Annotated in this window: 53 protein-coding genes and 1 other annotated feature (1 of these 54 running past the window's edge); of the genes, 46 read left to right on the forward strand and 7 right to left on the reverse strand. The window is 45.7% G+C overall.

What is annotated here, in order from left to right; all coding sequences use genetic code 11:
• Positions 1–9: 9 nt before the first annotated feature.
• Complete coding sequence (gene megL, locus AB1K83_RS04385) at positions 10–1206, forward strand: methionine gamma-lyase (protein WP_413056932.1); 1197 nt, start codon at positions 10–12, stop codon at positions 1204–1206.
• A gap of 66 nt (positions 1207–1272) precedes the next feature.
• Here megL and AB1K83_RS04390 read toward each other — a convergent pair whose 3' ends face one another.
• Positions 1273–1758: a GAF domain-containing protein gene (locus AB1K83_RS04390; RefSeq protein WP_413056933.1), complete on the reverse strand. Its 486-nt coding sequence runs from the start codon at positions 1756–1758 to the stop codon at positions 1273–1275.
• 177 nt (positions 1759–1935) lie between these two features.
• Between AB1K83_RS04390 and ezrA the strand changes: the two genes are divergently transcribed.
• The 6 genes from ezrA (at position 1936) to rarD (ending at position 9180) form a co-directional block, all read left to right on the forward strand.
• Positions 1936–3627, forward strand: coding sequence for a septation ring formation regulator EzrA (gene ezrA / locus AB1K83_RS04395; RefSeq protein WP_413056934.1), 1692 nt, complete (start codon positions 1936–1938; stop codon positions 3625–3627).
• Positions 3628–3746: 119 nt separating this feature from the next.
• Entirely contained in the window at positions 3747–4880 is a 1134-nt protein-coding gene (locus tag AB1K83_RS04400; RefSeq protein ID WP_413056935.1) for a cysteine desulfurase family protein, read from the forward strand.
• Positions 4880–6082: a tRNA uracil 4-sulfurtransferase ThiI gene (gene thiI / locus AB1K83_RS04405; protein ID WP_413056936.1), complete on the forward strand. Its 1203-nt coding sequence runs from the start codon at positions 4880–4882 to the stop codon at positions 6080–6082. The genes AB1K83_RS04400 and thiI overlap by 1 nt, the downstream gene beginning before the upstream one ends.
• A gap of 93 nt (positions 6083–6175) precedes the next feature.
• Entirely contained in the window at positions 6176–6385 is a 210-nt protein-coding gene (locus tag AB1K83_RS04410; RefSeq protein ID WP_413056937.1) for a small, acid-soluble spore protein, alpha/beta type, read from the forward strand.
• 170 nt (positions 6386–6555) lie between these two features.
• Entirely contained in the window at positions 6556–8127 is a 1572-nt protein-coding gene (gene mbcS, locus AB1K83_RS04415) for an acyl-CoA synthetase MbcS (protein WP_413056938.1), read from the forward strand.
• A gap of 144 nt (positions 8128–8271) precedes the next feature.
• Positions 8272–9180, forward strand: a complete 909-nt coding sequence (gene rarD / locus AB1K83_RS04420; protein WP_413056939.1) for an EamA family transporter RarD — start codon at positions 8272–8274, stop codon at positions 9178–9180.
• A 19-nt stretch (positions 9181–9199) separates the two neighbouring features.
• On the opposite strand, the gene AB1K83_RS04425 is transcribed toward rarD, so the two are convergent.
• Positions 9200–10003, reverse strand: coding sequence for an NAD kinase (locus AB1K83_RS04425; RefSeq protein ID WP_413056940.1), 804 nt, complete (start codon positions 10001–10003; stop codon positions 9200–9202).
• A gap of 106 nt (positions 10004–10109) precedes the next feature.
• Between AB1K83_RS04425 and sppA the strand changes: the two genes are divergently transcribed.
• From sppA to AB1K83_RS04450, 5 genes are all read left to right on the forward strand, one after another.
• Positions 10110–11120 carry a signal peptide peptidase SppA gene (gene sppA / locus AB1K83_RS04430; RefSeq protein ID WP_413056941.1) on the forward strand — a complete coding sequence of 337 codons (1011 nt, stop codon included), beginning with the start codon at positions 10110–10112 and terminating at the stop codon, positions 11118–11120.
• A 14-nt stretch (positions 11121–11134) separates the two neighbouring features.
• Positions 11135–11689, forward strand: coding sequence for an RDD family protein (locus tag AB1K83_RS04435; protein ID WP_413056942.1), 555 nt, complete (start codon positions 11135–11137; stop codon positions 11687–11689).
• 178 nt (positions 11690–11867) lie between these two features.
• Entirely contained in the window at positions 11868–12374 is a 507-nt protein-coding gene (gene tpx, locus AB1K83_RS04440) for a thiol peroxidase (protein WP_413056943.1), read from the forward strand.
• Between the two features lie 56 nt (positions 12375–12430).
• Positions 12431–13345 (forward strand): class I SAM-dependent methyltransferase, encoded by a 915-nt coding sequence (locus AB1K83_RS04445; protein ID WP_413056944.1) that lies wholly within the window; start codon positions 12431–12433, stop codon positions 13343–13345.
• Between the two features lie 49 nt (positions 13346–13394).
• Entirely contained in the window at positions 13395–14585 is a 1191-nt protein-coding gene (locus tag AB1K83_RS04450; protein WP_413056945.1) for an acetate kinase, read from the forward strand.
• A gap of 49 nt (positions 14586–14634) precedes the next feature.
• On the opposite strand, the gene AB1K83_RS04455 is transcribed toward AB1K83_RS04450, so the two are convergent.
• Positions 14635–15081 (reverse strand): universal stress protein, encoded by a 447-nt coding sequence (locus AB1K83_RS04455; protein WP_413056946.1) that lies wholly within the window; start codon positions 15079–15081, stop codon positions 14635–14637.
• 546 nt (positions 15082–15627) lie between these two features.
• Between AB1K83_RS04455 and ald the strand changes: the two genes are divergently transcribed.
• Positions 15628–16746: an alanine dehydrogenase gene (gene ald, locus AB1K83_RS04460; RefSeq protein ID WP_413056947.1), complete on the forward strand. Its 1119-nt coding sequence runs from the start codon at positions 15628–15630 to the stop codon at positions 16744–16746.
• 52 nt (positions 16747–16798) lie between these two features.
• On the opposite strand, the gene AB1K83_RS04465 is transcribed toward ald, so the two are convergent.
• Entirely contained in the window at positions 16799–17893 is a 1095-nt protein-coding gene (locus tag AB1K83_RS04465) for a M24 family metallopeptidase (protein WP_413056948.1), read from the reverse strand.
• A gap of 104 nt (positions 17894–17997) precedes the next feature.
• Here AB1K83_RS04465 and AB1K83_RS04470 point away from each other — a divergent pair, with 104 nt between their 5' ends.
• On the forward strand, positions 17998–18678 hold the full coding sequence (locus AB1K83_RS04470) for a metal-dependent hydrolase (protein WP_413056949.1): 681 nt from the start codon (positions 17998–18000) through the stop codon (positions 18676–18678).
• Positions 18679–18781: 103 nt separating this feature from the next.
• Entirely contained in the window at positions 18782–20089 is a 1308-nt protein-coding gene (locus tag AB1K83_RS04475) for a DRTGG domain-containing protein (RefSeq protein ID WP_413056950.1), read from the forward strand.
• A gap of 233 nt (positions 20090–20322) precedes the next feature.
• On the opposite strand, the gene AB1K83_RS04480 is transcribed toward AB1K83_RS04475, so the two are convergent.
• Positions 20323–20649: a YtpI family protein gene (locus AB1K83_RS04480; RefSeq protein WP_413056951.1), complete on the reverse strand. Its 327-nt coding sequence runs from the start codon at positions 20647–20649 to the stop codon at positions 20323–20325.
• A 94-nt stretch (positions 20650–20743) separates the two neighbouring features.
• Between AB1K83_RS04480 and AB1K83_RS04485 the strand changes: the two genes are divergently transcribed.
• The 8 genes from AB1K83_RS04485 to AB1K83_RS04520 all read left to right on the forward strand — a co-directional run bounded on the left by AB1K83_RS04485 (position 20744) and on the right by AB1K83_RS04520 (position 30695).
• The gene (locus tag AB1K83_RS04485; protein WP_413056952.1) at positions 20744–21679 is read left to right on the forward strand and encodes a DHH family phosphoesterase; all 936 of its coding nucleotides are present in this window, start codon (positions 20744–20746) and stop codon (positions 21677–21679) included.
• A 12-nt stretch (positions 21680–21691) separates the two neighbouring features.
• Positions 21692–24769 (forward strand): DNA polymerase III subunit alpha, encoded by a 3078-nt coding sequence (locus AB1K83_RS04490; protein ID WP_413056953.1) that lies wholly within the window; start codon positions 21692–21694, stop codon positions 24767–24769.
• Between the two features lie 136 nt (positions 24770–24905).
• A complete protein-coding gene (locus tag AB1K83_RS04495; protein ID WP_413056954.1) occupies positions 24906–25556 on the forward strand; it encodes a FadR/GntR family transcriptional regulator in 651 nt (216 codons plus the stop codon).
• The gene (gene accD, locus AB1K83_RS04500; RefSeq protein WP_413056955.1) at positions 25553–26419 is read left to right on the forward strand and encodes an acetyl-CoA carboxylase, carboxyltransferase subunit beta; all 867 of its coding nucleotides are present in this window, start codon (positions 25553–25555) and stop codon (positions 26417–26419) included. Before AB1K83_RS04495 ends, accD begins: the two co-directional genes overlap by 4 nt.
• Complete coding sequence (locus AB1K83_RS04505) at positions 26416–27369, forward strand: acetyl-CoA carboxylase carboxyltransferase subunit alpha (RefSeq protein WP_413056956.1); 954 nt, start codon at positions 26416–26418, stop codon at positions 27367–27369. Before accD ends, AB1K83_RS04505 begins: the two co-directional genes overlap by 4 nt.
• 105 nt (positions 27370–27474) lie before the next feature.
• The gene (pfkA, locus tag AB1K83_RS04510; protein ID WP_413056957.1) at positions 27475–28434 is read left to right on the forward strand and encodes a 6-phosphofructokinase; all 960 of its coding nucleotides are present in this window, start codon (positions 27475–27477) and stop codon (positions 28432–28434) included.
• Positions 28435–28466: 32 nt separating this feature from the next.
• Entirely contained in the window at positions 28467–30227 is a 1761-nt protein-coding gene (gene pyk / locus AB1K83_RS04515; RefSeq protein WP_413056958.1) for a pyruvate kinase, read from the forward strand.
• 84 nt (positions 30228–30311) lie between these two features.
• Complete coding sequence (locus tag AB1K83_RS04520) at positions 30312–30695, forward strand: FxsA family protein (RefSeq protein ID WP_413056959.1); 384 nt, start codon at positions 30312–30314, stop codon at positions 30693–30695.
• On the opposite strand, the gene AB1K83_RS04525 is transcribed toward AB1K83_RS04520, so the two are convergent.
• Positions 30682–31659 (reverse strand): AI-2E family transporter, encoded by a 978-nt coding sequence (locus AB1K83_RS04525; protein ID WP_413056960.1) that lies wholly within the window; start codon positions 31657–31659, stop codon positions 30682–30684. The genes AB1K83_RS04520 and AB1K83_RS04525 overlap by 14 nt on opposite strands.
• 185 nt (positions 31660–31844) lie before the next feature.
• Here AB1K83_RS04525 and citZ point away from each other — a divergent pair, with 185 nt between their 5' ends.
• From citZ to AB1K83_RS04640, 23 genes are all read left to right on the forward strand, one after another.
• On the forward strand, positions 31845–32960 hold the full coding sequence (gene citZ, locus AB1K83_RS04530; RefSeq protein WP_413056961.1) for a citrate synthase: 1116 nt from the start codon (positions 31845–31847) through the stop codon (positions 32958–32960).
• A gap of 72 nt (positions 32961–33032) precedes the next feature.
• On the forward strand, positions 33033–34292 hold the full coding sequence (icd, locus tag AB1K83_RS04535) for an NADP-dependent isocitrate dehydrogenase (RefSeq protein ID WP_413056962.1): 1260 nt from the start codon (positions 33033–33035) through the stop codon (positions 34290–34292).
• A 297-nt stretch (positions 34293–34589) separates the two neighbouring features.
• Positions 34590–35528 carry a malate dehydrogenase gene (gene mdh / locus AB1K83_RS04540; protein ID WP_413056963.1) on the forward strand — a complete coding sequence of 313 codons (939 nt, stop codon included), beginning with the start codon at positions 34590–34592 and terminating at the stop codon, positions 35526–35528.
• A gap of 88 nt (positions 35529–35616) precedes the next feature.
• A complete protein-coding gene (locus AB1K83_RS04545) occupies positions 35617–36093 on the forward strand; it encodes a MaoC/PaaZ C-terminal domain-containing protein (RefSeq protein WP_413056964.1) in 477 nt (158 codons plus the stop codon).
• A gap of 19 nt (positions 36094–36112) precedes the next feature.
• Positions 36113–36826 (forward strand): response regulator, encoded by a 714-nt coding sequence (locus AB1K83_RS04550; RefSeq protein WP_413056965.1) that lies wholly within the window; start codon positions 36113–36115, stop codon positions 36824–36826.
• On the forward strand, positions 36823–38256 hold the full coding sequence (gene pnpS, locus AB1K83_RS04555) for a two-component system histidine kinase PnpS (RefSeq protein WP_413056966.1): 1434 nt from the start codon (positions 36823–36825) through the stop codon (positions 38254–38256). The genes AB1K83_RS04550 and pnpS overlap by 4 nt, the downstream gene beginning before the upstream one ends.
• Before the next feature lie 87 nt (positions 38257–38343).
• Entirely contained in the window at positions 38344–39321 is a 978-nt protein-coding gene (gene hflK / locus AB1K83_RS04560; protein ID WP_413056967.1) for an FtsH protease activity modulator HflK, read from the forward strand.
• A complete protein-coding gene (gene hflC / locus AB1K83_RS04565; RefSeq protein ID WP_413056968.1) occupies positions 39311–40327 on the forward strand; it encodes a protease modulator HflC in 1017 nt (338 codons plus the stop codon). The genes hflK and hflC overlap by 11 nt, the downstream gene beginning before the upstream one ends.
• A 132-nt stretch (positions 40328–40459) precedes the next feature.
• On the forward strand, positions 40460–43081 hold the full coding sequence (polA, locus tag AB1K83_RS04570) for a DNA polymerase I (protein ID WP_413056969.1): 2622 nt from the start codon (positions 40460–40462) through the stop codon (positions 43079–43081).
• A gap of 13 nt (positions 43082–43094) precedes the next feature.
• Positions 43095–43967 (forward strand): bifunctional DNA-formamidopyrimidine glycosylase/DNA-(apurinic or apyrimidinic site) lyase, encoded by an 873-nt coding sequence (gene mutM, locus AB1K83_RS04575; RefSeq protein ID WP_413056970.1) that lies wholly within the window; start codon positions 43095–43097, stop codon positions 43965–43967.
• 19 nt (positions 43968–43986) lie between these two features.
• On the forward strand, positions 43987–44583 hold the full coding sequence (gene coaE / locus AB1K83_RS04580) for a dephospho-CoA kinase (RefSeq protein WP_413056971.1): 597 nt from the start codon (positions 43987–43989) through the stop codon (positions 44581–44583).
• A gap of 124 nt (positions 44584–44707) precedes the next feature.
• On the forward strand, positions 44708–45718 hold the full coding sequence (locus AB1K83_RS04585; protein ID WP_413056972.1) for a glyceraldehyde-3-phosphate dehydrogenase: 1011 nt from the start codon (positions 44708–44710) through the stop codon (positions 45716–45718).
• A 169-nt stretch (positions 45719–45887) separates the two neighbouring features.
• Positions 45888–46352: a transcriptional regulator NrdR gene (gene nrdR, locus AB1K83_RS04590; protein WP_413056973.1), complete on the forward strand. Its 465-nt coding sequence runs from the start codon at positions 45888–45890 to the stop codon at positions 46350–46352.
• Between the two features lie 24 nt (positions 46353–46376).
• Positions 46377–47735 (forward strand): replication initiation and membrane attachment family protein, encoded by a 1359-nt coding sequence (locus AB1K83_RS04595; protein ID WP_413056974.1) that lies wholly within the window; start codon positions 46377–46379, stop codon positions 47733–47735.
• Between the two features lies 1 nt (position 47736).
• Positions 47737–48681: a primosomal protein DnaI gene (gene dnaI, locus AB1K83_RS04600; protein WP_413056975.1), complete on the forward strand. Its 945-nt coding sequence runs from the start codon at positions 47737–47739 to the stop codon at positions 48679–48681.
• 226 nt (positions 48682–48907) lie between these two features.
• Positions 48908–49987 carry a Fe(3+) ABC transporter substrate-binding protein gene (locus tag AB1K83_RS04605; protein WP_413056976.1) on the forward strand — a complete coding sequence of 360 codons (1080 nt, stop codon included), beginning with the start codon at positions 48908–48910 and terminating at the stop codon, positions 49985–49987.
• Between the two features lie 67 nt (positions 49988–50054).
• The gene (locus AB1K83_RS04610; RefSeq protein ID WP_413056977.1) at positions 50055–51686 is read left to right on the forward strand and encodes an ABC transporter permease; all 1632 of its coding nucleotides are present in this window, start codon (positions 50055–50057) and stop codon (positions 51684–51686) included.
• Position 51687: 1 nt separating this feature from the next.
• Positions 51688–52431: an ABC transporter ATP-binding protein gene (locus AB1K83_RS04615; RefSeq protein WP_413056978.1), complete on the forward strand. Its 744-nt coding sequence runs from the start codon at positions 51688–51690 to the stop codon at positions 52429–52431.
• A 79-nt stretch (positions 52432–52510) separates the two neighbouring features.
• Positions 52511–52748 (forward strand) — a binding site (T-box leader).
• A 400-nt stretch (positions 52749–53148) separates the two neighbouring features.
• Entirely contained in the window at positions 53149–55080 is a 1932-nt protein-coding gene (gene thrS, locus AB1K83_RS04620) for a threonine--tRNA ligase (RefSeq protein WP_413056979.1), read from the forward strand.
• A gap of 580 nt (positions 55081–55660) precedes the next feature.
• Entirely contained in the window at positions 55661–56215 is a 555-nt protein-coding gene (gene infC, locus AB1K83_RS04625; protein WP_413056980.1) for a translation initiation factor IF-3, read from the forward strand.
• A gap of 27 nt (positions 56216–56242) precedes the next feature.
• The gene (gene rpmI, locus AB1K83_RS04630) at positions 56243–56443 is read left to right on the forward strand and encodes a 50S ribosomal protein L35 (protein WP_041075504.1); all 201 of its coding nucleotides are present in this window, start codon (positions 56243–56245) and stop codon (positions 56441–56443) included.
• Between the two features lie 50 nt (positions 56444–56493).
• Positions 56494–56853: a 50S ribosomal protein L20 gene (rplT, locus tag AB1K83_RS04635; protein WP_413056981.1), complete on the forward strand. Its 360-nt coding sequence runs from the start codon at positions 56494–56496 to the stop codon at positions 56851–56853.
• Positions 56854–57033: 180 nt separating this feature from the next.
• On the forward strand, positions 57034–57327 hold the full coding sequence (locus AB1K83_RS04640) for a DUF1294 domain-containing protein (RefSeq protein ID WP_413056982.1): 294 nt from the start codon (positions 57034–57036) through the stop codon (positions 57325–57327).
• Positions 57328–57353: 26 nt separating this feature from the next.
• Here AB1K83_RS04640 and AB1K83_RS04645 read toward each other — a convergent pair whose 3' ends face one another.
• Positions 57354–57671, reverse strand: the 3' portion of a protein-coding gene (locus AB1K83_RS04645) for a sigma-w pathway protein ysdB (RefSeq protein WP_413057085.1). 69 nt of this gene lie beyond the right edge of the window; 318 of the gene's 387 nt are visible here — the last part of the coding sequence; the start codon falls outside the window, past its right edge — the gene reads right to left on this strand; the stop codon is at positions 57354–57356.

Consider the following 57671-nt stretch of genomic DNA (forward strand, 5'->3'; position numbering starts at 1 on the left):
TGGATTGAAATGAAAGGTCAACCACTTCACAAAGATACAGTTGTCATCCATGAAGGGTATCAGGATCAAGAGCATTTCGGCAGTCTTGCCGTTCCTCTCTATCAAACTTCGACCTATTCTTTTGAAAATGCGGCGCAAGGCGGCAACCGCTTCGCCGGCGGGGAGGATGGGTACATCTATTCCCGATTGGGGAATCCGACCGTCCGTGTATTGGAAGAACGGATAGCGGCGATCGAAAATGGTGCTGCTGCCTTGGCTTTTGGTTCGGGGATGGCTGCCGTGAGCGCCATTCTAACTCATATCACCCAATCGGGCGATCACATCTTATGTTCCCGTGGGATTTACGGTTGTACGTTCGGCTTGTTGAAAATCATGGAGAAAAAATACAATATAAAACATGATTTAATTCGGATGGATAATGAAGAGGAAATTGAGAAATTCATCCGTCCCGAAACCGTATGCATCTATTTGGAGACTCCAATCAACCCGACAATGGAATTGGTCAATTTGGAAGCGGTCGTCAATGTGGGCAAAAGACACGGCTTGCAGGTCATTGTCGACAATACATTCTCCTCTCCTTATTTGCAAAATCCGCTATCGTTAGGCGGTGATTTCGTCGTCCACAGTGCGACGAAATATATAAACGGCCATGGCGATGTCGTTGGTGGACTGCTCATTGGAAAAGAAAAAGAGGAAATCGCAAAAATTCGCAGCACGATTCAAAAAGATTATGGCGGCATCATGTCACCGTTTGATGCCTGGTTGTTGATCCGAGGGCTGAAGACATTGCCGATCCGGATGGAGCGCCACTCGGAAAATGCGGAGAAACTGATTGCGTACTTGAAGACAAAAAAATATGTCGAAGAAATTTATTATCCATTCGACAAAGATAATCCGCAATTCGATATCGCCAAACGACAAATGCGTGCTGGCGGCGGTTTGATTTCATTTACAGTGAAAGGTGGAAGGAAAGAAGCCCAGCGCTTTATGGATCACTTGAAACTTATCAAGATTGCGGTTAGCCTAGGGGATGCCGAAACGTTGATCCAGCATCCGGCTACGATGACTCATTCGGGAGTGCCTGAAGAGGGCCGACTTGAAATGGGAATTACAGACTCACTATTACGCCTTTCCGTAGGGCTGGAGCATCCTGATGACCTTATTCATGATTTGGAAGCAGCATTTGCCGCTTTGAAAAATGCCTGAAGCAAACTGCCTTGGCAAGCCGAATATCGGTCGCCAAGGCAGTTTCCTACTAGAAAAGGATGTAGATTAATTGTCTAAATGAGCAACTAGAGTATGGACGACATGTTCCAATCCCTCTTGATCGACGGCTGAAAAACGATCAAGCTCTGGACTATCAATATCCAGCACCCCGAGTAGTTTCCCATTTTTCAATATAGGAACGACAATTTCGGACCGGGAAGCTGCATCGCAGGCGATATGGCCAGGGAACGCATGGACGTCTGGCACGAGGATCGTTTCTTTCTGAGCGGCTGCTGTTCCACAAACTCCTTTCCCGAGCGGAATACGGACACAGGCAGGGAGTCCTTGAAAGGGACCCAACACCAGTTCATCGCCGTCCCGTAAATAGAAACCGACCCAGTTGATACGCTCTAAAAACTGATTGAGCAAAGCGGCTGCGTTGCTTAAATTGGCATATGTATTGCTTTCGCCTGACAATAGAGCATCCAATTGTTCGGCGAGTTGCTCATAAGCGACTTTCTGATCTGTGGAATAGGGAAAAGAAACAAACATGAAAAATGACCTCCTACGTCATGAAATGCTGTAAATCGATTATACTTGTAATACGAAGAAATGACGAAAAAAAAGATTTTTCGCTACAAAACATTCATTTTCGCAACCAAAAGTCTTTAAACATGATACGATATAGGATAATATCATGGTACAGTGACACGGGATAGGGGGACCACGATGAGATACATCATCATTCCAATTATAGCTATCATTATTTTGACAGTCATCGCCTTTCTCTTTAGGCGTAAACATATATCAGAAATCGAAAAACTGGAAAACGAAAAATTACAAATCCAACATAAACCGATACTTGAAGAAATGACTAAAGTGAAGCAGTTAAATATGACTGGTGAGACCGAAGAGAAATTCGAGCGTTGGCGAAATGAATGGACAGAAGTGATGGACGTCCACATGCCAAAAATCGACTCTTTATTATTTGATGTAGAGGACATGGTCGATCGGTTCCGTTTCCGAAAAGCGACGGAGACAGAAAAGCAAATCCAGGATAAAATCCGTTATTGCGATAAAAAGATGAGTGAGATCTTACAAGAGCTAAACGAATTAGTCGGCAGCGAGGAGAAAAACCGCATAGAAATGGAGTTGTTGAAAGAACAACACCGAGCGGCCCGAAAAACGGTCTTGGCCCATCAGCACTCGTTCGGCATGACCGCGAATCCGTTGGAGCAAGAATTGGAATCCTTTCACCCGAAATTCGTGGAGTATGACGAATTGACGGCAAACGGCAATTATTTGCAAGCAAGGGAAATCGTTATTTCATTGACAGAGAAGGGGAATCGTTTATTTACTCTGATTCATGACATTCCTTCTTTGTTGACTGATTTACAAAACAAAATCCCTTCAGCGATCCGTGAACTGCGAAACGGTTCGAGGGAAATGGAAGAGCAAGGTTACTATTTGCAACATCTTGAACTGAATAAACAGCTGGATCAGATCGAACAGGAAATCGAAGAATTGTTAAAGAAAATGGCAGACCTTGAAATCGAGTCAGTCCAAGAGCAGGCCAACGACATGAACGACCGCATCGAATCCTTTTATGATGCCCTCGAGAACGAGGTCAATGCCAAGCGTTACGTCGATGTGAATTACGAAGATCTGGCTGAATTGCTTGGCAGTGTCATCCTATTGACAAGGGAAACTTCGGATGAAGCGGCTTTTGTCCAACAAAGTTATCGCTTGGATGAAAAAGAAGCCCATATTCCGCAAGCTAGCCTTAAAAAGCTTGACCAGCTCGAAAAGCGATTCGAACTTCTTTCCGGCAGAATTGAAGGCAGAGGCTCTGCTTTTTCAAGCTTGCAAGAGGAAATGCAGGATATTATGAGAGAGCTGGACCAAATCTCTGAGGAGCAGGAAGTTTTTGCGAACCGCATGAAAAATCTCCGTATCGATGAAATTAATGTGCGGACGCAACTGGATGAGTTGACGCGCAAGTTGCAAAACACGGAAAGAAACCTGCACAAGGGAAACATTCCGGGAATTCCGGATGAAATGGAAGCCAGGCTGGAGGAGACGGACGAACAGCTTTATATCGTTGCGCAAAGCTTGCAAGAAGTCCCCCTCAATATGAATTTGGTGCATACATATTTGGAGGATGCCGAAAAGGCGGTCGTTGATGTTACCGAGCGGGTTGATGAGTTGCTGGAAAATGTCATGCTGATTGAATGGATCATCCAATACGGCAACCGATACCGGGCTACTCATCCCGAAACTCATGCGCGTCTTCTGGATGCAGAAGAATCCTTCAGGCAATTCCGTTACAGTAAAGCTTTGGAGGAAGCTGCCACGGCTGTGGAAGACGTTGAGCCGGGTGCGATGAAGAAGGTTGAGGAACTTGTCAAAGAGCATGCGTAAGAAAATTGTTTCACAAAAAGAAACCGATGAAAAAAAGGATTTAATAATGAATTGAGCTCATACAGCCACCGGTGCACTTGTGCCGGTGGCTGTATCACGCGTAGTAAAGGAAGATCTGAATGATTTACTTCGATAATAGCGCTACAACACAACCAGATGATCAAATACTCGAATCGTTTGTTGAGGCGAACCGGCGTTTCTTTGCCAATCCCGCCTCTCTCCATAAAGCGGGTAAGGACGCCGAAAAACTGCTTGAACTTTCCCGTCAGCAGATTTTATCCATCCTGGGAGCGCCTGATGGGGAGCTAATCTTCACGTCAGGCGGGACAGAGGCGAACAATCTGGCGGTCATCGGCTTCGCGAACGCTTTTCGCCATAGGGGAAAGCATTTGATCACCACTGAGATTGAACATCCATCAATCATGAATGCTTTTACTTATTTGGAACAGCAAGGTTTCGAGGTGGATTATGTACCGGTCGATCAGCAAGGTGTCATCTGCATAAACACGTTGGAATCGAAACTCCGGAAAGACACCATACTCGTCAGTGTCATGCACGTCAACAATGAAATTGGATCCGTTCAGCCAATCGAGGAATGCGCCCGCATCATCCACTCCCGATCACGTGCGGTCTTCCATTCGGATACTGTCCAAAGCTTTGGGAAGATTCCCGTTTTACTACGAGGAGCAAGTCCAGATATTATTACAATTTCCGGGCATAAAATTCATGGCTTGAAAGGGACAGGCTTGCTTGCTATGAAAAAGGGGCTAAGGCCACAACCGATCTTACACGGTGGAGGTCAAGAAAGTGGGCTTCGCAGTGGTACGGTCTCAGTGCCGAACGCGGTTGCGCTGGCAAAAGCGATCCGGTTAGCCAATTCGGCGAATGGACATAACAAATTCGAAGAATGGAGAAACCGGCTCGTCGATTTTTGTGGCCAATTTGAAGAAGTGAAGGTGCTCGCTCCTGAACAAGGCGCCCCTCATATTTTATCCATTGCATTTTCATCCATCAAAGGGGAAGTGGCGGTGAATTTCTTTCAGGAGCATGATATCATCGTCTCTACATCCAGTGCATGTTCATCCAAAAGCAACAAGGCAAGTCATGTCATCGAAGCAATTCGTCTGCCGGATAATTTAAAGTACGGTGTAATCCGAATCAGTTTCGGGAAAAATAATAAAGAAGAAGAAATCACTCAATTGGAGCGTACACTTGTCCGCTTCATCGAGCTGTTAAAAAGGGGACAAGAGTAATGCATTGGACCGAAATATTAATCCGTTATGGAGAAATCTCATTAAAAGGACGTAATCGGAAAAAGTTTGTTGATCGTTTACGCAAAAATATGAAACAGGCTTTTAGAGACCTGGCCACCGTCAAGATTAAAGCGGAACGGGATCGGATGTTTCTAACTTCAGATAGCGAAGAGGAATTACAACAGGCGATGGAAAAGCTGCCATCAATATTCGGCATCCACTCCTTCAGTCCGATTGCGAAATGCGAGGCGGATTTAGAAGCGATAAAAGAAATGGCGGTTCAAATTATCGGTGATGATGAAACTGCAGGTAAAACATTTAAAGTGGAAATTAAACGAACCGATAAAAGCTTCCCGCTTGTAACCGGAGAACTGCAGCAAGCGATTGGGGCGCATGTCTTGAGACAATTCCCAGAGCTCAGCGTCCAGATGAAAAAGCCCGATATATTGCTGCATGTGGAGATTCGGGAAGAGGGCGCGTTTTTAACATCCAAAGTGTTTAAAGGTGCCGGTGGAATGCCAGTTGGATCAAATGGCCATTCTGTTCTTATGCTATCTGGTGGAATTGATAGCCCGGTTGCTGGATATCTGATGATGAAACGGGGAGTTTCCCTTGATGCCATTCATTTTGCCAGTCCTCCCTTCACAAGCGATCAAGCGAAAGAGAAGGTGTTGGACTTGGCGGAGCGTCTCAGCTCATTTGGCGCCCCCGTCCGGGTACATGTCATTCCATTTACCGATATCCAACAAACGATCGGCACGCAAGTCCCGAACAATGTGTCCATGACGACGACCCGTCGGATCATGCTACGTATTGCCGATATGGTTCGGGCAGAAGAAAATGCGTTGGCAATCGTGACTGGAGAAAGCCTTGGACAAGTGGCTAGCCAGACATTGGAGAGCTTAACCGCCATTAATGAAGTCACGGCAACTCCGATTTTACGACCCTTAATATCTACAGACAAGTTGGATATAATTAAGATGGCAGAAGAAATTGGGACCTATGAAATCTCCATCAGGCCTTATGAAGATTGTTGCACCATTTTTTCACCATCTAATCCAAAAACGAAACCAAAGCTGGAAAAAGTCATTTATTATGAAGGATTCACCGATTTTGAACCGATGATTCAGGAAGCTGTCCGCAATCGGGTCACTTATGAAATGCCACGAGCGACCAATGACGAATTTCATGAACTATTGTAATAGATATTTGTAATGAAAGCATAAATTACCATCACACCTCCTGCATGATTTTTTGGTAGCGGTCCATTCTATAGTCACAAGGAGGTGACAAAGATGCCAAACAACAACAGCGGAAACTCAAACCAACTTCTTGTACCTGGTGTACAGCAAGCGCTTGACCAAATGAAGAACGAAATCGCAGCAGAATTCGGAGTAAATCTTGGTCCTGATTCAACATCGCGTGCCAACGGATCCGTAGGCGGAGAAATCACAAAGCGATTAGTTCGACAGGCTCAACAGCAAATGAGCGGTTTTCAACAATAATAAGGAAAAAAGCCGTCCCGAAATTTTTCGGGGCGGTTTTTTCACATATTCAACTCAGTTTACCCAAATATATCAAAGAAAATACATAATTCTTGTTTAAATTCAAAATTATTTTGAATTGTATCATGAATCTTTGTATAATTAGATTGATATGAAAAGGGGGAGTTTTGATGAAACGGGAAGAATTGGTAGCACCAGAGCAATACAACTTGGTAAGCGAGTTCGAAAAATATGCAACTGGGGAAGGAAAAAAGGCGCTTATCTATGTTGATGCACAAGGGGAAGAGAAAGAAGTTACATATGACGAGTTGGTGGCTTTGGCAAACAAGGCTGCAAACGTTTTCAGTTCAAATGGACTAAGCAAAGGGGATGTCGTCCTTGTCATGGTGCCTCGTGTCATCGAGGCATATATCACGTATATCGGTGCATTAAAAGCAGGTCTTGTTGTTATTCCGAGCTCCGAAATGCTTCGTGCATCGGATATCGAATACCGGCTTGCCCACAGCGGTGCAAAGGCTATCGTGGCATTCGACGCGTTCTCGGATCAGTTCAAAGACGTTCAGAATATGGAAAACGTGAAATTATTTTTGATCGGCAGCGCCGGAGAAGGTCAAATTTCATTGACAGAGCAGATGGCAGCGGCGTCTGGTAATTTTGATGCGCCACAGATGAATAGTTCCGATATGGCCTTCTTATCTTACACATCAGGAACGACTGGCAAGCCGAAAGGGGTTGTCCATACGCATGGCTGGGGGTATGCGCATTTGAAGACAGCTGCACCAAACTGGCTAGGCATCCAGGAAGGGGACGTTGTCTGGGCCACTGCAGCACCAGGTTGGCAAAAGTGGATCTGGTCACCATTCTTATCGGTTCTTGGAAGCGGAGCGACGGGCCTCGTTTATAACGGCAAATTTGACGCCATCAAATACTTGGAATTGATTGACCAATATGAAGTGAATGTTATTTGTTGTACGCCGACAGAATACCGTTTTATCGTCAAGGAAGAAAGTTTGGTTAATTTTAAGCTATCATCACTTCGTAGTGCGGTTTCTGCGGGAGAGCCATTGAATCGTGAAGTGATTGATACATTCAATAAACTTTTCTCCCTGCAAGTACGGGATGGTTATGGTCAAACAGAGAACACCTTACTTGTTGGCACAATGATTGGCATGGAAGCCCGTCCTGGTTCCATGGGGAAACCGACACCAGGTAACCGCGTGGAAATCATTAATGAAGAGGGAGAGCCGGCAGCAGTAGGAGAAGTGGGAGACATTGCAGTCCATATCTCGACTCCCGCGTTATTCAAAGAGTACTTAAATGACCCGGAACGAACAAAAATGCAGTTCCGCGGTGAATATTATGTAACTGGGGATCAGGCAAAAATGGACGAGGATGGGTATTTCTGGTTTGAAGGCCGTGGCGATGACATCATCATCAGCTCAGGCTATACAATCGGGCCATTCGAAGTAGAGGACGCTCTAACGAAGCATCCGGCTGTTCGTGAATGTGCCGTAATCGGAAGCCCTGATGAAGTTCGGGGAAGCATCGTAAAAGCGTTCGTTGTCCTTCGTGATCCGAAACAGGCAGATGCAGAAGGAATCGTGGAAGAACTTCAGGAACATGTGAAACAATTGACAGCACCATATAAATATCCACGGAAAATCGAGTTTGTGTCAGAATTGCCAAAAACGACTTCCGGTAAAATCATGCGTGTGGAATTACGGAAAAGAGAACAACAATAATAAGAGCGAACCGCCTTTCAGAATTTGATTCTGGAAGGCGGTTTTTGATGCAACCTACTATTGCAGATGCAAGTTCTTTACGCTTTGGAACGATGGGTATATACTTTATTGCAAGATTCAAAATAAATAGGAAGGGGCGTCGTCATGCAGAGAGAGAGAAATGGTGCCCTATGGGGAATCGGCGCTTATGTCATATGGGGAGTCATGCCCATATATTGGAAAGTGCTAGGGCATGTCGGCAGCTTTGAAATTCTGGTTAGCCGGATCATTTGGGCATCCGTCCTAACGACTCTGCTTGTCGTCTTCATGAGGAACGGAAGGAATTTGATTAGCGATTTCAGAACACTTTGGCAATCCAAGAGACAATTTTGGTCCTTGTTTTTTGCTTCAACCCTCATGTCGGGGAACTGGTTCCTATATATATGGGCGGTGAATCATGGGCATATCATCCAAACTAGCTTGGGATATTATATTAACCCGCTTGTCTCTGTCTTACTCGGAATCTTCTTCTTGAAAGAGAGACTTTCCTATTCCCAACAAGTCGCGTTTTTATTGGCAACTGTCGGGGTGGTCATTTTGACTTTTTCTTACGGTCACGTTCCATGGTTATCTTTGGCGCTGGCCATTTCGTTTGCTGTCTATGGCCTCGTGAAAAAGCAGATTCAGTTGGATGCAATACGAGGACTGGCAATCGAGACACTGTTCATCCTACCATTTGCCATGGTAGCCTACGGTTGGTTGTTCTTCCATAGTCCGACGGCATTTCTTCAGGTCGATGTAAAAACGGACATTCTGTTAGTTCTAACTGGTGTTGCTACAGGACTGCCGCTTATTTTATTTGTCAAAGGGGCTCAGACGATGCCGCTTTATATGGTTGGCTTTTTGCAATATATCGCACCTACCCTGATGTTGATTATCGGAGTTAGTATTTATGGAGAGAAATTTGAGTCGATCGATTTGCTGTCATTTTCATTTATCTGGGCAGCATTGATTTTATTTGCAGTGTCCAAGATTGCAGAAGTCATCCAACAGAAAAAAGCGGCCACCCATTAGGCCGCTTTTTTAAGTACATTTATAAATAAATCCGTGCTACTTTCTCCCAGAAGGAATTGTCTTTCAGCTTGACCGTTTTGATCTTTTTACTGCTCAGTTGGATTTCTACGTTTTCTACTCTACGAATCCCCAAAGCTTCATTATCCGCCGCCATGGAGGGAAAATCATTTCCGTCTTGGTGGACCCGCAGCTTCAATTTCCGGGTGCCACTCATAATGAATGGAGATCCGAGCGTTCGGAAAGTGTTCGTATTGACTGAAGCAAGTTCAGTTACTTGGAAACAAGGCAACATCGGGTCGACCACGGCTCCGCCAACCGATTTATTATACGCGGTGCTTCCTGTCGGAGTGGATACAATGACCCCATCCCCGAGGAAGGTCTCAAAGAGCGTATCGTCAATAAGGATATCCAAGGTGAACATTCGAATGATATTGGACCGGATACTGAATTCATTCAGACAATAAAATGGTTGGTGCTCATCAATCTTTACTTCAATGAGCGGATATTGTCTCACTTTCAATTCCGCATGGCGGATCAAGTGTAACATTTTCGAAACATTGTTATAATCGAAATCACAATAAAAGCCCGGCTTATTATTCAATGTGATGCCGGCGTATAGGCAATCTTGTCGGAAACCTGTTTTCCGAACCGCTTGCAAGAAAGACCCATCGTTCCCGAGACTAATGATGATGTTGGCATCTTCATGTGACTCGGTCATCGAAAATCCTTCTTGATGGAGTACTTCTTCTACTTTGGATTTCTTATCCAACGACTCCTTGTCATGTTTGCAATAAATGTATATTATGTTCTTTCGTTCTGCCATTTCTTTAGTCTCCTTCAGAATATGATACATCCTATCTTAACATGATGTGAAACATTTTGGGGTTGGAGAACGTATAGGATACAGTATAGGAAAAGGAGGAGTTTCCATGTCAATCAAACGATGGATTGCAATCGTCATTGCGGCGGCTCTGGTCTTCGTATCGATCGGAGTTACATCGCTATCTTTTTTATTCACAAGAGATTTGGATGGATTTGTCGAGAAGATGATGGCAAGCACAACGGAATATGGGGAAACAGTTATCGAAACGGGAATAGGAAATGAGAAAATTGCGGTCATGACAGTTGATGGAGTGATTCAAGACCTAGGGGATGCGTCATCCATCTTCCTGCCGTCTGGCTATAATCACGGCTTATTCCTGAAGCAAATGAACAACATTTTGGAAGATGATTCGATAAAAGGGCTCATTTTGAAAGTCAATTCACCTGGCGGGGGTGTCATCGAATCCGCCGACATTTATGACTCGATCCGCTTGATTCAGGAAGAGCGGAACATACCAGTTTATGTGTCCATGGGCGGAATGGCGGCATCCGGCGGTTATTACATATCAGCATCTGCAGATAAGATTTTTGTCAACCGGGAAACGATTACGGGATCCATCGGTGTCATTATGGAGAGCCTGAATTATTCCAAGTTGGCGGAGAAATATGGAATTGGATTTAATACAATCAAAACGGGGCCTTACAAGGACATCATGAGTGGTGCAAGAGAAATGACAGAGGAAGAACGTGCCATGCTCCAGGACATGATTAATGATTCGTACGAACGCTTTGTCGATATAATTGAGGAAGGTCGGGGCATGTCCGAGGCGGATGTAAAGAAGGTAGCGGACGGCCGGATCATGAATGGTCGCCAGGCGATTGAGGCGGGATTGGCTGATGACTTTGGCAAAACGGGCGATGTGATTTCGGCAATGAAAGAAGATCATGATTTGCAGGATGCTACCGTCTTTGAGTACACGACCAAGGACAGTTGGCTATCGCTCTATGGCGTGAAGGCCCGTAATCTTTTCGGCGGCAATGTGGAATCCGAACTGATCGGTAAAATATTGTCCGACTATAATTCACCGCGAATGATGTATCTGTATGGAGAAAGATAAAGGAGGGGTGGACCATGTCTGAGTATATTGAACAACGGCCGTTTGAATCGGAGGAGGGACAGTTGCCGGATGAGCCGGACAAGACAATGGAGACTGGCCGATTCCACTTGAAGTATGCGGGCTTTTGGACGAGATTTTGGGCATATATCATCGATCTGGTCGTCGTTTCCGCAATTAGCGGAATCCTTCTCAAGCCCATCTTTCATATGGTGGACGGAGAAATTTCAAATCCGCCTTTCCTCATCTTCAGCCCATATAAAATTGCGGTTTTAGCCCTATTCCTTATTTACTTTGCCTGTATGACGAAGTACTTCAGGCAGACAATCGGAAAAATGGTCTTAGGCATACGTGTTGAAACGAAAGATGGGCATCCTCTTGATTGGGGAACGGTTTTCTTCCGTGAGGTGATTGGAAGGTTCATTTCCAAAATGATTTGGATCCCTTATCTCCTTGTTGTTTTGACACCGAAAAAAGAGGCGTTGCATGACTTATTCGCGGATACGGTTGTCGTCCATGAGGACTCCTATGAAAAGGTGGAAGAAATACCGGTTCCAGCGGGTAGTCAATAGTTGCAAGAGGTGTCGCATTTTGAGTATGATAGAGTCTAACTTATATCAGCACATGTGCTGATATAAGTATGCCTCCGGCGGATGTCACGGATTTTGAGGGGAGTTAATTGCGCAAGCGCAATTCAAAATCCGGACGCAATTACGCCGAGGCGTAATTGATAAGGGAGGCGTTTTTACAATGGCAAATGTTACATTTAAGAACAATCCTGTTACACTGCTCGGAGAAGAAGTGAAGGTCGGGGATACGGCACCTGATTTCACTGTACTTGAACCTGATTTAAGTCCGGTCACTCTCGCCGACACAAACGGAAAAATCCGTTTGATCAGTGTCATCCCTTCGATCGACACAGGGGTCTGCTCGACACAGACACGGAAGTTTAACGAAGAAGCTACCTCGCTCGGAGATGACGTCCATGTGCTGACGATTTCAGTCGACTTGCCCTTTGCCCAAGCCAGATGGTGTGCGGCGGAAGGAATTGAAAACGTCCAGACGCTGTCCGACCACCGTGATCTATCATTCGGGCAAGCCTATGGCGTTGTCATGGAAGAACTGCGTTTACTAGCGCGTTCCGTCTTCGTCATTGACAAGGACAATAAGGTGACGTATGTGGAATATGTCAGCGAGGGGACAGACCACCCGGATTATGAAAAAGCGGTGGAAGCGGTCAGACAACTAACAAAATAACAATACGTAAAACCCACTCGGAGACGGGTGGGTTTTATTTGATAGAGGGATTAATAATGACGACAAATACAGAAAAAATCTTCGCGTATCTCGACGCTTACGCGGACGCAAGTGAAGAAGTCTATCTGGAAGCGATCATTCAAGCTTGCGAAGACTGGCTATCGGGCGTCGCGAATCCGGTTTCAGCTGCCCCGATCACCAAAGAGGAAATTAGGCGCGGTATCCAATTGGCCATTTTGAAAGGCATGAAACAGAGCGTCCAACCGCATCACCAAATGACTCCCGATTCACTCGGGATGCTGATCGGGCATATGGCCAGCAAGTTGGTGAAAGAGGAGAGAACCGTAGCCCTATTGGATCCGGCCGCCGGCACAGGAAACCTGCTGTATACTGTCATGAATGCAATCGGTACGGGTGTGGTCGCGACTGCAATCGAAATTGATGACCTGTTGGTCCGATTGGCCGCGGTGACAGCGGAACTGCTGGAGCACCCTGTTACTTTCTATGTCCAAGATGCACTGCGTCCTTTGCTTGTCGACCCGGTCGACATGGTAGTAAGCGATTTGCCAGTCGGCTATTATCCGGATGATGACAATGCGCTCAATTTTGAATTAATGCCGTCGGAAGGCCATGCGTTCGCACATCATCTTTTTATTGAACAGTCCATGAATTATTTGCGGCCAGGAGGCTATGCTTTATTTATCATACCAGCAAGCTTGTTTGAAACAGCACAAGCATCGGAACTGCATCCGTACTTGAAACAGAAAACCGTGATTAAAGCGGTTATTCAATTGCCCAGTTCCTTGTTTCAACATACGGTACATGAGAAGAGTATTCTTATTCTGCAAAAACCGGATCCGGAACAACGACAGACTCCTGATGTGCTGTTGGCCAAAGTTCCAAACATGACGGATGCGAAAGCGATGTCCTTATTTCTACAAAAAATCGATAGCTGGGCCGAAGAAGAATAAGATGTAATGAAAGCAATTGGACCATGCTGACAAGGGGAGACAGACATATATGCGTATCATTTTAGCGGTAAATGCGGGGAGTTCGTCCTTGAAGTTTCAATTACTTCAAATGCCTGAGGAAAAAGTGGTGGCAATTGGAAGTATGGAAAGGATCGGATTGTCCGATGGGATTTTCCATATGGAAACGGACAGAGGAGAGTCAGAGAAGGTGCTGGATATCCCCGATCACCAAAAGGCCGTTTCCTTATTGTTGGAAACGCTCATTGAGGATGGGATTGTCTCATCTTATGACGAAATTGACGGGGTCGGACACCGTGTCGTTCACGGGGGAGAGATTTTTAATGATTCTGTTTTGATTACCGACGAAGTCATTAAAACGTTAAATGAGCTATCCAATTTGGCCCCACTTCATAATCCAGCCAATATTGTCGGGATCTCGGAATTTAAAAAAGCGTTGCCTAATGTTCCCGCAGTCGCTGTATTCGATACCGCGTTTCATCAAACGATGCCGGAAAGCTCTTTTCTCTATCCGTTGCCTTATGAGTATTATGAGAAATACGGCATACGGAAATACGGCTTCCATGGGACGAGCCATAAATATGTGACGGAGCGGGCTGCGGAATTGCTGAATCGGCCGCTTCAAGACACTCGCCTCATTTCCTGTCATCTTGGGAATGGAGCCAGTATTGCGGCAGTGGCCGGGGGCAGATCATTGGATACGTCGATGGGCTTCACGCCATTGGCAGGGGTAACGATGGGGACACGTTCCGGAAACATTGACCCTGCACTCATTCCATATATTATGGAGCAAACTGGAAAGTCTGCCGAAGAAGTGATCGATGTATTAAATAAGGAATCCGGCATGTTGGCGGTGTCCGGTTTTTCTAGCGATTTACGAGATATTGAGATCGAAGCGACGAAGGGCAATGAGCGCGCCCAACTTGCACTGGATCTTTTTGCGGATCGAATACATAAATATATTGGATCTTACGCAGCCAGGATGGGAGGCGTGGATGCCATCATTTTCACGGCGGGCATTGGTGAGAATAGCACAGTCATTCGCCACAAAGTGATGCAAGGTCTTGAGTTCATGGGGGTGTATTTCGACCCGGACTTGAACAATATCAGAGGGCGGGAAGGTTATATTAGTTTTCCTTATTCCCCGGTAAAAGTTCTTGTCATCCCGACCAATGAAGAAGTGATGATCGCCCGGGATACGGTTCGTGTCGCAGGGCTCTAATAAAGAAAAGAGGCCGTCTTCCCTATGTAGTGGGCAGACGGCTTTTTTCTTATTCTTCCGGTGTGCGGATGACTAGGACATCACATTTTGCAGAACGGACAATATTCTCTGAAACACTGCCGATCAGGAAGCGCTCGACTTTGTTGAGTCCGGTCGCTCCACAAATGATCAAGTCGGCTTTCACCTTAGTGGACAGGTCGCGAGAAATCATTGTTTTCGGTGAGCCGTACTCGACAGTCGTATTGACATTCTTAATGCCGGCTTTTTCCGCTTCTGCTTTATATTCTGCCAGTAATTCTTCCGCAAATTTTTGCGCTCTTTCCGCAATGGAACGATCATAGGCTTCGACAGCAGCATAGGACCGTGTATCGATGATATTAACAAGATTCAACGTAGCTTCGTTTCGGTCTGCGATAGCCACCGCTTTTTTGAAAGCCCATTCTGATTCCTTTGAACCGTCCACTGCTACGATAATTTGTTTGTATACCAGTGTCATGTTTACCACTCCATCCTTTTTAATTAAATTCCTACTTCTCTAACTTAATTTCGATAGAAACGGACGAAATCCTTTTTTAAAAAGAAAAATAATGAAGTATTTTGTTAAAATTTAACGAAATTGTCACAACGCTTTTATCTTAAATTTTCGATACTACATGAAAAGACAAGTTTTTATTAAATTAAAGCAATGATATTGAAAATCTGATAAAATGAAAATACAGGGACCCGATTCGGAATTTTAACTTGATTCAGCAGAAGTCCCTTCTTCCATAAGTGGTGGGATGAATGCAGAGAGCTATTCAAATCAGAGGGAGTCTAAACTCCCGCTGATTCAAGTTAAGCCTCCGGCGGATGTCACGGATTTTGAGGGGAGTTAATTGCGCGACGTCTCTTAAAGTGCCTTAATTTCTGCAAAGAACGCAGAAACACGGCAAATCGAACCCTTCGCTGTTCGATTCGCAATTCAAAATCCGGACGCAATTACGCCGAGGCGTAATTGATCGGACCACCATATAGAATAAACCTAATTTTAGGAGGAGTAACAATGCTTATTGGAGTTCCCAGAGAGATTAAAAACAACGAAAACCGTGTTGCAATGACACCTGCAGGAGTTTTCAACTTGAAATCAGCGGGTCATGAAGTAATTATCGAAACAGGTGCGGGCCTCGGCTCAAGCTTTGCTGATGAGGAATATGCGGAAGCAGGTGCAAAAATTGTCGCAACTGCGGCGGAAGCATGGGATGTGGATATGGTGATGAAGGTGAAAGAACCCCTTCCGTCTGAGTATGGATACTTCCGCGAAGGATTGATCCTTTTCACCTACCTTCATTTAGCTCCTGAATTGGAATTGACCAAAGTTCTCCTCGAGAAAAAAGTTGTCGGTATCGCGTACGAAACGGTACAGCTTCCGAATAACTCCCTTCCACTTCTTGCACCGATGAGTGAAGTGGCTGGACGGATGGCCATCCAAATCGGCGCACAATATTTAGAAAAGACAAAAGGTGGAAAAGGTATCCTCATTTCCGGTGTACCGGGGGTAGCCCGTGGAAAAGTGACCATTATTGGGGGTGGCCAAGCAGGGACCAATGCTGCACGTCTCGCAGTCGGCATGGGAGCTCAAGTGACAGTGCTAGACCTTTCCGTGGAACGTCTACGTCAACTGGATGAAATTTTCGGTAATGAAATTCAAACACTTGCCTCCAATCCATTTAATATTGCCAACGCGGTGAAGGATGCGGATATTGTCATCGGCGCGGTGTTGATACCAGGCGCGAAAGCACCTAAACTAGTCACGGAAGAAATGGTGAAAGATATGAAGCCGGGTTCAGTCCTAGTGGATATAGCTATTGACCAGGGTGGTATTTTTGAGACGTCCGACCGGATTACGACACATGACGATCCGATTTATGTAAAGCATGATGTCGTTCATTACGCTGTAACGAACATGCCAGGAGCAGTTCCACAGACATCAACCGTTGCGTTGACGAATGTTACAGTTCCTTATGCTCTACAAATCGCAAATAAAGGATTCAGACAAGCTTGTCTCGATAATATCCCGCTTCAAAAAGGGGTTAATACACTAGATGGATATGTAACATACAAAGCGGTAGCCGATGCACAAGGCCTTGAATATGTGCCAGCTGAGACCTTGTTGAGAGGATAAGAGAAAAGAGAAAAGAGAAAAGAGCAACCACACGCGGGTTGCTCTTTTTGCATTATTTGAGGATTACCAACTCTTTTGTAAAGGTAGTGAGGACTTCCACCCCATCGGCAGTTACGGCGACATCATCCTCAATCCGGACACCCGCCAGGTCGGGTATATAGATGCCTGGTTCGATGGTAAACACCATCCCTTCCTTCAATACAAGGTTGTTCGTGTCTGTGATGGAAGGGAACTCGTGTACGGAGATGCCAAGGCCATGTCCGATGCGATGGGTGAAATAATCACCATAGCCAACGTCCCGGATGATTTTCCGAGCCGTTTGGTCGACCTTCATCGCCTTTATGCCTGGTCGGACGATTTCGACCGCCGCCTGCTGTGCTTCCTGCACAGTCTCATAGATTCGACGCATTTCCTCGGTCGGCTCACCGAAAGCGACGGTCCGAGTAATATCGGAACAATAGCCATTGAAGACGACGCCGAGGTCGAAGAGAATGAAATCCCCTTTCCGTATTTTGCGATTGCCGGGTTTTCCATGGGGCGATGCCGTCTTGGGACCGGAGAGGACCATTGTCTCGAAAGCCATTTTTTCGGCCCCTCTTTTCATCATCTCGTATTCTATAGTCATCAGGATTTCCAACTCTGTTTTACCTTCTGTAATCTCCTCACAGCCAATTTGAATCGCCAAGTCGGCAAGCTCCGCAGCTTTTCTCATGTTGGACAACTCTTCCTCGCTTTTGATGACCCTCATTTCGTTCAGTTGATCATCCATTCGTGTGAATGTCGTATTCTTGAACAGCTCTCTCATCCGCTCGAAACGTTCTACGGTTAAGTGCGATTTTTCAACTGCCATTGAGGTCGGAATGACTCCTTGTTTTCGAATTGCATCCTTGAGGACGGACCAAGCATCCTCCGTATCCGAATAGCCGACAATTTCAAATGGCCAACCGGTGGTGCTTGCATCGTTCATCTCCATTCTAGGGCAGATGAGGAACGGATCACCTTCCTTTAAAGCGATTATGCCAAGGAGCCTTTCATGAGGCTCGCTGCGAAAACCCGATAGGTAAAAGATGTTATCGGGTGTTGTGATAAACGCCGCCTCCACGTGTTGGTCCTTTAAATAGTTACGCAATTTTTCCACTTGTTTCACCAGCAATCTCCTCCATTCGATATCCTCATCATAACAAAAAAGAGGATTTTCACGATAATGAACGAAGTAAGTTACTGAAGACAAAAAGTTGGAGGGATAGACGAATGCAGATTTCATACCATGGCCATTCGATTGTTAAAATTGTGACGGGGGGAAAGACGATCTTAATCGATCCTTTCATCAACGGAAATAAATTGACCGATCTGAAGGCCGAGGAGGAAAAGCCGGACGTCATCCTGCTTACGCATGGACACAATGATCACGTAGGCGATACGGTAGCCATCGCAAAAGCATGTGATGCACTTGTCGTAGCGCCTAATGAGCTGGCAAATTACTTGGCGTTGGATGGCGTGAAAACGCATGGCATGAACATCGGCGGTTCTTGGGAATTTGATTTTGGAACTGTGAAATTTACGAAAGCGTTCCACAGTTCCTCGTACACGACCGAAAATAATGAATTTATCTATACGGGCATGCCGGCCGGGATCCTATTTACGGCGGAAGGAAAGACAATTTACCATGCGGGGGACACTTCGCTATTCGGCGATATGGAACTGATCGGGAAACGGCATCCGATCGATGTCGCATTTTTACCAATAGGCGATAATTTTACAATGGGGCCGGAAGATGCGGCGTATGCTGTCGAATTGCTACAACCAAAGCTTGCTGTACCAATCCATTTCAATACGTTCCCGCCGATCGAGCAGGATCCGGAGGATTTTAAGAAATTGGTAACGGAGAACGAAGTGAAAATTATGGCAGTCGGTGACGTTATCGAACTGTAAGCGATTCGGTCCGGACAACCGGTAAGGAGGTCTGGACCGGATTTTTTCGTATGTTTTGTGGTAATATGGTCTGTAAGGTCATCATAGGAAAAAGGTGAAGCATATGTCGACAAAACATGAATTAATTTTACGCTATATTGAAGGGCTCGATGTGGGAGAGAAGATATCGGTGCGCCAGATTGCCCGTGCCCTCTCTGTAAGTGAAGGAACTGCTTACCGTGCCATTAAGGAAGCGGAAAACCAAAAGCTCGTCAATACGATTGAACGTGTCGGCACAATCCGTATTGAGAAAAAGAAGAAAGAAAATATCGAACGCCTCACGTATGCCGAAGTACTCAATATTGTCGACGGATTGGTACTCGGTGGGCGTGGAGGTCTACATAAGACGTTGACAAAGTTTGTGATCGGCGCCATGCAGCTGGAAGATATGATGCGCTATATCGATGCCGGCAGCCTGCTGATTGTAGGGAACCGGATCAAGGCCCATGAGACTGCCCTCCATGCCGGGGCGGCCGTCCTCATCACAGGTGGATTCGATGCTTCAGATGAAGCAAAGCGGTTAGCGGATGAATTGGATCTTCCTATCATTTCAACTAGCTATGACACATTTACCGTGGCCACCATGTTGAATCGGGCCATTTATGACCAGTTAATTGAAAAAGAGATTTTGCTAGTGGAAGATATCTTGACTCCTCTATCTGAAACGGTTACTCTCCAAACGAAAGACAAGGTGACTGACTTCCGCGAAGTGAATAATCGGACGTCGCATTCCGGTTATCCAGTCATCGAGAAGAATGGCAAATTGGTCGGCATCATTACTTCCCGGGACGTCATCGGGAAGGACGACGATGAATTTATCGAAAAAGTCATGACACGCCACCCGATTACGGTCACTGGAAAAACAAGCGTTGCCTCTGCTGGGCACAGTATGATTTGGGAAGGTATCGATCTCATGCCGGTCGTCATGGAATCGGGGATCCTTGGGGGGATCATCAGCCGGCAAGACGTCCTAAAAGCATTGCAGATGACACAACGGCAACCACAGCAAGGACAGACGCTGGACGATATCGTCAAAACCCAGATGAAATCAGTATCCGGCGAACCGGACACTGTGGAGTTCACTGTCACCCCGCAGATGACCAACCAGTTCGGATCCTTATCCTATGGGGCGTTGACTACATTAGTCACCGAAGCAGGGAACCGCGCTATCAAGATGCACAAACGGGGAGAGAGTGTCCCTGAAAACATGACACTCTATTTCATCAAACATATCCAGCTTGGCAGCACCGTTTTTGTCGAACCCCGTCTCCTCCACATGAGCCGGCGCTTCGTCAAGGTCGACTTTGACATCCTGGCCGAAGGGGAGCTCGTCGCCAAAGCAATGATCATGTATCAGTTGTTTGAGCGATGATATGTGGGGGCTAAGCGGAATTCTAAAGAACAAAAGCGCAGGGCGCCTGCCTAGAGGCGACAGGCGTAAGGCGAAGATGCGGCGTGGCGTCTTTTGCCACAGAGCAGCTTTGACTTATGACCCCGAGCCTCTGGCGCCCGGAGCCTAGACGGAAACACTCTGGCTTAGTAGATTATCCACAGGCTAAGATTTTATATTTTCCTAAGCAATTAAAAAAACTGATGCTCCGGGCATCAGTTTTCATTCAACGCTGTTTCTTCATCGACAAACGATCTATAATGTTTATACGCTTTATAGTTGAAGACTAGAACATAAGCACCGAATAGGATGAAAATGGCTGCTATGACATACGTTGCTAACCCATCGAATAAAATGATTTGGTTACATCCAAACGATACCAACAATCCGCCGAGGGAAGAACCCGCCATACTTGCATACATTTTTTTCCTTATCGGGAATACTTGTCTCGTTCGGAACTGCCGCGTCTTGAAATAAAAATAAAAGACTCCGGAAGCAATTACAAGAAAGACAAAAATAAAATTTAAATTAGAACCTAACATAAAAGCCCTCCATTACGAACAGAACTTCTTCTATTGTAGCGGCTTTTTGACAGGATTGCGACTGCATCCCATTATTTATCGGAGGAATCGGCCCATGAAAAGACAAATCATCGACACAATTGAAAAATATGAGAAAATCATTATTCTCCGACACGTCCGACCTGACCCGGACGCTTACGGATCGCAGTTTGGATTGAAAGAGTTGATCCAGCATAATTATCCGACCAAGAAGGTGTTGGCAGGTGGAATGCACGAAGAAACACTCAATTTCCTTGCCACCCCGGATCGGGTCGAAAAGTCTGATTACGAAGGGGCCCTTGTCATTGTCACCGATACGGGAAATACGGGTCGCATTGATGGTGAGTACTACCAAGAAGGTGCTCTCCTTATGAAAATCGACCACCATCCGGACGCGGATCCGTATGGGGACATTAAATGGGTCGATACGACTTCGAGCTCCACTTCTGAAATGATTGCCCGGCTATTCAAAGAAGGTCGACAATCATATGGCTGGACGATGAATGATTCGGCAGCCAGATTGTTATTTGCGGGAATCGTAGGCGATACGGGGCGCTTCATGTTTCCGAGCACGACCGAGAAGACTTTCCATATCGCAAGCGAGCTGATCGGATATCATTTTGATCGAACTGCTTTATTTGCGGGAATGTATGAAGTGAGCCGGGAACTGCTACAGCTCAAAGGGTATATTTACCAAAACTTTGAAATGGATGAAAATGGATGCGCCTTTATCAAGTTGAATCAATCCCTATTGAATCAATTTCAAGTAACGGTTTCAGAAACATCACAACTCGTTGGAATATTAGGAGACGTGAAAGGGATTTGTGCCTGGGTCATCTTTATCGAAGAGGATGATCAAATACGGGTCCGTTTCCGGTCAAAGGGTCCCGTCATCAATGAATTGGCTGCCCGTTACGGAGGAGGGGGACATCCGCTCGCTGCCGGTGCGTCCGTTCATTCATGGGATGAGGCAGACGAAGTGATCCGGGATTTACAGGGATTATGTAAATAAGGAGGGGTTTCTTTGCCTTTAGTCTACCCCCAACTCGTCTCAGGCGCGGACCTTCTCCGCGGTATTATAAAGCTTGATCAACTGGCCCCGCTTCTTCAAAGAAGAGGGGCCGCCTCTGTTGGATTGGTTAATTCCAAATTATACGGCGTGCGCTCTTTCTATAAAACGATGATGAAATACGGTATTCATCCGGTGATCGGGTTATCGGTACAGTTGCAAATCAATGAGAAGGAAACAGTCCTGTTGTACGTCTACGCAAAAGACGATCGCGGCTTTCATAACTTAATGAAAATGAGCAGCGCGATTTCGATCCGGGATGATGAAACCTTGCCGTTACAATGGCTGCAAGCTTATCAAGCCGGGTTGGTGATCGTCTGCCCATTGACGGATCGCTCCTGGGATGAAGTTCGGACGGCTCAACAAATTCAAACGCTTGCCGATGGCTGTCAACAAGCTTTACTTCTGATCGGAATCGCCAGGCCCGGTGGTGAAAGACATGTTGCTGAAGCGGATATAGAGTCGATTGCCGAAGAGGTGGGCTTATCTATTGTTGCTTGCCAGGAATCCCGTTATATCGATCCTGACGATGCCTTTGCTTACGAAGCAGCGTCAGCGATCCGGAATGGGTATAAATTGAATGATCCAGCCAGGCCTGAAATGGAGGTCCGGGATGCTTACTTGCCAGAGAAAAAACAGTTTCAGGAATGGTTTGCCGATCGTCGGGAATGGTTGAAAAACTGTGCTGATATGCTCCTTTCCTGCAACGCTGGACTCCCAGCGACGAAAACAATGATGCCTGCTTTCCCCGTTCCGGAAGGTGAAACGGCAGTGACTCTATTGGAGCGAAACTGTTTGGCAGGATTAAAGAGACGGGTGAGCAGAGTGGAACCGTCTTATTTAGATCGGCTACAATATGAGGTGAAAGTGATTCAGGAAATGGGCTATGCCGACTATTTTTTAATCGTGGAAGACTTTATGCGATTCGCCGCAGAGAACCGAATACTGACCGGTCCAGGGAGGGGGTCTTCCGCAGGTTCGTTAGTCGCTTATGCGCTCGGAATTACTGATGTCGATCCGATCCGTTATGGGCTCATCTTCGAACGCTTTTTAAATCCAGGCCGTATTACGATGCCGGATATCGATATTGACTTTGCTGATAACCGACGTTCGGAAGTCCTTGCCTACGTTGCCCGCAAGTATGGTACTTCCCACGTCGCGCAAATTATCACATTCGGCACGCTGTCTTCCAAAGCGGTTGCAAGGGATGTGGCACGGGTATTTGATTTTTCCAATGAGGAAATGTCCTTTTTATCGCGAAATATTTCTGGAGGGACAGGCATGAGCTTGAACGATGCAGTTGCCAAATCCAAGGCCCTTCAAGATTGGATTACGATCGACCCAATTCGCAGCAAATGGCTCGAAGTCGCCTCGATGTTGGAAGGTTTACCAAGGAATGCATCAACGCATGCCGCTGGTGTCATTTTATCGCCGGCTCCACTTGTGGAGAGGGTGCCGCTCCAACAAGGGGGAGACGGTATTTATCTAACTCAATGGGCCATGGGGGATGTGGAAGAGCAAGGTCTCTTGAAAATGGATTTTCTAGGTTTGCGGAATTTGACGCTTCTTGACCGGATTCGCTCGATGATTGCTTTTGATAAAGGGATTCATTTGGTGTTTGACAAGATTCCCTTAAATGATGAAAAGACTTTCGAGCTGTTCAGGTCTGGTGACACGACAGGTATTTTCCAATTTGAATCGGAAGGAATGAGGGATGCGCTGCGTATGATTCAGCCCACCCGCTTTGAAGACTTGTTTGCGGTCAACGCATTATATCGGCCGGGACCGATGGAAAACATCCCTCTTTACAGCCGGAGGAAAAACGGCCAAGAGGGTGTAACTTACATTCATCCGGCTTTGGAGTCGGTATTAAGTGAAACCTATGGCGTCATCGTCTACCAGGAACAGATCATGCAAATCGCTTATCGGGTAGCGGGATACTCCATGGCCGAGGCGGATTTACTGCGACGGGCGATCAGCAAGAAGAATAGGGTGGTCCTGCAGGAAGAGCGTGGCCGTTTTGTTGAACGTGCCCTGGAGAAGGGGTTTCCCGAAGAAGCCGGCCAGGCCGTTTACGATCTTATTGTCAAGTTCGCCGATTATGGTTTCCCGAAAAGCCATGCTGTCGCCTATTCTCTCATTTCCTATCGCTTGGCCTTTTTAAAGGCGAATGAGTCGGCATATTTTTATGCAGCTTTGCTTTCTTCCGTGACAGGAAATGCAGAAAAAACGATGGAATTGATGCGTGAGGCCGAAGTAAAGGGGATCACCATCCTGCCTCCTTCGGTTCTGCACAGCCAATACCGGCATACGGTGGAACAGGGGCGTATCCGAGTAGGGCTTTGCGCGGTGAAGGGAGTGACTCCTTCATTTTACAAGTTGTTTCACGAGGCACGGAAATCTTCTGATCGATGGAGTTCGATGTTTGACATGGCTGCCGCTCTTGGAAGTGATCTGTTTAAAGAAAAAACGATTACACCGCTAATTAAAGCCGGTGCACTGGATGAGTTTAATCAACCGCGTGCCGTCCTGTTAGCATCCATTGACGCTGCTATTTCACATGCTCTTTTTATTAGACCGGATGACGAAGATGACTTCCTGAGCTCCATCATGACGTCAATAGCGAGTCCGAAATATTCCCCAGGCGGCACGATGCCACGCATGTTGATGCTAGAGTATGAGCGAGAAGTGCTCGGTTTTTATCTATCCGAGCACCCAGCATTGGAAGCAAAGAGAACGACGGATCAAAAATGGAAGGATATTTTATCAATCCATCAGATGGCCAATAAAACAAGCGTATCGATTATCGGCTTGTTGGCCAATATCAAACGAATCCGTACAAAAAAAGGGGAAGCGATGGCTTTCCTCGAGATACAAGACGAAACAGGCGTCATTTCCTGCACTTTATTCCCACAACAATATGCTGATTTTAATGCGCTTCTTCATGAAATGACATTAGTGTATGCGGATGGGAATGTAGAGTGGCGTAATGGAAAACCGCAAATCATTATCCGGCAAATGAATAGATGCTGAAAGGACTATCCGAAAATGGATGGTCCTTTTTTCGTTAGGAATTCATGTTTTGCTTTACGTACCAACCGGTTTTCTGTATGCTAGAGAAATAAGTGGTCAGACCACTGAATGATCATGGATTATAAGGGGCAGTTGGATGCAAAATTCAAAACCATCTTCCAAAATGTTTCTCGATATTGTGGGCAAACTAAAAACACTAATTAATGAAGAGGGCATTAAAACAGGTGGGAAACTGCCATCGGAACGAGAGCTCGCCGAAAGACTCCACGCTGGCCGTTCAACCGTTCGGGAAGCGCTACGTAGCTTGGAGCTCCTGGGCCTGATTGAAACCAGGCGGGGGGAAGGCACGTTTTTGGCAGATTTTAAAAAGCACCAACTGGTTGAAGTGCTAGCGGCTTTCATTATGCAGCAACCCGGTTCGCTTCATGATGTCAAGAAAACGAGAAGAATTCATGAGGTAGCCGCCATATCAGCAGTTTGTAAGATGGAAAAATTACGGAAGATGCCTGTGTGGGAAGGGTTGCTTCTCAAAATTGCTGAGGATGGAGAAGTGCTGCGGGAAGATGTTGTCCGCGAAATTATCGTAGCAGCAGGCAACCGGTTATCACTAAAAATCTGGTTTTTACTACAACAATACAGTTTGGCGCCCTTCGGGGAAATGACCAATTTCCATGAAAATGAAATTCTCGGAGAGATGTTGAGAAACTTGCAAAAAGGACTTGAAGTAGAAACGCTAGAAGCTTATGAAAAGTGGATTGAACTAATTGAGGGGGATACTAAAGTATGATTCGTGAAATATTTACGAAAAACAAGAAGAAGCGTGCAATGACGATACCATCCCGCGATGCGAAGAACGATGTTCCGGAAGGCCTTATGATGAAGTGTCCGGATTGCAAACGTATTATCCTGACGAAAGATCTGATGAAGTCCTTGAAAGTATGCGCAAACTGCGATCATCATTTTACCATGACTGCGCAGGAACGGGTGGAAAGCCTATTGGATGAAGGGACTTTCCAGTCAATGGATAATCATCTGAAAACGAAGAATCCGCTTCATTTTCCTGCCTATACGGGGAAGGTCGAGTCGGATGCAAAGAAGACTGGTTTGAACGAGGCTGTATTGACAGGAATCGGAGAAGTGGAAGGACAACAGGTTGCTGTTGCCATCATGGACTCCCATTTTCGTATGGGTTCCATGGGCTCTGTTGTCGGTGAAAAAATTACGAGAGCGGTCGAAAAAGCGACCGAACTGGGCATCCCGATGATTATTTTTTCAGCAAGCGGCGGTGCACGGATGCAAGAGGGGGTACTCTCGCTTATGCAAATGGCCAAGACGAGCGTGGCGCTCAACCGTCATTCCGAACGTGGGCTACTCTATATATCTGTCATGACGTATCCGACAACGGGAGGCGTATCGGCAAGTTTCGCATCTGTTGGTGATATCAACATAGCCGAACCGAAGGCGCTAATCGGATTTGCAGGTAGACGTGTCATTGAACAAACGGTCCGGGAAAAACTGCCGGAAAACTTTCAGACGGCAGAGTTCCTTCTTGATCATGGTCAGATTGATGCCGTCATCCATCGGTCCGATTTAAAGGATTCCATCGCTAAAATGGTACGTCTTCATGTACAGGGGGGAGTGGCACAATGAGTAAAACGATGACATTTGAAGAACCTATTGTGACATTGCGTGAAAAGATTATAGAGCTAGAGGAGTTCACATTAACGAATGAAGTCGACCTGTCGGAAGAAATCACGACGTTAAAAAATCGGTTGAAAAATTTGGAATCCGAGGTTTATGGCAATATGGAACCGTGGGATCGTGTCCAAGTGGCAAGACACCCTGAACGTCCGACCAGCTTGGATTATATCCAAGAGTTATTTGAGGATTTTATTTTGCTTCATGGAGATCGTACGTTTGGTGACGATGCTGCGATAGTTGGCGGCATCGCAGCTTTTGGAACGACTCCGATTACGGTAATTGGCCATCAACGGGGCAAAGATACTAAGGAAAATGTAAAGCGCAATTTCGGGATGCCGCATCCGGAAGGCTATCGGAAAGCGTTACGTTTGATGAAACAAGCAGAAAAGTTCAATCGGCCCATCATTTGCTTTATTGACACAAAAGGTGCTTATCCCGGAAAAGCGGCGGAAGAGCGCGGCCAAAGTGAAGCGATTGCCCGAAATTTGGTGGAAATGGCGGGTTTGACAGTGCCGGTCATCTCGATTGTAATAGGGGAAGGCGGTAGCGGGGGGGCGCTCGCACTAGGCGTTGCCAATCATATCCACATGCTGGAGCATTCGACGTATTCGGTCATCTCGCCTGAAGGGGCAGCTTCTATTTTATGGAAAGATGCTTCGCTTGCTAAACAGGCTGCCGAAGCGATGAAAATTACCGCGCCTGACCTGAAGGAAATGGAAATCATTGATGAAATCATCCCGGAAGTGCTGGGGGGAGCCCATCGCGATGTAAAACAACAAGCAAGCCATATTGGCGATACCATCCGCAAATCCTTGGAAACGCTAGGGAAGATGGATAAAGCCAAACTGGTCGCGGATCGATATGAAAAGTTCCGTAAAATAGGTGTTTTTACCGAATAGGGAGAAGATGCGGGTGGGGAAGGGCTCTCCACCCCGCATCTTTTCGTATTTCACCCAATGTTTAAAAGGCTTAACACAATATTACATATTTGAGGTGACAAACATATGAGGAAGATTGCTGTATTGACGAGCGGCGGGGACGCACCGGGGATGAATGCAGCGGTGCGGGCCGTTGTGCGGAAAGCAATTTTCGAAGGGTTGGAAGTTGCCGGAGTTTTGAATGGCTATCAAGGGTTGATTGAAGGGAAAATTGAACTTCTTCAATTAGGTTCGGTCGGGGATATTATCCAGCGTGGAGGCACCATGCTCCGCTCGGCGCGTTGTCCTGAATTTAAAACAGCAGAAGGTCGGGAAAAGGCAAGGCGTCAATTGAAGCTGAACGGCATTGAAGGGCTTGTGGTAATCGGTGGAGATGGATCTTTTAGGGGGGCCTTGGAACTCTCAGCGCTTGGAATGCCATGCGTTTGCGTACCGGCTACAATAGATAACGACATCGTAGGGACTCAATTCACTATCGGCTTTGATACCGCATTGAATACGATCATTGATGCGATTGATAAAATTAGGGATACTGCCACTTCGCATGAACGAACATTTATCGTCGAAGTGATGGGCCGGGATGCGGGGGACCTCGCCTTATGGGCAGGTTTGGCAGGCGGAGCGGAAACGATACTTGTTCCGGAAGAGAGTTTTCAACTGACTGACATCATTGAGCGGTTGAAGAGTGGAAGCGGACGAGGAAAGAAGCATAGTATCATTATCGTGGCCGAAGGCGTCATGAAAGCGGAGGAACTGGCCATCCAATTAAAAAACGAAGCGGACATCGATACGCGCGTCTCCGTCTTGGGCCATATTCAAAGGGGCGGTTCGCCGTCCGGCCAAGATCGTGTCCTCGCCAGCCAATTCGGGGCGAGAGCCGTTGAAGTATTAAAAGAAGGCCGGGGAGGGATTGCAATTGGCATGCGAAATCGCCAAGTGGTAGACTATGAATTGAAAGAAGTCTTCGACAAAAAAGGCGACCCGCCAATGGAAATGATCCAATTATCGAAGGAATTATCCATCTAGTAAATGATTACTGTAAAGAAGAGGCGATATTGATGAGGAAGACGAAAATTGTTTGCACCATCGGACCGGCGAGTGAGTCACCGGAAATACTGGAGAAACTCATTGATGCAGGAATGAACGTAGCCCGCTTGAACTTTTCTCATGGCAACCATGCAGAGCATAAAGTACGCATCCAGAATATTAGAGAGGCAGCCCGCCGAAAAGGGAAGATTATCGGTATTTTACTCGATACGAAAGGGCCGGAAATTCGGACGCACACGATGGAAAATGGCCTTGTCGATCTGGTCGCAGGTAAGGAAATCTCCATATCAATGAAAGAGGTTGTCGGCAATAACGAAGTCTTTTCCATAACGTATGACAAACTGATTGAGGATGTCGACAAAGGATCGCTTATTCTATTGGATGATGGTTTGGTGCAATTGAAAGTGATCGATAAAGATGTAGAGCAAGGTTTGATCCGAACAGCTATCATCAATTCTGGCGAGCTGAAGAATAACAAAGGGGTCAATGTTCCAGGAGTGTCTGTCCAACTGCCTGGTATTACGGAAAAAGATGCAGAAGACATCTTGTTTGGAATTCAGGCAGGCGTTGATTTCATTGCCGCCTCTTTCGTAAGGCGAGCTTCCGACGTGATGGAAATTCGGGCATTATTGGAACAGAATGGTGGTTCGCATATCCAGATTGTCCCTAAAATTGAAAACCAGGAAGGTGTCGATAACCTGGATGAAATCATTAGCCTTTCAGATGGATTGATGGTTGCCCGTGGCGACTTAGGGGTTGAAATACCGGCGGAGGAAGTGCCGCTCGTTCAAAAGCAAATGATCGAGAAATGCAATCAAGCTGGAAAACCTGTCATCACTGCGACGCAAATGCTAGACTCGATGCAACGGAACCCACGCCCGACACGTGCCGAAGCGAGTGATGTGGCGAACGCCATTTTGGATGGTTCCGATGCGATCATGTTATCCGGTGAAACGGCGGCCGGCCTATATCCGGTGGAATCCGTCATGACAATGGACCGGATTGCCAGGACAGCCGAAAATGCAGTCAATTACCGATCGGTTGTTTCTACTCGAAGAAGAGAAATGCATGGCAATATGACAGAAGCGATCGGACAAGCGGCCGCTTATACGGCGATCAACTTGAAGGTGAAGGCAGTATTGGCTCCTACCGAAAGTGGGAATACAGCTAAAATGATCGCAAAATACCGTCCAGGCTGCCCGGTCATTGCAGTAACGTCTTCCGAAAATTGCGCCAAGAAATTGACGCTTGTGTGGGGAGTCTATCCGATTGTCGGTGGCAGATCGTCTTCAATCGATGAAATATTGGAAGAATCCGTAGAAGAAAGCGTAAAACACCAATATGTCAGTCATGGCGATGTTGTGATTATTACCGCAGGCGTTCCTGTAGGGGAAGCGGGATCCACAAACTTAATGAAAATCCATATTATCGGTGACATGCTAGCTAAAGGTCAAGGGATTGGCAGGACGGTGGCCTACGGAAAGGTCGTTGTGGCAAAAAATGCCGAAGAAGCGTTAGCGTATGATACAGAAGGCGCCATACTCGTAACAGTTGCAACCGACAGGGAAATGATGCCGGCGATCGAGAAATGCGCCGGTCTGATTACGGAAGAAGGCGGTTTGACCAGCCATGGCGCCGTCGTTGGCCTCAGCCTCGGCATTCCGGTCATCGTTGGCGTCGAAAACGCAACAAGCGTCATTCGCCATGGTTATGACGTGACTATGGACGCGGAGACGGGTGTCATTTATAATGGTCACGCAAGTGTTCTGTAATCTGCACCAACAAACTTGTACTTGTAATGATTCTATGGCTGTTCCCATGTAATTGGGAACAGCCTTTTTAGGAAGGTGTTCGAAATGAAATGGCTCGTCCTGGCATTTATTGTGGTGCCGACCGCTGAGTTGGCTTTATTAATGTATTCCGGAAAAACATTAGGGTTGTTCCCGACCATTGCGATTATTTTAATCACAGGGATCGGTGGAGCTGCTTTAGCGAAAAAGCAAGGGATGAAAGCTTGGACGGATTTGAACAGAAGGATGGCTTCCATGGAAACCCCTGGTAATGCCTTGATTGATAGTATTTGTATTTTCATCGGGGGGATCTTGCTTCTGATGCCCGGCTTCATTACAGATCTGGTCGGTTTTCTGTTGTTGTTTCATGGCCCCCGAAAATTGATCCGTCCTTTTATTCATAAGTGGATTTATAAGAAGATGAATAACGGTACGATCAGGATGCTGTAAATAACGGGTGACTTTTCACTTTGATGGCGGCAAATAGGAAAAACGGCGTGAGCAGGATTCCGGGTAGCCCGAAAAGATAAAAAGCGGAAATCGTAATAAAAAAAGCATGGACCGGTTTTACATTAAAAGTGGAAGCCCACATATACGATTCTGCCATTTGCCGTGTCGTCATCGTAAACAAGTATAGAAGGATTAAAGCTATCCCGATATAAAGTTCTCCGGAGTATAAGAAAAAAGCGGACATCGGTAATAAGAAGATGCCGATGCCTAGAAAAGGTAAGCTGTCGACCAAAGAAATGAGAAAGGCATTGCCTACAGGTGATTCGAAGTGGAGAAAGAAAAATCCAATTGTAATTGTAATGAATGTAATAAAAAACAGGCGTGCTTCGACAAAAACAAAAGTGCCGATCAACTTCCCGCCTTCTTCAAACAGGTCTTTCGCTTTCTTCCGTGCGCGGGCAGGAAAATAGGTCAAGAACCAAAAACGGTCTTTACCAGATTCCCGTAAAGCGAAAAAATAGGCGACCAAGAAAATGAAAATACTGAGCAAATGTTGAAAAAGGGTCCTCGTTGTCGTAAGGACATACTCCAATATCGCATGTCCATATTCTACTACTTTTGTTTCAAGGAAATAGAATAGCTTTCCTGTAATATCGGTGTTCTGGGTATACGGTGCGATGTGCCGTTCGATGGTTGGAATGGTTTCAAGCAAGCCATGGATGGCCATGTACATGAATCCCGCAATCAAGCCAAGCATGCTGGTCATGATGAACAACGTAGAAATGGTAAGGGGAAGTTTTGTGAAAGATCGGACACCCATCACCATTGGAGCAGTAAAATAGGCAAGGATGACGGCAATTGCTGCTGGTGGGACCGTAAAGAGAATGATTCCCGTCAAAGCGACGGGAAGCCAGTTTACTAAATTCTTCTGGAATACTCGTTGTTTCTCGTGCTTCAGTGGCATATTTCCCCTCCTCGAACAGAATAGAAAAACAAAAACATGCGTTTCCATTCACAAAACCGTCGAAATTGATTATAATAGGTTTTGTAAGCGTTTTTAATTAGCTGGAATTATGAAAAGATTGAGCCGTCAATCGGTCATATGGCTTGAAGGGACGATGGACGGCTACAAGAGAAGGAGCGATTTATATGACAACAACCAAAGGGTTGGAGGGAGTCGTAGCGACACAGTCCGCCATCAGTTCCATCATTGATGACACACTTACATATGTCGGCTATGACATTGACGATTTAGCTAACAATGCTAGCTTTGAAGAGGTTATCTACCTTCTGTGGCATCAACGTCTACCAAAAACGGACGAGCTTGCAGAATTAAAGCAGCAACTTGCAGACAATATGGCAGTACCTCAAGGCGTACTTGACCAATTCAAAATGTTTCCGATAGACCAAGTTCATCCGATGTCTGCGCTTCGCACAGCAGTATCATCCCTTGGACTATATGATGAAAAAGCAGAAGATATGTCCGAAGAGGCTAACTACGAAAAAGCAATTAAACTTCAAGCGAAAGTCGCAACTATCGTAACTGCATTCTCCCGGATCCGCAAAGGTTTAGAGCCTATCGCACCAAAACCTGAACTGGGTTATGCAGCTAACTTTTTATACATGCTCAATGGGGACGAGCCGGAGGAAATCGCTATCGAAGCATTCGACAAAGCGCTTGTTCTTCATGCAGACCATGAATTGAACGCATCAACTTTCACTGCACGTGTTTGTGTAGCGACACTTTCAGATATCTATTCCGGAGTGACAGCTGCTATCGGAGCTCTAAAAGGGCCTTTGCACGGAGGAGCTAACGAACAAGTGATGAAGATGCTCATGGAAATCGGGGAAGAGGAAAAAGTTGAATCCTATATCCGTGAAAAACTGGATAATAAAGAAAAAATCATGGGCTTCGGCCACCGTGTATACCGCAATGGAGACCCACGTGCAAAACATCTTCGCGAAATGTCTAAGCGCCTTACAGCATTGCGTGGTGAAGAGAAGTGGTACAATATGTCTACTAAAATCGAAGGTATCGTAACAGGCGAAAAGAAATTGCCACCAAACGTTGATTTCTATTCGGCTTCTGTCTATCATTCCCTTGGCATCGACCACGATTTATTCACACCAATTTTCGCTGTCTCCCGGTTCTCCGGATGGATTGCACATATACTTGAACAATATTCCAACAACCGGTTGATTCGCCCACGTGCAGACTATGTGGGGCCAGGAATGCAAAAATATGTACCAATCGACCAACGTTGAGTATGATTAGTAAAGAGGGGCGGCATACTTGTATGTCTGCCCTATGATTTTGAAAGTAGGAGGAATTTTTCAATGGCAAAAATTACAGTAACAGATGGTGTACTAAACGTTCCGGATCACGCAACAATCCCTTTTATTATTGGTGATGGGACTGGCCCGGACATTTGGCATGCCGCTTCACGCGTACTAGAGGCGGCGGTTGAAAAAGCCTATAACGGAGAAAAGAAAATTATTTGGAAGGAAGTCCTTGCAGGTGAAAAAGCATTCAACGAAACAGGCAATTGGCTTCCAGATGAAACGCTAGAAACAATTAAAGAATACTTGATTGCTATCAAAGGACCTCTTACGACTCCTATCGGCGGCGGTTTCCGTTCGTTGAACGTTGCGTTACGTCAAGAACTTGACCTTTATACTTGCTTGCGTCCTGTGCGTTACTTTGAAGGGGTTCCTTCCCCAGTTAAACGTCCAGAAGACTGTGATATGGTCATCTTCCGTGAAAATACAGAAGATATTTATGCAGGTATCGAATATCAAGAAGGCTCTGAAGAAGTTCAGAAGCTGATTTCTTTCTTACAAAACGAAATGGGTGTCAACAAGATCCGCTTCCCTGAAACTTCAGGAATCGGTATCAAGCCAGTTTCTGCAGAAGGTACAAAACGTCTAGTTCGCGGTGCACTTAACTACATCATTAAAGAAGGCCGTAAATCATTGACCCTCGTACACAAAGGGAACATCATGAAATTTACGGAAGGCGCTTTTGCTAACTGGGGTTACGAAGTAGCTGAAGAAGAATTCGGCGACAAAGTATTCACTTGGAGACAATACGATAAAATCAAAGAAGCAGAAGGCACAGATGCTGCAAACAAAGCACAATCTGATGCTGAAGCAGCTGGCAAAATTATCGTGAAAGACGCGATAGCGGATATCTTCCTACAACAAATCTTGACTCGTCCAAAAGAGTTTGACGTTGTTGCTACAATGAACTTGAATGGAGACTATGTCTCCGATGCACTTGCTGCACAAGTCGGCGGCATCGGTATCGCTCCGGGAGCAAACATCAACTACCTGACAGGCCACGCAATTTTCGAAGCAACACACGGTACAGCTCCGAAATATGCAGGACTTGACAAAGTAAATCCTTCCTCTGTCATCCTTTCCGGTGTCATGATGCTTGAGCACCTAGGATGGAACGAAGCGGCAAGCATGATCACTGCTTCCATCGAGAAAACGATTGCGTCCAAAGTTGTAACGTATGACTTCGCTCGTCTAATGGAAGGTGCAACAGAAGTGAAAACTTCCGAGTTTGCAGATGAACTGATTAAAAATCTATAATTAAATATTATGACTTAAAATCAACAAAATAGGTTATACCGTAGGCAAAGCGATCTGTTAGTTCATGGATGAATGCTGAAAGGTATCTAAACTCAGCAGGGGTTCAGAATGGACAAGAGAATGGTGAAATACCACTCTCCGCTTTCTGGAATTCCCTGCTGTTTTTAATATAACCACCGGCGGATGGATCCAACATTTGGTTTCAATTGGCCGAGGTCTAATTGATTTGTGTCAACTAGGCAACGGAATACTGTCTTCCGTGTACTTGGTTGACCCATATAAAAAGGAGAGTATCTCATGGCAATGAAACGTAAAAAAGTCTCAGTTATCGGTTCAGGTTTTACCGGAGCTACCACTGCATTTCTCCTAGCTCAAAAAGAGCTTTGTGATGTGGTGCTAGTTGATATCCCTGCTATGGAAAATCCGACGAAAGGGAAAGCCCTTGATATGCTGGAAGCAAGTCCAGTACAAGGATTTGACGCGAATATCATCGGAACTTCCAACTATGAGGATACAACAGACTCAGATCTCGTTATCATTACAGCAGGTATGGCACGTAAACCAGGTATGAGCCGTGATGACCTTGTTCAAACGAACCAAAAAATCATGAAATCCGTAACTGGTGAAATCGTCAAATATTCTCCAAATACAACCATCCTTGTGTTGACAAACCCAGTTGATGCAATGACCTATACCGTATACAAAGAGTCCGGGTTCCCGAAAGAGCGCGTTATCGGGCAATCAGGCGTTTTGGATACCGCACGCTTCCGTACATTCGTAGCACAAGAATTGAATCTTTCGGTTAAAGACATAACTGGATTCGTTCTTGGTGGCCATGGAGATGACATGGTTCCCCTTATACGTTACTCCTATGCGGGTGGCATTCCATTGGAAACATTGATTCCAGCAGAGCGTCTCGAAGAAATCGTGGAACGTACACGAAAAGGCGGTGCGGAAATTGTCAACCTTCTAGGTAACGGTTCTGCTTACTATGCACCTGCCGCTGCGCTAGTGGAAATGGCGGAAGCCATCTTGAAAGACCAAAAACGAGTCATCCCTTCCATCGCTTATCTTGAAGGCGAATACGGAATGGACGGTATTTACCTAGGTGTTCCGACAGTTCTTGGTGCTGACGGCATCGAAAAGGTCATCGAACTGGAATTGACAGAGGATGAAAAAGAGGCTCTTCAAAAATCTGCCGATTCTGTAAGAGCTGTAATGAACGTCCTAGCATAAAGCATGACCAATCGAGTAGCCAAAGCTACTCGATTTTTATTTTGATTATTGATACACTTGATTCAATACAATCAGAGGGGGCAATGAGTTGATATTAGGGAAGAAACGGCGTATTGGTAGAAAAATTGAAGATATCTCCGTCGGTGAAAAGTTGAAGCTGACTGAAAAAATCGAAGATAAAGATTTACTTCTCTATCTGGGCTTAACCAATGACAGCAATCCGCTCTATATTCAACATGATTTCGCTTCGCAAACTATTTATGAAAAACCGATTGTGCCGACCGTCATGTTGATCGGCATTGTGACATCTGCCATTTCAAAATATTTACCGGGACCGGGTTCCCATATCGTAGAACAAGATTTGAGCTTCCCAAAACCGGTCTATCATTATACAACGATTGATTTCTTGCTTGAGGTCACCCAAGTCAATATGGAAGAAAATAAAATTGTGATCTCCATTCAAGCTGATAATGAAGAGGGTGAGTGTGTCATATCTGGAGTTGTGGGAGTTATTCCACCTACATTGGAAGAAAGATTGATATCACAAACCATTGAAAACATATGACAGGAGTGCGGTTTAAGGGATGGATGCTACGAACAAGAGAATTTTAATTGTGGATGATGAACAACCGATCCGCACCTTGCTGGAATACAATCTGAAACAATCCAACTACAACACCATTTTGGCTGCCGACGGGGAAGAGGCGATCTTCAAGGTCACAGAAGAAAAGCCGGATCTGATCCTCCTCGATGTCATGCTCCCGAAAATGGATGGGATGGAAGTATGTAAGACATTGAGGAAAAAGGGAATCGAGACGCCGATTATCATGTTGACTGCTAAAGGGGACGAGTTGGACAAAGTACTTGGCCTTGAAATCGGGGCAGATGATTATATGACCAAACCTTTTAGCCCAAGGGAAGTAATCGCTCGAATTAAGGCTGTCTTAAGACGCATTCAGACGGGAGCGGAAACGGCGGAAGAAGAGAATGTCTTAAGCTCCGGTGCACTGTCCGTTCATCCTCAGCAATACGTAGCTTATTTACATGATAAAGAGTTGGATTTCACTCCAAAAGAATTCGAACTACTAGTCTATTTCCTCCAAAATAAAAATAATGTGCTCTCACGCGATCAGTTATTAAGCGCTGTTTGGAATTATGATTTTGTGGGGGACACTCGCATTGTGGATGTGCATGTTAGTCATTTACGGGAGAAGATAGAAGAGGATACGAAAAAACCTGTTTTTATTAAGACAGTAAGAGGGATCGGTTATAAATTCGAGGAGTCGAAAGGAAAATGAAGGACCTTTATTCACGTCTAGTCCTTGCTTGTGCGACTCTTCTCTCCGTCCTGCTAACTGGTCTCGGAATTGTCCTGGGCCAGTTTTTTGCATTATTCGGAGAGGGTTATAGCGATTTGCAGTGGAAATATTGGATTTTTCTTCTCGTTGTATTAATAACAGCTTTTTTCATTTCGCTATTCATGGCGTCTAAAATGATGCGGCAATATGCCGGGCCGGTCGACCAAATTACGAAGACTGCCCAACAGATTGCCCGGGGGGACTATTTGGCCCGCACGAGTATCGAAGACTTGGCAGGAGGAGGTCCGTCACACCATGAACTGGTGGTGGCCATTCATCAAATTGCACGTAACTTACAAGAGATGTCGATGGCCAGGACTATGGAAAAAGAACGTTTAAAGACATTGATCGAAAGCATGGGCAGTGGTTTGCTTATGTTTGGAAGAGAAGGGGCGGTCAACCTTTCTAATCGAGCTTTTGAGCAAGCATTCGGATTCCAGAAGGATGAACTGCTTGGTAAAACATTTAAAAATATTGGTTTACCTCATGACATCGAGAGCCTGATAGAAGATGTCTTCATGACGGAGCAAGCCCAACAGAAACAGGTTCGAATTGAGGGCAACGGCAGTATCTCGCATATGGGCGTATATGGAGCACCAGTGATCGGAATTCACGGGAATTGGTTAGGAATCATAGTTGTCATGCATAATATTACCGAATTGGTCCGCTTGGAAGAAGTGAGGAAAGACTTTGTTGCGAATGTATCGCATGAACTTCGAACACCCATCACTTCCATAAAGGGGTTCACCGAAACATTATTGGACGGCGCCATGATGGATCCTGTTGTCATGAAAGAGTTCCTCGAAATTATCCAAAAGGAAAGTGACCGTCTGTATCTCCTCATCAATGATTTGCTGGAACTATCGGGAATGGAGAGGGAAGGGTTTTCACTCAACATCCAGGCTGTCTCGTTAAAAGATATTATTGAGGACGCATATAAAGTAGTAAGTCCTACCTTAGTTAGAAAAAATATGTCTTTGCATTTAGATGTCCCGCCAAACTTAACTCTAGAGGCGGATGCGGATCGTCTCGTCCAAGTCATGGTGAATTTATTGTCTAACGCTATTACTTATTCCAAAGAATCCACGACCATCCGTGTACAGGCGGCAAAGCTTCGAGAAGAAGTCTTGATCGACGTACAGGATGAAGGGATTGGTATTCCTTCAACGAAATTGCCCCGCTTATTTGAGCGATTTTATCGGGTGGATCGTGCAAGGAGCAGGGATTCAGGCGGAACTGGCCTTGGCCTTGCTATTGTGAAGCATTTGGTTGAAATTCACGGGGGAACAGTGGATGTAGAAAGCGAAGTTGGAAGAGGAACGACCTTCCATATTCGAATTCCGATATCCCACCCTAAGAGGCGGTCCTAGAGTAGGGCCGCTATTTTCCTTTTATATGAAACTTTCAATCGTTAACTTCCGTATAAGGTAGTAATACATATGCAAGGGGGATTTCTTATGAGTACACGTCGAATATTCATGACGTTCGGTATGGCGGTGGTCGGCCTCATTTTGCTCATCATCGCGTTTACCACGTGGTATACCGTAGATGAATCCGAACAGGCAGTTGTTATTACATTCGGGAAAGCGGACACGACTATTACAGATTCCGGTCTACATTTTAAGCTGCCTTGGCCGATTCAGCGGGCCGAAGTTCTGTCCAAGGAGACCTATAGTCTTCAATTTGGATATAAACAAGATCCGAGCGGAGAACTTGTTTCTTTCGATAAAGAAACAAAGATGATTACTGGGGATGAATATATCGTATTGGCTGATCTGGTCGTGCAATGGAAAATCACAGAGCCACAGAAGTATTTATTCAACGCGGAAAATCCGATGGAAATCCTGGAAGATGCGACCTCTGCCTCCATCCGTTCTGTTATCGGTAGCTCTACGATCGATTCTGCGTTGACGGATGGTAAAGCGGAAATTGAAGCTAATACACGTGAGTTGCTAGCGTCCCTTATGGAGAAATATGATATTGGCATCGCCGTACAAGGCGTGAAATTGCAAGATGTAGAACTGCCAAATGCGGAAGTTCGGGCTGCTTTCACGGCGGTTACCGATGCGCGGGAAACGAAAGAAACCAAGACGAATGAAGCAGAGAAATATAACAACCAGAAAACAAATGAGGCGATCGGAGAGCGGGATGCTATAAAATCCCGAGCGCTCGGACAAAAAACGGCGCGGATTGAGCAAGCGCGTGGGGATGTGGCCCTTTTCAATAATCTGTATGCGGAGTATGCCAAAAATAAAGCCATCACACGCCAACGCCTCGTTATCGAAACATTGGAGCAAGTCTTGCCGAAAGCGAAAATTTACATTATGAATGATAGCGGTGAAACGGTGAAATATTTACCATTGCAGCAACTTGAAAATCAAGCTGTTCCACCGGCAGAAGCCAAACAGGAAGGAGGCGGCACGAATGGCCAATGACAACAATAATAATCCTTTCAAAAGCATAGAAGAGAAGTTCAAGGAACGCCAGCGGCAACAGCAGAAGAAGCGAATGAAAGCTGATTCACCTGAAGTTTCTGTCACTCCGAAAGCGCCGATTGATATGAAAAAATATGCGAAATTAGCGATATTCCTGACAGCATTGTTCGCGGTTGTAGTCATCTTGATTGCCAATGTGTATGTTGTCAAACAGGATGAATACCGGGTTGTCCGGCAATTCGGTGAAATTATGCGAATTGACAAAGAACCCGGGATCAAAATGAAAATTCCTTTCATCCAAAATGTGACGACTCTTCCTAAAAGTCAAATGACCTATAACGTTTCGGAAGAAGAGATTAATACGCGGGATAAGAAACGGATCATCATCGATAACTATGCCGTTTGGCGAATTACAGACCCAGGTAAAATGATTGCCAACGCACGGAATATCGTCAATGCTACAATGCGTATGGAGGAATTTATCTATTCCGTTGTCCGGACAGAGCTCGGACAATTGGATTATGTCGATGTCGTCAATGATGAAAACTCCTCACGAGGCAGTTTGAATGATCGAGTGACAGAGAGGGTCAATGAATATTTAAATGAAGGAAATTTTGGAATTGAAGTTGTAGATGTCCGGATGAAACGGATTGACTTGCCGGAGGAGAATGAGCAGTCGATTTATACGCGGATGATTTCCGAACGCCAATCCACCGCACAGAAATACCTTTCTGAAGGGGATGCCGATAAACGTCGCATTGAAGCGGAAACTGATCGGGAAGTGCAGGAAATGCTTGCGAAAGCGAAGAAAGAAGCGGCGTTGATCCATGCTGAAGGGGAATCGGAAGCTGCCAAAATCTATAATGATGCTTTCTCGAAAGATGCCGAATTCTATAATCTCTATCGTACACTGCAATCGTATTCCAAAACGATTGGCGATGATACGATGATCATCATCCCGGCAGATTCACCATATGCCAAAGTGTTGTCCGGGTATATGCAGTAAGCGTGGCTACGTCATTTTCATTTCATCTGCCGGACATGGTAAGATGGATGGAGATGACGTTTTTAACTTATTTCAGCAAAATTACTTTTACGCTAAGGCGTAATGATTGATTGAAAAGGGAGTGGCCCATTTATGACGAATAAAAAAATTGTGTTGCTTGACGGAAACAGTCTTGCTTATCGGGCGTTTTTCGCCTTGCCTTTATTGACCAATGATACAGGAATCCATACGAACGCCGTGTACGGATTTACGATGATGCTGCAAAATATCCTTGCTGACGAGAAGCCGACCCATATGCTCGTCGCCTGGGACGCTGGTAAAACGACGTTTCGGCATTCGACCTTCAGTGAATACAAAGGGGGCCGTCAAAAGACGCCGCCGGAGCTTTCCGAGCAGTTCCCCTATTTGCGCAAACTGTTGGAAGCCTATAATATACCGCAATACGAGCTGGACAATTACGAAGCGGATGACATCATCGGGACGTTGAGTAAAACGGATGATCCCGATGCCGAAGTGATTGTCATATCGGGGGATAAGGACTTGACACAGCTGACCAACGATCGGACAACGGTCTTCATTACCCGAAAAGGGATGACAGATATCGAAAAGTACACACCGGAGCATGTCATGGAGAAATACGGCATCGAGCCGCATCAGATTATTGACATGAAGGGACTAATGGGGGATGCTTCCGATAATATCCCTGGAGTGCCTGGCGTAGGGGAGAAAACAGCGTTGAAACTACTGAAAGAATACGGTTCTGTGGAAAAGCTCTATGAATCGATCGATCAGATCACTGCCAAGAAATTGAAGGAAAATTTGACGGAAAATGAAGCGCAAGCCTTCATGAGTAAAGAGCTTGCCACGATAGAGACAGCTGCCCCGATTACAGTTGACATCAACGATATAACGTATACCGGTCCCGATATGGATGAAGTGACGACCCTTTACCGTGAGCTTCAATTCAAGTCTCTTCTTGAAAAGATGGATGTACAAGAAGCCGATGAACCGGTGGCATCTATTGATGTAACGGTCGTTACGGAAGTCAAGGAAGTTGAGCTGGCAGATGAAATGGCTGTCCACTTGGAAATGATAGAGGAAAACTATTTAAATGCGGAAATTTTTGGGGTTGCATTGACGGACGGAAAAAAGACATGGTACATCCCCTTTGAAATAGCTCATAGTTCTGCCGTATTGAAAGCTTGGCTGGAAGACCCTGCCAAGAAAAAATACACCACCGATTCCAAAGCAACTTACGCATCGCTTGCTAATCACGGAATGGCTATTCAAGGGATCGATTTTGACCTTCTTCTTGCCACGTATATCGTCAACCCATCCACGACTTATACGGATGTTGCCTCGGTCGCGAGAGAGTTCCGCTACTCCGACGTCCAGCCCGATGAAGCGGTCTATGGAAAAGGTGCCAGGAAAACAAAGCCCGAAGAGCAAGTGATTGCTGAGCATGCAGCTCGAAAAGCGAAAGCGGTTTGGGATCTTCACCCGACGGTCGAACAAAAATTGAAGGATAATGGCCAATTCGATTTGTACCATGAATTGGAGCTTCCGCTCGCACTGATTCTGGGGAAGATGGAATCGACGGGTGTAAAGGTGGACCGGGAGATTCTATTGTCCATCGGGAAAGAATTGTCCTTGAAGCTAGTCGATCTGGAAAAAATGATTTATGAAATAGCAGGTGAAAAGTTCAATATCAATTCGCCAAAACAGTTAGGTGTCATTTTATTTGAAAAGTTGGGGCTCCCACCTATCAAAAAGACGAAAACCGGTTATTCCACGGCTGCCGATGTACTTGAAAAACTCGAGAGCCAACATGAAATCATCGGCTACATTTTGGATTACCGACAGCTTGGGAAATTAAACTCAACCTATATTGAAGGTTTGACGAGAGAAATCCATGAAGACGGAAAAATCCATACACGTTTCCAGCAGGCTCTCACCACGACGGGGCGTCTTAGCTCCATCAACCCTAATTTGCAGAACATCCCGATCCGGTTGGAGGAAGGAAGGAAAATCCGGGCAGCGTTTGTTCCGTCCGAACCGGGCTGGTATATGTTCGCAGCAGATTATTCCCAAATCGAGCTTCGTGTGTTGGCGCATATGTCCCAGGACGAGAAACTGATCGAAGCATTCCGTTCCGATGCCGACATCCATACGAAAACGGCAATGGACGTCTTTGGGGTAGCACCGGAAGAAGTAACTTCCGACATGCGCCGAGCCGCAAAAGCGGTCAACTTTGGCATCGTCTATGGGATTAGCGATTATGGTTTATCGCAAAGCCTGAATATCACGAGGAAAGAAGCGGGGAACTTTATCGATACGTATTTAGCGAGTTTTCCTGGTGTTAAACAGTATATGGATACTAGTGTGCAGGATGCGAAGAAACAAGGGTATGTCAGCACGTTGATGAATCGTCGTCGCTATTTGCCGGAAATCACGAGCTCCAATTTCAATTTACGAAGTTTTGCGGAACGGACTGCGATGAATACGCCGATTCAAGGAAGTGCGGCGGATATTATTAAAAAAGCAATGATCGATATGGATGCGCGATTGAAGGCGGAAGGATTAAAAACACGTATGCTCCTGCAAGTGCATGATGAGCTGATTTTCGAAGCACCTGAAGAAGAAATTGAGAAATTGAAAGTGATCGTACCGGAAGTGATGGAATCGGCAATCAAACTTGATGTGCCATTAAAGGTGGATTGGGCGTTCGGTTTGTCCTGGTACGAGACAAAGTGACGGAGGGGAAACGATGCCTGAATTACCGGAAGTTGAAGGGGTGGTCCGCGGACTCGCCCCTGCTGCAATAGGAAGGAAAATCCAACAGGTAACTGTATCGGAGACTGTTATCCAATCCAAACTACTTGGCAAAGAAGCCATTATCAAAGGTGTCCCAACGGAAGAGTTCGTAGAACAGTTGGTGGATATGACTATCATGGATGTCACGAGAAGAAGCAAATATATTTATTTCCAACTTGAAAAGGATGGCAGATCCTGCCTGTTGGTGAGCCATCTTGGCATGACCGGAGCCTGGTTTGCGGTCAGCGGGCTGGAAGAGATCGGGGAGCCGAAATTCCGCAATCATGTCCATGCCATTTTTACAATGACGGATGGAGATCTGCTTGTCTATTCGGATATCCGCCGATTTGGGGAGTTACGCTTACTCGACTGCGAAGCAGATCACCCGCCGTTGCTGAAAATGGCCCCCGAGCCGTTTGACTCGACAGCCTGTGATCATTTTCTAGCAATGGCCGAGTTGCCGAAATATGCCCGCAAACCGATTAAAGAAGTGATTATGGACGGTCAAGTCATTTCAGGTTGCGGGAATATCTATGCTACGGAAGCGTTGTTTCGGATGAAAATCCATCCGGGACGGAAAACCGAACGGATCAGCATGAAGCGTAAACGGGAACTGTTCGCCGAGATTGTCCATATTCTCCAAGAAAGCATAGAGGCGGGCGGCAGCTCGATTTCCGACTATCGGAACATCAATGGGCAAGCCGGCTCCATGCAGGACCGCCTGAAAATGTATGGCCGGAAAGTATGCCCAACATGTGGTGAAGTGACAAGAAGCATGAAAATAGCTGGCCGGACATCTGTTTATTGTCCAGCTTGCCAGAAATGAAGTTCTAGGAGGGCAAGGCATGATTATCGGTTTGACCGGAAGTATTGCGAGCGGTAAAAGCACGGTTGCGACCATGCTGAAACAGAAAGGCTTCCCGATTGTGGATGCAGATGAGATTGCCCGTCTTGTTGTAGAGCCGGGGAGTGAAGTGATGGAGGAGATTGAACGGCAATTCGGGCGTTCGGTCCTCCATGCCGATGGGTCGCTGAACCGGGAAAAAATGGGGGAGCAGGTATTCGGCAATGAGGAAGCCAGGAAGAAACTGAATGGAATCATCCACCCGGCTATTCGAAAAGAGATGCAAAGGCAAAAAGATGAATGGCTCGCAAAGGGGGCCAATACGGTCATTTTGGATATACCGCTACTTTTTGAAAGCAAGCTTCAGTCTTATGTTGATAAAATCCTAGTTGTCTCTGTAACACCGGACATCCAGAAAGCGCGATTGATGGAAAGGAACTCATTATCCGAGCAAGAAGCGGAAGCCCGTATCCAGTCCCAGTTGCCGATCGTGGAAAAAGAGCAAGGAGCGGACGCCGTTCTTCACAATAATGGGACGAAGGAAGAAACGGAAAGGCAATTGGATGAAGTCTTAAAAAAATGGGAAGCAACCCCATGACCTATTCTGAATATTAGAATATAACTATTATTAGCTCTAACTCTTTGCTCCTGCAAAAAATGTGTTATACTAATCAGTGGACAAAAACGATCAGTATAACATACATGCAGGAGGATTTTTATTAATGACTACTTCTATTGCGATTAATGGTTTCGGACGCATCGGACGGATGGTGTTCCGTCAAATGATCATGGAAGAGAGTTTTTCAAAAATCGTGGTGAATGCTTCATATCCGCCGGAAACACTCGCTCATCTCATTAAGTATGATACAACTCATGGTATTTTCGATGGAGAAGTTAGCGTGGAAGACGGCGATATCGTAGTAAATGGTAAACATGTGACGCTGTTGAGCGAGCGCGATCCATTGAAATTGCCTTGGAAAGAACTCGGAATTGACATCGTAATAGAAGCCACAGGTGTCTTCAATGAACGCGATAAAGCGGCCATGCACTTGGAAGCGGGTGCGAAAAAAGTGATTCTATCGGCACCTGGTAAAAATGAAGATGTCACGATTGTCATAGGTGTCAACGACGACAAATTGGATATTGAAAAGCATGATGTCATTTCAAATGCCAGCTGTACAACAAACTGTTTAGCACCAGTCGTGAAAGTGCTTAACGACACATTCGGCATTGAAAACGGCCTGATGACAACTGTGCATGCTTACACGAATGACCAGAAAAACCTGGATAATCCGCATAAGGATCTTCGTCGTGCACGTGCATGCGCACAATCCATCATTCCGACATCAACAGGCGCTGCAAAAGCATTGTCGCTCGTCCTACCTGAATTGGAAGGTAAGATTCATGGCATGGCGCTACGAGTTCCGACTCCGAACGTTTCCTTGGTCGACCTTGTTGTCGATGTGAAACAGGACGTGACAGTCGACATGGTCAATGACGCATTCAAGAAAGCGGAAGCCGGTCCAATGGCTGGAATCCTTCGTTTCACAACAGAACCTCTTGTGTCGATCGATTTTAATACGACGACAGAATCTGCCACAATTGATGGGCTTTCCACAATCGTCATGGGCGATCGGAAAGTGAAAGTTTTGGCTTGGTACGATAATGAATGGGGTTACTCTGCCCGCGTCGTCGATTTGGCGAAAAAAGTGGCAAGCGAACTAAAAGAGTAATATGATTGCACTGAAACGTCTCTTGAGTCGGCAGCTCCGACTTCAAGGGGCGTTTTTCATTCTCATATAAAATAAATGAAACGTCAGATACATTTACGGGGGACGTGATTCATTGTCGAATTCTGTTATAATGTACACAAAGCCCATTACAAAGCGGAGGAAAACTACTATGAAATGTCCAGCCTGCCAATACAACGGCACCCGGGTCGTCGATTCCAGACCTGCGGAAGAGAATCGGTCGATTCGTCGCCGCCGGGAATGTGAGAAATGTGCCTTTCGATTTACCACATTTGAGAAAGTGGAGGAAGCCCCACTCATTATCGTGAAAAAAGATGGATCCCGTGAAGAGTTTAGTGGAAAAAAAGTTCTTCGAGGACTAATCCGGGCATGTGAAAAGCGCTCAGTACCGTTGGGGGATCTTGAAGAAATCGTCTTTTCCATTGAAAAAGAACTAAGGAGCACCGGCATTTCGGAAATACCATCGGATAATGTTGGTGAAATGGTTATGGAACGGTTGGCAGCTGTGGACGAAGTGGCATACGTCCGTTTTGCTTCCGTTTATCGCCAATATAAGGATATCTCGGTTTTCATTGAAGAACTGAAAAATCTCCAAAAACGATCTGGAGAACAATAACGAAGAGGAGGAGAGGTCCTGACCATGATGCTCTACAAAGAATTGCAACCGATCGACACATACACCATAAAAAGTACGCATCCATTTTCGGATTATGACCGGCAACTCCTCACTCTATTTTACCAGCCTTTAATCGGTTCGGATGCAATGAGCCTGTTTTTGCTGTTCTGGGCGGATGCCGAACGTGCCGATGAAAAAGAGTATAACCATTATCGATTAATGAACTTTTTGACAAAGCCGCTTGGCCCAATTTTTGAAGCAAGAATTTCATTGGAAGCGATCGGGCTGCTCCGCACATTTCGGAAAGACGAGGAGACAGGCCGGTCGTTCATCTACGAACTTCTCCCGCCGCTCGATGCACGGTTATTCCTCTCTGATCCGCTGCTATCGACTTTTTTATTCAGCAAAATAGGAGAGCAGGCTTATCGCGATTTGCGGAACAGGTTCATGGAAAGGGAGCTTCAAGAAGAGGGTTTTGAAGAAGTGTCCAGGACGTTCCTTGATGTGTTTACGCCTTCCCATCTGGGCCAGGCTGTCGAACGGAGTGAGGAGGGCCAGCTAAAGGGCAGAACGGAGCCTGCCGGTATCACTTTCGGTACTCATGATTTTGACTTCAATCTACTTCGGGCGGGCTTGTCGGAGCAGATGGTGCCGCAGTCAGCTCTCACAGAGGTGTCTCGTGACTTCATCGCCAAACTTGCATTTCTATACTCGCTTTCACCGATTGACATGCAAAAAGTTACAATGATGGCGCTGGATGAAAATATGAAGCTATCCGAAGATCGACTCCGCAAATCCGCGGTCGAATTTTATAAAATGAACATCTCTCAGAATGTTCCGTCTCTTGGAAAAGCATTCCAGGTTGAAGAAAAGCCCAATGTACTCGAACCAGTGACGAGAGAAGATGAATTTCTCGTCTATATGGAAACTACATCCCCTCGTGAAATGCTGAAAGACTATACGGGAAAGGAACCGCTGTCGGTAGATGTTCAACTCGCCGAAAGGCTTGTAACAGTGCATGGATTTGCTGTCGGAGTCGTAAATGTTCTGTTGCATTATGTAATCATCCGCAACGACGGCAAAATCACGAAAAATTTCGTGGAGCGAATTGCTTCACATTGGGCAAATAAAAAGATCGCAACTGCAAAACAGGCGATGGAAATCTCGCGTCAAGAGCATGATCAATATATTAAATGGCAAAATGAAGGAAGCAAGAAAACAAGCGGAAGAAAGCCGAAAAAAGAAGAAAAGTTACCGGAATGGTTCAACAAATCTGTTGATCCGAATGCATCCAAGGAAAATGCCGATGCTGATCCCGCAATGGCAGAAAAACGCCGCCAGCTGGAAAAGAAACTGAAAGCGATGAGAATGGAGGAAAGATAGTATGGAATCGATTGGAAACACTTTAAAGCGCGTCATCAACCCTTCAAATCTTGCGGAAAGATATGATCAAGTGCGCAATGAAGTGCTAGAATCTCCAGGCGTGCAGAGATTCATCGAGGAGCATTCTGATCAAATTGATCGTTCTGTAATTGAAAGGAGTCTCGGCAAGCTTTTTGAATATGTCTCGGCTTCCCATAAATGCGACAAATGTCCGAATACTGAAGGCTGTATCAATGTCATGAAAGGATTCGAACCAAAGCTAGTGCTGGCTCGAGGATTTATCGATTTGGATTATATGAAATGCCCTAATAAGCTAATCGACGATGAGCGGCGCAATATCTCGAATATGATTGACAGCATGTATATGCCAAAAGATGTCATGAAGGCACGCCTTCCGGATATTGACTTGGACCACCATACAAGCAGGGTTACCGTCGTCGAGGAAGCGTGGAAGTTTTTGAACGAATTGAGTAGCGAAGGAAATTTGCCGGAACGCGGACTGTATATCTATGGACCATTTGGAACTGGCAAATCGTACGTGCTTGGTGCCTTGGCGAACGAGCTTGCTAATCGGCAAATCCGCACGGTTGTCGTGTACCTTCCCGAATTTCTGAGAGAGATCAAGCAATCGATTCAAGACCAGACATTAAACGAGAAAATCGATTTTGTGAAAAAAGCAAAAGTTCTTATGCTGGATGATTTTGGCGCAGAGTCTATGTCCGCCTGGGCGCGGGATGAAGTGCTCGGCACGATATTACAATACAGAATGGCCGAAAAATTGCCGACCTTCTTTACATCTAACCTAAATTATGATGAACTGGAACATCATTTAACTTATACACAGCGGGGAGAAAAAGAGGCCGTAAAAGCAGCTCGTCTCATGGAGCGCATCCGCATGATCAGCAAGCCCGTGAAACTGGATGGGAAAAATAGACGAGACCAATAAAGTAAAGCCGACACTTGCTATAGGGGGATTCCCTCCTGATGCTAGTGTGGCTTTTTGTTTTTATTCAAGCTAATCTACCAATTATTACTTTTGCATGTAAAAATTTTTCACTCAAGCATATGAAAAAATCGTTATATATATTGACAAAAATATCTCTGCATATTATGTTATATGATATTGAGAATCATTTTCAATGAAATAATAAAGATTTGGGAGTTGTGGATGGATGAAGAAGATTCTATTTTTGCTCGCACTAGCCATGTTACTTGTGCTAGGGGCGTGCGGTGGCAAAAAGAACGAAGAGAACACAACATCGACGAAAGAGAATTCGGAAGCTCCGGCTGCTACCGAGAAAAAAGAGGTTAATTTATATACGAGCCGACATTATGATGTGGATAATGAATTGTATAAGAAATTCGAAAGCGAGACAGGCATCAAAGTCAATGTAATCAAAGGGGAAGCGGATGAATTGATCGAACGGATCAAGCGTGAGGGTACAGCCACTCCTGCAGACCTTTTCTTGACGGCGGATGTCGGACGTTTATATCGTGCGAAAGAAGATGGGCTTCTGCAAGCAGTGTCAAGTGACACTTTGTCGACACAAGTTCCGGAAAAATTCCGCGATAATGATAATACATGGGTCGGATTGACGAAACGCGCACGTGTTTTAGTGTATAATAAAGACAAGGTGAAACCGGAAGAGTTATCAACTTACGAAGCTCTGACGGATGAAGCTTGGAAAGGCCGCGTGTTGGTCCGTTCCTCGGAAAGTGTCTACAATCAGTCTCTTTTGGCTTCTTTCATTGAAATCAATGGAGAAGACGAAGCGAAGACATGGGCACAGGGCTTAGTCGATAACATGGCTCGTAACCCTGAAGGCGGAGACCGTGACCAAGCAAAAGCAATTGCAGCAGGTATCGGCGATGTGGCAATCATGAATACGTATTACTTCGGTCAAATGTTGAATTCACAAGAACCGGAAGAAGTGAAAGTTGCTGAAAGTCTAGGCGTCTTCTTCCCGAACCAAGAAACGACCGGAGCTCATGTGAACATTAGTGGAGCTGGCGTCGTAACAGGTTCCAAAAATGCGGAAAATGCCTTGAAATTACTTGAGTTCCTTACAGGTGAAGAAGCGCAAAGCGAGTTTGCATCGGCTAACTATGAATTCCCAGTGAATCCGAACGTAGAACCTTCTGAACTGCTCAAGTCATGGGGCGAATTTAAAGAACAAGATATCCCGTTGACTGTATTGGGAGAGAATAATGCGAAAGCGATTATGATCTTCAATGAAGTCGGTTGGAAATAATTAATGATTCCCCCTGCTGTTTTCGAACGGTAGGGGGTTATTGTAGAAATAGATAGGATGGGTTTTCATGAGCAGGCGATTTGCAAACCTGAATGGGTGGACGATCAGTGCCGTACTGATCATCATTGTTTTGTTCTTACCGAACATATCAATAATTACCGGCATTTTCACACCGTCGAGTGAAAATTGGGAACATATTCGTGAATTCATGTTAATGAAATACGTGAAATCTTCACTGACTCTTGTGTTCTTTACAGCTCTCACGACGATTGCCATCGGTTTAGGACTTGCCTGGTTGATTGCTCAATATGATTTCCCGCTCCGCAATTTTATGAAGTGGGCGCTCATCCTGCCTTTATCGATCCCGCCATTTATCGGCGCTTATACGTACCACGGGATCCTCAACTATACAGGTGTGATCCAAAAGACGCTTCGCAATCAATTCGATATTACGCCTAACCCGGCATACTTCGATATTATGCATGTTCCGGGCGCTATTTTCATATACACGCTATTTCTCTACCCATACGTTTACATGATTACGAGAATTTTCCTATCCCATCAGGCGGCTTCATTGATTGAGAGTGCCAGAACGCTAGGGAAAGGACCGTGGGCCATCTTTTTCAAAGTGGTCCTGCCTATATCACGCGTGTCCATCATTGGCGGAGTCAGCTTAGTCATACTGGAAGTACTGAACGACTATGGTGTAGTAAAATACTTCGGCATTCAAACCTTCAGCACCGCCATTTTCCAGACATGGTTCGGCTTGGGGGACTTGGATTCCTCCATCAAGCTAGCGGCCTCATTAATGGGGATTGTCGTCTTGATTCTAATCATGGAGCGGTTATTACGCGGAGGTAAACAATACAGTTATGCAACGACGAAAGTCAGACCTCTACCTCTTGTTAAATTAAAAGGAAGAAAAGCGGCATTTGCCACCACGTTTACATGTATCGTGTTCGGTTTCGCTTTTCTAATTCCTGTCATCCAGCTCATCGATTGGGTGATCTTGACATTGGGGAAGGTCCCGATGGAAGAGGTTTTGACTTATACTAAAAACTCTGTCATCGTGGCTGGATTAAGTTCCATGTTGATTATATTCTTTTCCCTGATCATCGGTAATTTCAGTCGGATTGTGCATCATAAATATGCGAAGGTCTTGCCGAAATTGACCGTCTTAGGGTATTCGATTCCAGGTGCGGTCATTGCGGTTGCTGTAGTGACTACATTTATCGCGTTGGACCGGTTTCTCGCTCCTGTCTATGCCGGTCTAGGTGTTGATTCAACCCTTGTGTTAAGCGTCAGTTTGGTGATGTTGATCAGTGCCTATATCATTCGGTTTTTCGCTATTGGCTACAACTCAATTGAAACGGGATTCGATAAAATCGGAACCGATTTCCGGGATGCTTCCCGGATGCTCGGTGCAAATACTTTGAGGACCTTTTTCAAAATTGATGTTCCGATGATGAAGGGCGCGATCATAAGCGGTTTTATTCTTGTCTTTGTGGATATTCTAAAAGAAATTCCATTAACCTTGATTTTACGGCCATTCAACTATGATACACTTGCGACAAAAGCATTCCAATATGCGAGTGACGAAAAAATCATGGAAGCGTCTCAAGCATCTTTGCTCATTGTTGGTGTTAGCTCCATCGCGATTTTCATTTTTCACAAGCTACTGAGGGAGGAGCAGGATTAGTATGTTCATGGAAATCAAAAATATAAACTTTGCCTATCCGAATACCAAGTTAAAAGCAGTGGATGACGTGTCATTCACAATAGAAAAAGGAGAAGTCATTTCAATTCTAGGCAGGAGTGGAAGTGGGAAGAGTACCATTCTACGGCTCATTGCCGGTCTTGAAATTCCATCTCACGGTTCTTTCACACTGCACGGAAGGACCATATTTGATGAAAGAACGTTCATTCAACCCGAAAAACGAGGCATCGGCATGGTGTTCCAGGACTATGCGCTTTTCCCCCATATGACAGTAGAGGACAATATCACCTTTGGATTGACCAAGATGAGCCGGGCTGAAAAGCGGAAACGGGCCTACGAAGTGCTAGAGCTGGTTGAGCTGGAAGGATTTGAAAAACGCTACCCGCACCAACTGAGCGGTGGACAGCAGCAGAGGGTTGCCTTGGCACGCGCCATTGCACCGCAGCCAGAATTGCTGTTGCTCGATGAACCTTTCAGCAATCTGGACACGGATTTGCTAGTTAAAATCAGGGAAGATCTCCGTAGAATCTTGAAAAAGGCCAATACGACCGCAATTTTCGTCACCCACAATGAAAACGATGCACATGCATTGGCGGACCGCATCATTAAAATAAAGGACGGTCAAGTGGATAAGATCGGACGTCCTTGTGATTTATTGGGCGTTTCCCCGACGGAAATCCCTGGAATGGTCGAGATTACGTATGATGAATTGATTGCCTCTCAATGAACATAAAAGGGGTTGCAATTATTTTGACAAAGGCGTATACTCATCATTGATTAACTTGCATTAGCGGAGAATTGATATAGTTAAAGCGTTGAAAAGGACAAGAATCGATTGTTTTCGACCTACAGAGAACGGGGCCATTGGCTGGAAGCCCCGAAGGACCGATAATCGATTTACCACCTTTGAGCAGCGATGGTGATTCGTTCGAATAGCCATCGACGGAACCGGCCCGTTAGCCGTTGTAAAGCTTCGTCTGTCCGAATTCATTTTCGGAGGGGAGGAAGAAGGGTGGAACCGCGAGCTACAGCTTCGTCCCTTTCCAGGGATGGGGCTTTTTTTGTCTTTATTCAGCAAATGCTTTTGTACTGAAAGCGAAGCGTCAGGTACAGAAATTCCCACCTCCGTAGGTGTCGAGAAGCATGCTGTTTTAGTTACTGTTCAGCAGGTGTCCAAATTCCCGCTGAATAAAGACAAAGCCTCCGACGTACAGGATGTACTAGTGCCGACAATGCCACAGGACGTGGCGTTTTTGTCGGCCGGCGGATGTCACAGATTTTTCAGGGGAGCTGTGAGGGAGGCAACCTAAATTCGTCGCAATACAAAAGTGCCTTAATTTCTGCAAAGAGCGCAGAAATACGGCAAATCGAACCCTTCGCTGTTCGATTCGCAATTACGCCGAGGCGTAATTGATTCCAAAAAAAGTAGAAGGAGTGCGTACAAATGGCAGATATTAAGTTGAAATTTCCAGACGGGGCAGTGAAGGAGTTCCCGCAAGGCACGACTACAGAAGACGTCGCAGCATCGATTAGTCCGGGCTTACGGAAAAGTGCGTTGGCAGGTAAAATCGGCGATAAATTAGTAGACTTAAAAACACCGATACAAGAGGATGGGGATATCGCGATCATCACACCGCAATCGCCGGAAGCGCTGGAAATCCTACGTCACAGTACAGCGCACTTGTTGGCGCAAGCCGTGAAACGGAAGTTCCCGGATGCACAATTAGGGATTGGCCCGGTCATTGAAAATGGTTTTTATTATGATATTGATTCCCCGACTCCGATCACTGCGGAAGACTTGCCTGAATTGGAGAAAGAAATGAAACGGATCATCGGTGAAAACGTCGAAGTGGTCCGCCACGACGTCTCCCGTGAGGAAGCGGAAAGCCGCTTCAAAGAAATTGGCGATCCGTATAAATTGGAATTGCTTGAAGCCATTCCGGAAGGCGAGCAAGTGTCCATTTACGAGCAAGGCGAATTTTTTGACCTGTGCCGCGGAGTCCACGTTCCGTCCACTGGTAAATTAAAAGAATTTAAATTGCTGAGCATCGCGGGTGCCTACTGGCGTGGGGACTCAAAAAACAAAATGCTCCAGCGGATCTATGGAACAGCCTTCTTCAAGAAAGACGAATTGCAAGAACATCTCCGCATGCTTGAGGAAGCGAAAGAGCGCGATCACCGGAAAATCGGAAAAGAGCTTAACTTATTCATGAACTCGCAAAAAGTGGGACAAGGTCTGCCGCTCTGGTTGCCGAAAGGCGCGACGATCCGCCGTGTCATCGAGCGCTATATCGTGGATAAAGAAGAAAAGCTTGGCTATCAGCACGTATACACACCGGTGCTTGGAAGCAAGGCTCTGTATGAAACTTCGGGCCACTGGGGTCATTATCAGGACGGCATGTTCCCGGTGATGAGCATGGATAACGAAGACTTGGTTCTTCGTCCGATGAACTGCCCGCATCATATGATGATTTATAAAAACGGCATTCATTCATACCGTAATCTTCCTGTTCGTATTGCGGAATTGGGGATGATGCACCGTTACGAAATGTCAGGAGCCTTATCCGGACTTCAACGTGTTCGGGGAATGACGTTGAACGACGCACATATTTTTGTCCGTCCGGATCAAATCAAAGATGAATTCCGCCGAGTGGTGGAGCTCATTATCGATGTCTATAAAGACTTCAATATTACCGACTATTCGTTCCGCCTTTCGTATCGTGATCCAGAGGATACAGAAAAGTATTTTGATGATGATGAAATGTGGGAGCATGCACAACGTTTGCTGAAAGAAACAATGGATGAAATGGGCTTGGAATACGTAGAAGCAGTAGGAGAAGCCGCATTCTACGGTCCGAAGCTCGATGTCCAAGTGAAAACAGCAATCGGTATGGAAGAAACGTTGTCGACTGCACAACTCGACTTCCTGCAGCCTGAACGCTTTGATTTAACGTATGTCGGGGAAGACGGTAAACATCATCGCCCAGTCGTTATCCACCGAGGTGTAGTTTCAACGATGGAGCGCTTCGTGGCCTTCTTGATCGAAGAATATAAAGGGGCATTCCCGACATGGTTGGCGCCGGTTCAAGTGGAAGTCATCCCGGTTTCACCGGAAGCCCATTTCGACTATGCGAATGAAATTCAAGAAAAACTCGTGGCAGCAGGATTCCGTGTGGATCTGGATAGCCGCGATGAAAAGATCGGCTATAAGATTCGGGAAGCCCAAGTGCAAAAAGTTCCGTATATGCTCGTCCTCGGAGACAAAGAAGTCGAGTCGGGCGAAGTGAACGTCCGGAAATACGGTGAACAAAAATCCGAAAGCATGCCGTTTGATGAGTTTATTGCGATGTTGAAAGAAGAAGTTTCAAATATATAATCTCAAGCAGAGCTGCCAACTTCCATAAGGACGTTGGCAGCTGTTTTCTTTGCGAGTGCTTATAACTTCCGTGGGCACGTTTATAACTCCGGGCGAGCGCTCATAACTTTCGCGGTACGCTCATAAGTTTCATGGCACGCCCATAACTCCCATCGAGCGCCCATAAGTTTCACGGAACGCTCATAATTCCACTCCCGCGCTCATAATCTATACGACGCTCAAATCCCTTTTCCCGCGAATCAATCTCTTAGAACTTCACATCCCATCTCCCTACTTCCTAAGAAATCATTTGACACCCCATACGTAATATGATAAAGTAATTAAGGTTAGTAATAGCTGAATACAGTTTGTGGTATAAGTAGAGGCTACCCGCTTCTCACCTGATCGACGCGCACTAGTTGTTGACAGGTCGCACATAAGTGAACGTGCCGTGCATCTCGATGCATGTACACATACGCGGGTAGACAAATGCGATTTGTCTACTTTTTTTATGTTTAGCTTTGGGCATCGAAGACGCCCGTCGCTCTTCATATTGGATGGACCTGTGGGGCTCCGCCCGAATGGACGGTATACCCAAACCATGTATTCTCGAGACAATATTCGGAGGTGGATTACTATTAGCAAAGACATGTACGTAAATGAAGGCATCCGTGCCCGCGAGCTGCGTTTGATCGATCATAACGGCGACCAGCTTGGAATCAAATCCCGTAACGAAGCGTTGGACATCGCCGCTCGTGCGAATTTGGATCTCGTCCTTGTCGCTCCGCAAGCGAAACCCCCAGTAGCTCGTATCATGGACTATGGGAAATTCAAGTTTGAGCAACAGAAGAAAGACCGTGAAGTCCGTAAGAATCAGAAAATCATCCAGCTCAAGGAAGTCCGGTTAAGCCCGACGATCGACGAGCATGATTTTCAGACGAAACTTCGCAATGCCATCAAGTTCCTGGAAAAAGGGGACAAGGTGAAAGCATCGATCCGTTTCCGTGGCCGTGCCATCACGCACAAAGAGATTGGTCAACGTGTCCTAGACCGCTTGGCTGACGAGTGCAAGGAAGTGTCAACGGTCGAAGTGAAACCGAAGATGGAAGGCCGGAGCATGTTCCTGATACTTGCCCCGACAGCCGAAAAACAGTAACAACGAAAGATTTAGGAGGAACCGAACATGCCAAAAATGAAAACACACCGCGGCTCCGCGAAACGTTTCAAAAAAACTGCAACTGGTAAAGTGAAACGCGGCCGTGCTTACACAAGTCACCTTTTTGCAAACAAATCAACGAAAGCGAAGCGTCATCTACGTAAAGCTTCCCTCGTTTCTTCAGGCGACTACAAACGTATTCGCGAAATGATCACATACATGAAATAATAGACCAACAATTGAATTCATTCGAACAGAATACCAGGAGGTAATGAACTATGCCACGCGTAAAAGGTGGAACAGTAACGCGCAAGCGTCGTAATCGAGTATTGAAACTAGCAAAAGGGTATTACGGATCTAAACATAGACTATATAAAGTTGCAAACCAACAGGTTATGAAATCGTTGAACTATGCGTACCGTGACCGCCGTCAACGGAAGCGTGATTTCCGTAAACTTTGGATTACACGTATTAACGCAGCTGCACGTCTCAACGGCCTTTCTTACAGCACACTTATGCATGGCTTGAAAGTGGCTGGCATCGAAGTGAACCGTAAAATGCTAGCAGACCTTGCTGTAACAGATGCGAACGCATTTGCACAACTTGCAGACACTGCTAAAAAATCAATCGCAAAATAAGATGGATTGAATCGGCCGCCTCTCCTTCGGAAACTATCCGAAGAAGTGGCGGTCTTTTGCTTTCATTCAGACAGGATCACGGAAAACTTGTTGGAAGGAACAAATATATATAAGAGGGAGAGGTTCCATTTCCTCCTACAAACAGTGTAAAATGAAAGTGATAGAAAGTGGGGGATCTTTATGCAGCTCATTTTGCTTCTTTGGATATTCCTCCTATCGCTATGGGCATTCTTTGCGATGCGGATGGATAAACGGCAAGCGAAAAGACGGGGGCAACGGGTGCCGGAACGAAATTTATGGCTATTGGCCATTTTAGGCGGAGGCATCGGCGCCTATTTCGGCATGCAGGTATTCCGCCACAAGACTAGACACACCAACTTCCGGATTGGCTTTCTGCTACTGGCCATTGCCTACGCGGGCATCATCCTTTATCTGTTCGGCTTCACCTTGTCTGATGCACAGGATGAAATATAAAAAAGCCCGTCGAAAACGGGCTGTTGTCACGAGTTCATCAAGTGTTCAATCGGGTTTTTCCAGCTGATGTCCGCCTTTGGATAATTGGAGTTTACTTCAGATGCTAAAAAATGAAAATCATCTTTTGTAAATCCTTGCAGTTTGGCCTCGTCCTTTACCCAGATGAAGATGGATACGACATCGAAGGAATCATCTTTGGTCCCTAAGTATTTTTCGCCTTCGAACAAGGCGCCTTTATATGTGATGAAGAAGTTTTTTCGGACGTTTTTGACATCATCATAGAAATAATATTGCTCCGCTTCATAAGCGTCATCGAGCTTCCGTTTCGGATCCGTCAAATACCG

The sequence above is a fragment of the Sporosarcina sp. 179-K 3D1 HS genome (assembly GCF_047228905.1).
In the GTDB taxonomy this organism is placed as follows: Bacteria; Bacillota; Bacilli; order Bacillales_A; family Planococcaceae; genus Sporosarcina.

Excerpts from the sequence above, each read along its gene's own strand:
- AB1K83_RS04390 (WP_413056933.1), bottom strand. The coding sequence starts at position 1,758 with ATGTTTGTTTCTTTTCCCTATTCCACAGATCAGAAAGTCGCTTATGAG.
- thiI (WP_413056936.1), top strand. The coding sequence starts at position 4,880 with ATGCATTGGACCGAAATATTAATCCGTTATGGAGAAATCTCATTAAAA.
- coaE (WP_413056971.1), top strand. The coding sequence starts at position 43,987 with ATGATTATCGGTTTGACCGGAAGTATTGCGAGCGGTAAAAGCACGGTT.
- AB1K83_RS04505 (WP_413056956.1), top strand. The coding sequence starts at position 26,416 with ATGAGTAAAACGATGACATTTGAAGAACCTATTGTGACATTGCGTGAA.
- infC (WP_413056980.1), top strand. The coding sequence starts at position 55,661 with ATGTATTCTCGAGACAATATTCGGAGGTGGATTACTATTAGCAAAGAC.
- AB1K83_RS04585 (WP_413056972.1), top strand. The coding sequence starts at position 44,708 with ATGACTACTTCTATTGCGATTAATGGTTTCGGACGCATCGGACGGATG.
- thrS (WP_413056979.1), top strand. The coding sequence starts at position 53,149 with ATGGCAGATATTAAGTTGAAATTTCCAGACGGGGCAGTGAAGGAGTTC.
- AB1K83_RS04610 (WP_413056977.1), top strand. The coding sequence starts at position 50,055 with ATGAGCAGGCGATTTGCAAACCTGAATGGGTGGACGATCAGTGCCGTA.
- pnpS (WP_413056966.1), top strand. The coding sequence starts at position 36,823 with ATGAAGGACCTTTATTCACGTCTAGTCCTTGCTTGTGCGACTCTTCTC.
- AB1K83_RS04485 (WP_413056952.1), top strand. The coding sequence starts at position 20,744 with ATGAAAAGACAAATCATCGACACAATTGAAAAATATGAGAAAATCATT.
- AB1K83_RS04495 (WP_413056954.1), top strand. The coding sequence starts at position 24,906 with ATGCAAAATTCAAAACCATCTTCCAAAATGTTTCTCGATATTGTGGGC.
- AB1K83_RS04445 (WP_413056944.1), top strand. The coding sequence starts at position 12,431 with ATGACGACAAATACAGAAAAAATCTTCGCGTATCTCGACGCTTACGCG.
- megL (WP_413056932.1), top strand. The coding sequence starts at position 10 with ATGAAAGGTCAACCACTTCACAAAGATACAGTTGTCATCCATGAAGGG.
- mutM (WP_413056970.1), top strand. The coding sequence starts at position 43,095 with ATGCCTGAATTACCGGAAGTTGAAGGGGTGGTCCGCGGACTCGCCCCT.
- accD (WP_413056955.1), top strand. The coding sequence starts at position 25,553 with ATGATTCGTGAAATATTTACGAAAAACAAGAAGAAGCGTGCAATGACG.
- icd (WP_413056962.1), top strand. The coding sequence starts at position 33,033 with ATGGCAAAAATTACAGTAACAGATGGTGTACTAAACGTTCCGGATCAC.
- ezrA (WP_413056934.1), top strand. The coding sequence starts at position 1,936 with ATGAGATACATCATCATTCCAATTATAGCTATCATTATTTTGACAGTC.
- AB1K83_RS04550 (WP_413056965.1), top strand. The coding sequence starts at position 36,113 with ATGGATGCTACGAACAAGAGAATTTTAATTGTGGATGATGAACAACCG.
- AB1K83_RS04455 (WP_413056946.1), bottom strand. The coding sequence starts at position 15,081 with ATGACACTGGTATACAAACAAATTATCGTAGCAGTGGACGGTTCAAAG.
- dnaI (WP_413056975.1), top strand. The coding sequence starts at position 47,737 with ATGGAATCGATTGGAAACACTTTAAAGCGCGTCATCAACCCTTCAAAT.
- tpx (WP_413056943.1), top strand. The coding sequence starts at position 11,868 with ATGGCAAATGTTACATTTAAGAACAATCCTGTTACACTGCTCGGAGAA.
- AB1K83_RS04470 (WP_413056949.1), top strand. The coding sequence starts at position 17,998 with ATGCAGATTTCATACCATGGCCATTCGATTGTTAAAATTGTGACGGGG.
- AB1K83_RS04605 (WP_413056976.1), top strand. The coding sequence starts at position 48,908 with ATGAAGAAGATTCTATTTTTGCTCGCACTAGCCATGTTACTTGTGCTA.
- hflK (WP_413056967.1), top strand. The coding sequence starts at position 38,344 with ATGAGTACACGTCGAATATTCATGACGTTCGGTATGGCGGTGGTCGGC.
- nrdR (WP_413056973.1), top strand. The coding sequence starts at position 45,888 with ATGAAATGTCCAGCCTGCCAATACAACGGCACCCGGGTCGTCGATTCC.
- polA (WP_413056969.1), top strand. The coding sequence starts at position 40,460 with ATGACGAATAAAAAAATTGTGTTGCTTGACGGAAACAGTCTTGCTTAT.
- AB1K83_RS04520 (WP_413056959.1), top strand. The coding sequence starts at position 30,312 with ATGAAATGGCTCGTCCTGGCATTTATTGTGGTGCCGACCGCTGAGTTG.
- sppA (WP_413056941.1), top strand. The coding sequence starts at position 10,110 with ATGTCAATCAAACGATGGATTGCAATCGTCATTGCGGCGGCTCTGGTC.
- pfkA (WP_413056957.1), top strand. The coding sequence starts at position 27,475 with ATGAGGAAGATTGCTGTATTGACGAGCGGCGGGGACGCACCGGGGATG.
- hflC (WP_413056968.1), top strand. The coding sequence starts at position 39,311 with ATGGCCAATGACAACAATAATAATCCTTTCAAAAGCATAGAAGAGAAG.
- AB1K83_RS04525 (WP_413056960.1), bottom strand. The coding sequence starts at position 31,659 with ATGCCACTGAAGCACGAGAAACAACGAGTATTCCAGAAGAATTTAGTA.
- citZ (WP_413056961.1), top strand. The coding sequence starts at position 31,845 with ATGACAACAACCAAAGGGTTGGAGGGAGTCGTAGCGACACAGTCCGCC.
- AB1K83_RS04615 (WP_413056978.1), top strand. The coding sequence starts at position 51,688 with ATGTTCATGGAAATCAAAAATATAAACTTTGCCTATCCGAATACCAAG.
- rarD (WP_413056939.1), top strand. The coding sequence starts at position 8,272 with ATGCAGAGAGAGAGAAATGGTGCCCTATGGGGAATCGGCGCTTATGTC.
- rplT (WP_413056981.1), top strand. The coding sequence starts at position 56,494 with ATGCCACGCGTAAAAGGTGGAACAGTAACGCGCAAGCGTCGTAATCGA.
- AB1K83_RS04480 (WP_413056951.1), bottom strand. The coding sequence starts at position 20,649 with ATGTTAGGTTCTAATTTAAATTTTATTTTTGTCTTTCTTGTAATTGCT.
- AB1K83_RS04640 (WP_413056982.1), top strand. The coding sequence starts at position 57,034 with ATGCAGCTCATTTTGCTTCTTTGGATATTCCTCCTATCGCTATGGGCA.
- AB1K83_RS04450 (WP_413056945.1), top strand. The coding sequence starts at position 13,395 with ATGCGTATCATTTTAGCGGTAAATGCGGGGAGTTCGTCCTTGAAGTTT.
- AB1K83_RS04475 (WP_413056950.1), top strand. The coding sequence starts at position 18,782 with ATGTCGACAAAACATGAATTAATTTTACGCTATATTGAAGGGCTCGAT.
- ald (WP_413056947.1), top strand. The coding sequence starts at position 15,628 with ATGCTTATTGGAGTTCCCAGAGAGATTAAAAACAACGAAAACCGTGTT.
- AB1K83_RS04410 (WP_413056937.1), top strand. The coding sequence starts at position 6,176 with ATGCCAAACAACAACAGCGGAAACTCAAACCAACTTCTTGTACCTGGT.
- pyk (WP_413056958.1), top strand. The coding sequence starts at position 28,467 with ATGAGGAAGACGAAAATTGTTTGCACCATCGGACCGGCGAGTGAGTCA.
- AB1K83_RS04595 (WP_413056974.1), top strand. The coding sequence starts at position 46,377 with ATGATGCTCTACAAAGAATTGCAACCGATCGACACATACACCATAAAA.
- rpmI (WP_041075504.1), top strand. The coding sequence starts at position 56,243 with ATGCCAAAAATGAAAACACACCGCGGCTCCGCGAAACGTTTCAAAAAA.
- AB1K83_RS04435 (WP_413056942.1), top strand. The coding sequence starts at position 11,135 with ATGTCTGAGTATATTGAACAACGGCCGTTTGAATCGGAGGAGGGACAG.
- mbcS (WP_413056938.1), top strand. The coding sequence starts at position 6,556 with ATGAAACGGGAAGAATTGGTAGCACCAGAGCAATACAACTTGGTAAGC.
- AB1K83_RS04400 (WP_413056935.1), top strand. The coding sequence starts at position 3,747 with ATGATTTACTTCGATAATAGCGCTACAACACAACCAGATGATCAAATA.
- AB1K83_RS04425 (WP_413056940.1), bottom strand. The coding sequence starts at position 10,003 with ATGGCAGAACGAAAGAACATAATATACATTTATTGCAAACATGACAAG.
- mdh (WP_413056963.1), top strand. The coding sequence starts at position 34,590 with ATGGCAATGAAACGTAAAAAAGTCTCAGTTATCGGTTCAGGTTTTACC.